This is a genomic window from Mesorhizobium sp. CA13 (assembly GCF_020165235.1).
In the GTDB taxonomy this organism is placed as follows: Bacteria; Pseudomonadota; Alphaproteobacteria; order Rhizobiales; family Rhizobiaceae; genus Mesorhizobium.
On the sequence record NZ_JAIUHS010000012.1, the window covers coordinates 1 to 57671 of the forward strand.

A 57671-nucleotide genomic window follows, 5' to 3' on the forward strand; every position below is an offset into this window, starting at 1 on the left:
CGGTGGTGGTGGTGGCGGTGGCGGAGCCTGGACGCCGCCGGCGGGCTTGCCGGACGAATTCAAGGGCGCGACGGCTGACGAGGTGCTGGGCAAGCTGCTGGGCGGGTACAACGACGTCAACACCCGTTTCGGCGGGCTGCGCGAAAAGCTGGCCACCATGCCGAAGGCACCGGAAAAGCCGGACGGCTACGTCTATGAGCCGAGCGACAAGCTGAAGCCCTATTTCGGCGACTTGAAGGCCAATCCGGTTTTCGACCAGGCGCGGCAGGCCTTCCACAAGCACGGCATACCGGCGCAGGCTTTCGCCGGCGTCATCGAGGACCTGTATGGGCCGCTGGCGGAAAAGGGGCTGCTCGGCGAGGTATTCGATCCGAAGGTCGAGCTGAAGACTTTCGCGAGCGAGCTCGGCCTCGATGCGGCCGGTGCCACCAAGGCGCTGACCGAAACCGACGCCTTCGCCAAGGGGCTCTTGACCCAGTTGAAGGATGTCCCGGAAAAGCTCAAGCCAAAGGTCGAGGCGGCACTGCTCGGCCTGACCGACACGGCGGAGGGCAACGTGCTGCTGCGCGCGCTGTCGGGCCGCCTTGCGGAAAACGGCATTCGCATCGGTGGCGACGGCAACGCCGCCGGCGCGCTAACGACCGAGGACCTGAAGAAACTCGACAACGACCCGCGCATCGACCCGGCCAACCGCAACCACACGGATCCGGCGAAGCGCTTCGACGAGGATCTGCGCAAGAAGTACGACGAGGCCTATCAGCGCCTCGCGCCGGCCAACAAGACGGCCTGGTAATTGGCGACGAGTTGACCGCATCGCCGCCCGATTAGGCTTCTCCTGCACTTTCGGGCGGACCTGCGCCGCCGGTGGCCTCTCCGCCTCCCTTGCGATGATCAAGGCGGACCTGCCGGCGCGTTCGCGGCCTCTCCACCCCGGTGTTTCCCTTTAACATCGGAGTTCCAACATGACCGTGAATGCACCTACCTGGTTCCCGACCCAGTACGCGAACCGGGCCATGCACATCTATCAGAACAAGGGCAACCGGCTTCGCCCCATGGTGACGGCCGCGACCCGCATCGAAGGCGCCGAAAAGGCCGTCTTCTGGCTCGCCGGCAAAACGGTGGCGCGCAAAAAGACTGCCGCCAACCAACGCAACGTTCCCGGCGGCGCGGATCGCAAGAAATTCGAGGTTCCACTCGCCACCTGGGTCGCCTTCGATACCGTCGAGGAATACAACCTCGACCGCATGTCGGTGGACGAAAAGGAAATCGTCTACCAGTCCGGCGCCATGGCGCTCGGCCGCGCCACCGACATCGAGGTCTACGCCGTCATGAAGGCGGCCAAGCCCGCGGCTGACGCTGGCTTGGACTTCTCGGCCGGCGCTTTCTCCGCCGCCAATGCCCTGCTGCTGTGCTCGGCGCTGCAAAACGACAAGGTGCCGTGGGACGGCCAGGTCTATTGCGGCCTGCCTTCGCTGCAGTGGAACCAGCTCCTTGCCAACAAGGTCGTCAACTCTGCCGACCATGTGAAAAACCTGCCGTTCACGGAGGCGACCGACACCCGCTTCTGGAATGGCGTCAACTGGTTCCTCCAGGTCGAGGAAGATCCCGGCGACTTCTATCGCGTGCCGGCGGCCAACAAGCAGGATCTGATGATCTGGCACAAATCGGCGCTCGGCTGGGGCAACCATACCGATCTTCGCGTCATCCCGCAGTGGGACAACTACGAAGACTGGTGGACCATCAACATGCAGGCCAAGGGCTGCGCCACGACGATGCAGGAAGGCAAGGGCATCAAGTGCTTCACCACCAGCTCGAACAGCGCGATCGCCATCGTCTGATTTGACCGGCCTACGCCCGGCGGAGAGTCCGCCGGGCGGTTTTTCCTCAACCGCAACCGGAGATCCGAACCATGGCTTTCAACGCCAAAGGCTTCAAGACGCTCACTCATATCGGCACGCCCGATGTGAACGGCGCTGCCGGCACCAATGTCTGCCTGCACGCCTATGTCACCAACGACGACACGGCCGCCGTTATCACGGTGGGCTATTTCAACAGCCTCGCTGCCCGGCTGAAGAAAGGCGATATCATCATGATGTCGCTCGACAATGACGGCGCGCCGATGCTGCGCAACTACCTCGTCACCGCAAACGACGGCACGGTCGTGACGATCGCGGCGCAGAACGTCGCCTGACGCTTTTGCGCTTCGTCGCCAGCTCCGGCGCGTCACGTCGCCGGGGCTGGTTTTTGCCAATGTGAGGAGCCGAATATGTCGTTGCTTCAGCCTCTCGATATCGTCAACGCCGCCTGCGCTGTCATTGGCGAGGATCCGCTCGAGGCCTTCGACGGCGAGGCCGGCGGTGCGGCGATTTCGATCTATGAGGACGTCGTCGGCTTCAACTGCGGCGTCTACCAGTTTTCGTTCTGCCGGTCGCTGCGCCAGCTTTCCCGCGTCAGCGACGCTGTGCCGTTGTCCGGCTGGACCTATGTTTTCGATCTGCCGCCCGAGCGCATCGGGCCGCCGATTTACGTCACCGATGACATCACCAGTCCCGACCGGCGCTTCAACCGCTACAGCCTGGTCGACGCCACGGTGCACGCAAGCTGCGAACCGCTGTTCGCGATGATCAAGATCATCCCTGCGCCGCATCTTTGGAGCGCCACGTTCAAATCCTGCACGATCAGCGCTGTCGCCGGGCGGCTCGCTTTCTCGCTGGCGTTCGATCGGGCGACCATGGAAAGCTTGACACAGGTTGCCTATGGCAGCCCCATCGAGAATTTCCGTGGCGGCCAGATGCGCGCGGCGATCAATGAGGACGCCCAGGCCACGCCGCCGCGCAAACCTGACTGGTCGAACAATCCCTTCGAACGCGCTTGGAAGAGCTGACATGGTCGCGCGCCCGGGCAGGATGCAATCGGCGACAACCGCCGGCGAGCTCGATCCCTCGCTTCACGACCGCTGGGAGCTGAAGTACTTCGCCACCGGTTCGCGGTGGATGGAAAACGTCCAGGTGATCCCCCAGGGCGGGTTCAAAAACCGGGACGGCATGCGCGACGTCGGCGCAGTGGATGCCGCGGCCTCCCGGCTGTTTCCGTTCGACGCATCGGACGGGTCCTCCTACGACCTTGTGTTCAAGCCGCTGGGCTGCGCGATTTGGGGCGAGACGGCCGAGCTCGACACCCTCGTCACCGGACTTGCCACCGAAATGCTGGCAACCTTCACGGTGGCGCAGCAGCTCGACACCATGCTGCTGTTCCACACCGACTTGAAACCGCAGCGGATCAAGATCCTGGCCCCGAACAATTGGGAGATCGATGACGTGCCGTTCGTCGGCATCCCGACCTATGATTATGGCGGCGTCTACACCAATGGCGTGTCCGCCGTGTGGGAGATCGAGTTTGCGGGTCTCAACGGCACCACGTCCTTCTTCGTGCTGACCGTCTCCAACCAGGACACGCTTTCGATCGACTATACCGACGACATGTTGCTGATGGCGGCGCGCGTCCAGGATGCCGTGCTTGACCTTCCCAATGTCGCCCCCGGCATAACTGTTGTTTCCTCCAGCGGCGATGCCACAGGAAGCAAAGTCAAGATCACCTTCGACGGCGCCGGCAATGAAGGCGACGGCTGGGCGGTGAGCGGGCGAGTGATCAACAAGGCTGACGCGGCCGTGCTGGCGTTCAAGGTCACGCCTGGCGTCGAACCCGGCGAGGATCTGATATCGGCCACGAAGGGCTGGCCGCATTGCGGCGCGTTCTACAGCCAGCGTTTGCTGATCGGCGGCTTCAAGTCCCTGCCGAACGCATGGATGTTTTCCAAGGTCGGCGACTATTTCAACTATGACAAGCGCTTCGCGGAGGCAAATGGACCGACGCTGGTCCCGATGGACGTCTCGGGAGGCGAGCGCATCGAGCGGATCGTGCCGAACCGCAACCTGCTGATCTTCACGACCCAGGCCGAATATTGGCTGGCGGAGCGCGCGCTCTCGAAAACCACAGCGCCGAACCATGTCCAGTCGTCACGGCACGGTGCCCGGCGTGGCGTGCCGATCGCCGAGAATGAGGGCGCCGCCCTGTTCCTGCATTCTGACGGCGATGTGCTCGGCGAGAACCGCTACACCGACGTCGAGGGCAACTTCGTCGCCACCGACATTTCGTTGCTGGCACCGCATCTGGTCAGTCACGTCAAGGACCAGGCGGTGCGCCGAGCCACCAACTCTACCAGCGGCAATTTGCTGGCGATGATCCAGGACAATGGCGCCGCCCGTCTGGTGACGATTTTGCGCGAGCAGGAAGTCACCGCCTTTACGCGCATGACGACGGCCGGCACGCCGATCGCGGTCTCGGTCAACGGCCGCAACGAAATGAGCTGGCTGGTGGACCGGCCGGATGCGCGCCGCCTCGAGCGCTTCGAAAATGGCTTGCTGCTCGATGCGGCGATCTCGTTTGCCTACGGCGTGCCGACAAAGACGATAGCCGGCCTGGCGCGTTTCAACGGCCGCGACGTCTGGGCGATCGGCGACGACGACGTGTTCGGGCCTTTCCATGTCGCAGCCGGCGCGATCACGCTTCCGGTGGGCGTCATGGCGGTCACAGTGGGAACCTGGGCGCCGCCCGTGGTGCAGACGCTGCCGCTGCCGCGCACAGTCGGGCCAAACATCGTCCTGAAGCGACGGGCGCGGATCCATTCCGTCATCCTGTCGGTGCTCGATACGACGTCGATCGCGATCGGCGTCAACGGCAAGGCGCCGGTTGACATCGATCTGCTCCGCTACGGGGCGGTCGCTGACCTGCCCGAGTTGCAGGCACCGTTCACCGGAGATCTCAAATTGCGCGGGCTGACCGGTTACCACGACGATCCGTATGTCACTGTTACGCAAACTCGGCCTGGTCGCATGACCGTTCGGTCGATCACCATCGAAGCGGCACTCTAGGGAGGCCCAGACATGCAAGCGGCATTTGCGGCAATAGCCTCGATCTTCGGCGGCGGTTCGGCGGCCGCCACGGCCGCCGGCGCCGCTGGCACCACGGGCGCGACGGCGGCCGGCCTTAGTGGCGCGCAAACGCTGGTCTCGGTGCTGTCGGCCATCGGAACGCTCGGCGCCGGCTTTGCCAGCGCGCAAGCGGACAAGGACCAGGCCAATGCCGTCGAGCTGCAAGCGGGGCAGGACAAGGTCCAGGACACGCAGCGGCAGACGCAGATGAAACGCACGCTGCTCCAGGTTCTCGGCGACAACGACGTGACGTTCGCGTCGGCGGGCATCGATATCACCGGCGGCATCGCCCAGGACGCCCGCCAGACCGCGAGCAAGCGCGCGGCCGACGAGTTGACGATCGACCGGCGAGACAGCGACTTCCGCGCTGCATTGGCGAAGATGCGCGCGCAAGGCTACCGGCGGCGGGCGAGCTCGACGGTCGGCGGGGCGCTGCTCGGCGCCGCCGGCGGGCTGTTGAACACCCAGATTGACATCGGGCAGCGCGGCGGTGCCAGCCCTGCGAGCTCGGATCCATGGGCGGGAATGAGGATTGCGTCCTGATGGCAAACCGGCAGTCGCGCGATCCAGGCGAGCTCCGCCGCTTCGACCAGTATGCAAAGATCGGCGACGCGCCGTCCTATGCCGTCGACACGGGTGACGCCTGGCGCGCGTTGAGCTCGGTCGCCGGCAAGCTTTCCGATCGCCTGGGCAAGATGGCTGACGATGCGGCGTCGCGCGAGGGCGCGCTCGCCGGTCTTGCCGCCGGCGCCTCGTCTGGCGCTGCCTATCTGCAAATGCAAGCCTCGCAGTCGGCCGCTGCGGGCAAGGCCTCCGGATCGCCGTCGCCGTCGTCAGCGGCGGCAGTGCTACGCAAAGAGGAAGGCTTTCGCGACACGCCCTATTGGGACGTCAATGCGTTCCGTGTCGGCTACGGCTCCGACACGGTGACCCTCCCTGACGGGAGCGTCAAAAAAGTCGTGAAAGGCATGAAGATCACGCGCGAGGATGCCGAACGCGATCTTACCAGGCGTCTCGGGGAATTTGCCTCGACTGCTAGCCAACAGACCGGCGGCGCGTTCGACAAGCTTCCGGATCCCGCAAAATCAGCTTTGCTGTCGGTGGCGTACAATTACGGATCCCTGCCGAAACCAGTTGCAGGCGCAGTGCGCTCGGGCGACGTCAACGCAATCGCGAACGCGGTAGCTGGCCTTTCGGCCAACAAAGACCGCCGGCAGCGCGAGGCGTCCATCATTCGCGGCGCTCAAGCGGCACCGGCGGCGGCCGGACCTGCGCCGGCGGAACCGCCCAAGGGTCTGGTCCAGGCCGGCAACATCGATCTGGGCAACCGGCCGGTCGTCAAGAATGAAGATGGTTCGATCAGCACCGTCCGATCGATATCGTTCGAAGAGGACGGCAAGGAGATCCTGATCCCGACCGTCTCGCCCGATGGCAAGCTGTTGAGCGACGACGACGCGATCAAGCTTTACCATCGCACCGGCCAGCATCTGGGCATCTTCGATAGCGCCAAGAGCGCCACCGCTTACGCGAAGAACCTGCACGAAAGCCAGGCCGCCTACTATGGTGGCGCGCAGTCCGGAAGCCGTCCGATCGTGCCCGTCCTGCCGACGACGCCGCTGGCATTGCAGCGCGGCGACACGGTCTATGGCGAAGCCTACAACCGGTCCGCCTCGAGCGCCTATGGCTGGCGCATGCAGACCGGGCTCGAAACCCAGATGCAGGCGGCCTACGAGGCCAACCCGGACAACCCGCAAGGGCTCGCCGACGCGCTTGGCAAAGTGCATTCCGAGTTCGCCAAGGACACCAACCTTGCGGATCCGCAACTGGCGGAAGCCTTCGACAAGCGCTTCGCCGAGCGCAGCCAGGCGTTCATGCTCGACGCGCAGAGCAAGGCGGCGGCAAAGATGCGCGAGACCGAACAGGCCGCAGCCTTCGAGGGCATCGCGGCGCAGCGGCAAGGCATCGAGCGCCAGGCCATCGCGCTGGGCGCCAACCCGCGAGGCGACGCGATCATGCAGCGCGAGCTCGAGCGCGGCGGCCGCTCGATCGAGGGCGCTCTGGCGAATGGCACGTTGACGCCGTTGCAGGCGGCCAAGGCCAAGGCGGACCTGGCGGAAACGGCTGCAACCGGCCGCGTCCAGGGTGTTTATCAGGCGCTCGACACGCCCGAAAAAAAGGAACAGTTCGCCACCGGTCTGCTCGACGAGTGGACGGCCGGCAAGGGGCCGCTGGCCAAGCTGCCTTACGACACGGTCAAAAGCCTGTCGTCGACGCTGTGGAACGACGCGCGCGCCGAGATCAACCGCAAGACGGCGGCGCAGAAGGTCGAGGCCGCGCGCACCGAAGACCTGGTCAAGGATGACATCGCCAGCGTTGCCGCAACCGGCAAGGGGCTCGATCCGAAGGATAGCGGCCTGTCGGTCGACAAGGTCGCGACGATGCTCGGTCCGGAAAAGCTCGACGCATGGCGCGCCGACCGGGCGCAGGCCGAGCGCACGTGGCAAGCGACGTCGGGTCTCGAGACGGCAACGCCTGCGGAAATCACCGATCGCCTCGCCGCCTTGACGCCGAAGGCAGGCACGCCGGGCTATGTCGGCGATGCCAAGGTATTCGATGCCGCGACCAAAAAGGCGCAGGCCGTCATCAAGGCTCGTGCGGACGATCCCGCCGCAGCCGTGGAAGCTGCCTTTCCGGACGTCAAGGACATGGCCGCGCAGGCCAATCCGCAAGATCCCGACAGCATGCAGGCGCTCGTTTCGGCTCGCCTGCACGCGCAAACGGCACTCGGCATTGCCGAGCTCGGCCAGTCGCCGCTTACCAACCAGGAAGCACGCGCCCTGGCGCGGGCGGTATCGGCGCAGCCGGATCCCGGCAAGCAGGCGCAAGCCATGGGCCAGCTCGTGGACCAGGTGCAGGCGACGTATGGGCCGCATGCCGACGCGGTGTTGAAACAGATCCTGCAAGTGCAGGGCATCGACAAGGAAATGGCCGGCTATGGCGCCGGCCTGTTCGCGCGGCTCAACCGCGGCGGCGTGCCTACGGCTGGCGATCGGCGCGCCGGCGGCGTCATGACCGAAACGGCCGCCGCCGACCAGGCCGGCACCCCCAAGGCGACGGACGCCACGCCGATGCCGAATTTCAAGCAACAGCAGATGTTGCTCGCCAATCCGGAGCTGGCGCCGCAGTTCGACCAGAAGTTCGGCCCGGGCGCCGCCCGCAAGGTGCTCGGCAGTCGGGATCCCGGCCTGGCACGACCGGTTCCCGGCGGCACGGCGACGACAGCCCCGGATGGCAGCGAAGGGTTTATTCCGAATGGCCGACGTTAATCCCTTCGACGCGCTGGACAGCACCGACGAGGGGCCGGCCGCCTTGCTGCAGCCTGGTGTGCCGCCAGGCTACGCCGAACGGTTCCAACTGAATTTCGAGGCCGGCCAGCGCTATAACACGGTGTTGGGCGCGATCAACGATGCGCAGACAGAACGCAACCGCGAGGACCGCCGGCGCTTCGATGCCAAGTTCGAGACGTTCCCGACCTGGCAGGGCTTTCTCGAGGGGACAACGGCGCTGGCGGGCCAAGTCGCCGGCACGGCCGCGAGCCCGGAAAATTTCATCCCGATCGGTCTGGGTGAAAAGGTGCTGGTCGGCACCAAGGCTGCCGTCACCGGGCTCTGGGCGAAGATCTTCGCCGGCGCCGTCGACGGCGCGGCCACCAATGCCGTCGCCGACGCCGCTATCCAGGGCGTCGAAAATCTCGGCGGCAATCGCCAGGGGTTTGACCCCTGGCAGTATTTCACCGGCGTTCTGCTCGGCGGCGTCGCCGGCGGCGGCGGTGGTGCCGTTGCGCGTGGTGTAGAAGTCCGATCGAGCGGCAAGGCCGTAAGCCAACTGTTCGATGCGGCCAAGGATCAGAAGGCGATCAACGGGTCTTTCGCCAATGTCTTTGATCAGCTCGACGATGCGCCGGCGCCAGCGGCCGAACCGGGCAAGATCGTGACCGGAGCGGAGGCGCAGGCATCGGCGGCGCCTGTTCCTAAAAAGCCGGAAGTGGCGGCGGCGCCAAAGAGAAAGAAAGCAAAGGCGCAGGCCGCACCGCCGCCTTCTGAAAGCCCGGAAGCGGTGACGCTGGGCGATGATCTTTCTGCCCGCGCTAGCGAGGCGCGGGAGGTCGAGCCACCGGCGTCGACCGATGTTGCACCGGCCGCTGATGATATGGCTTCGATCCCTGGCCAGGAGTCTGCCAAGCGTGCGCTTGAAATGGCGGCGATCGGCGGCCACACCGTCACACTGGATGGTCCGAAGGATTTGACCGACGCTCTGACCGCTGCCTTCCGCAGCGCCGGTGGTGACCCCGCAACGATAAGGCCGGACGGCGATATAAGGATCAAGCTGGACGGTCCGGAGGAGGCGGCCAAATATGGCGGTGGCAGTCGTGAGCCCTCCGCCGCGATCCTGAAGCGCGTTGAACAGGGACGGGCAAATGCACCCGCTGTAACGGCCACCGAACCGGCGGCGGATGCGTTGGCCAAGGACGCATTGCGATATTTCGACCAAGGCGTGATCGACCGCGCCAAGAAGATTGCCGGTTCTATTGCAGCGAGCGACGGCGCCAAAACGATCGGCCGCATTCATCTGGCGGAAGCACTGTCCTATGTCGCGCCGGACGACCTCGCGGCGGCAAAGTCAAGCCCGGTATTGTCTGCAAAGGATCGGATTGCGACCACCCAGGCAGACGCGCAGGCGGTCAATTCCTTCATGGCGACGCCGGTGCAGACCGGCGCGCTGCGCGGGCAGATGCAACGGCCGGCCGGCGGCTCGGCCGCGACATCGAAGGCGGTCAACAACATCGCCCGCGTTCGCGAGACGGCCGAGACATTGGCGGCCGCGCTGGACATCGCCGCGACCAGGCAGGGGCGATTGCCAAGGGCAAAGGGCGGCAAGGTGCTCGGCGTGTTCAAATCGCCGAGCGGTGTCGTGCGTGTGAAATCGCTCGATGATTTCGACGTGCTGACCCACGAATACGGGCATTCGGTCGAAAAGCGCGTGCCTGGCATGACCGCGCTGATGAAGGCGCACTCGGCCGAGTTGCGCAAGCTGGACTACGATCCCGTTTCCGGCCGCGACACGGAGGGCTTTGCCGAGTTCTTTCGCCTGTGGCTGACCAACCGGCCTTATGCGCAGAAGGAAGCGCCGAAATTTGCCAGGGCGTTTGAAGCCGAGCTCGCCAAGCATCCGGAGATCTCGGCCGCGATCGCCGATGCCTCGAAAGCCTGGTCGGATTTCCTGTCGGCGCCGTCGACGGCGGCCGTCGCCTCCACCATCGTTTCCGCCAAGCGCAAAGGCTGGGTCGGCAAGACCAGTGCCGACCTGAAAAAATACGGCATCGCCGGCAGCATCCACGACGTGTTGCAGCGGATCTACACATTCACCTTCGACGATCTCAATCCGCTGGCCAGGGCGGTGAAAGAGTTGCAGGCGGTGCACGTTGCCAACAAGGGCAAGCCGCTGGACATCAACGTCTCAAGCGACGCCTATAAGCTGGCGCGCATGTCGCGCGGCGCCTACTCGGCCGGGCACATGGACGTAATGTATGGGGTGGCGCCTTACCGTGGGATCAATCCGGAAAGCCCGAGCCTGCGCGACGCGATCGTCGAGGCGACCGGCAAGCCGAATGCGCTGTCCGGCTGGGACCCGGTGAAGATCCGCGACTTCGGCTCCTATCTCTGGTCGCGCCGTGCGCTTGGCGAATGGGAGCGGTTTCGCGCCGGCGAGATCCCGAACCCACCGGACAAGCTGACGCATGGCGACCACAAGCAGAACGTCGCCGAGCTCGCCAAGGCAAACCCGCAATTCGTCAGTGCGGCCGACAAGGTGCACGAATTCGGCCGTGCGCTTTGGAAGAAGAAATTCGACGCCGGTCTGATCGACCAGGTGACGTATGAAGACGGCTTGAAGATCGTCGACTATGTGCCCGGCCTGCGTGACTTCTCGTCGGACGCCGACGCCAAGGTGCCGGCCGGCGGCTCGCGCGGCAAGACCGCGAAGGGCGGCTTTGCCAGCCGTTTCCGGGGCTCCAAGCGCGACGTGATCAATCCGCTCGAGAGCATGGCCGCCGACGCCTACGAAACGGCCATGGCGATCGCGCGCAACGACGTCGTCAAGGCGCTCGATCGCCTGGCACTGACGGCAGGCCAGGGCGCCGGCGCGATCGCCGAGCGGATCCCAGCCAAGGAAATGAAGGCGGCTATGGTCGATCCGCTCGAGGCGGTCGAGACGGCCGCGCGCAATGCCGGCCTGGCCAAGCCCGACATCATGATGTTGCGCGACAGTGTCGAGAGCGCGATCGGCGACGAGAAGGCGGCGATCTTCCGGCCGGCGATCATTAACGACAAGGGCGAGCCTATCGTTTTCTTCCGCGACGGCGGCAAATTGCAGGCGCTACGCCTGGCGGACGGCAAGTTCGGCAAGGCGATGTACGGCACGCTGGCGGCCATGTCGCAACATGAGCGCAATTTCTGGCTCGAGCTGGTGGCGGTGCCGGCGCGGATCCTGCGCATGGGCATCACGACGGCATTCGAGTTCGTCGGTGCGAATTTCGTCCGTGACCAGGCCATGGCCGCCATCCTTTACGGCAAGCCGCTGCGCCGGCTGGGGCGCTCGCTACAGGGGGCGGCGGACGATCTGCTTGGCTCGGAGACGGCGCGGCTCTATTCGCGCGTTGGCGGCCTCTCCGGCGGCCAAGAGACGGCTTCGCTGTCCAAGGTGATGGCGGAGCGGGATCTCGCAGGCCTGCGCCGCAAGGGATGGCTGGCAAACCGCCTGACGTCCTGGCATGGCATCCTGTCGGTCGCGGAGGTTTCCGAAACGGCGACGCGTCTCGGCCTGTTCCGCACTTTCGCCCAGGAGGCGAAAGCCCGCGGCCTCGACGACATGGAGGCGGCGCTCGAGGCGAGCTGGCGCGCCCGCGACTATCTCGATTTCGACCGGCGCGGATCCGGTATGGCCGCGCTCGCCCGCGTGATCCCGTTCTTCAACGTCGCGCTACAGGGAACCGACAAGGTGACGCGCCACATGATCGCGCCGATCGCCAAGAAGATGCTCGGCCAGACGCTGTCGCCGGAAGACACGCGCGCGCTCGGCGCGGCCGCCAAGAGCTGGGCCTATCTGGCAGCGCTGACGGTCGGCTCGATGTCACTCTACGCGCTGCAAAGCCGCAATGAGGACCATGACGAGATCTCGGCGCAGACCAAGGCGACGCACTGGATGATTAAGGCCGGCGGCCGTTGGGTCGCGGTGCCCAAGCCGTTCGAGCTCGCGACCGTCATCAACCTCGCTGAAGCGTCCTATGACGCAATGGTGCAGAAAGACCCGGCCGCCGGCGGCCGCTGGCTGGACAGCCTGTTCTACACGCTGGCGCCGCCGTCGATCCTCGAAGGCAATCCAGCCATCACCTCATATTTCGAGATCAAGACCAACACCGATTTCTTTACCGGCGCGCCGATCGTGCCCGAGCAGCTGCAAGGCCTCGAGCCTTTCCTCCAGTATACTGCGCGGACGTCCGAACTGTCGAAAGAGCTTGGCAGTGCTTTCAACATTTCGCCTGTCATCGCCGATCACCTGATCACGGCGCATCTGGGCTCCTGGGGCCGATCGGCGCTTTCCCTATATGACCTCGCGCAGCCTGACGCTCCGGGTTTTGCCTGGGACGATGCGCCGATCTCCCGGCGGTTCATCAAGGACTCCGCCAAGGGCTCGCAATCCGTCACCATGTTCTGGCAGACCGCCGGCGAGCGGGAAGGCACGCTCGAGGGCAAGGCCAAGAGCTGGCAGGCGATGGCGGACAGCGGAGATCCCGCCGGCGCCGCCGACTACTACGCCTCACAGGACGATATAGCCAAGGCGTATATGGGCGTCTCGGCGATGGAGGCTAAGGCGCGCCGGCTGCACCCGCTGATCCGGGCACGCGGCGCAATCCAGGCGATCGGCGCCATCCGCCGCGATCTGGCGATGAACCGACTGACCGATGCCGAGGGCAATCCGATCGAAGTCGGCTCGGCCGCTCGCACCGCGGCCGACGACATCCTGTCGACGCTCGGCATGGCGATGGCCCGGAACGCTCTCGCGCTGACGGGCGTGCCCGGCTGGGCGCAGCGGCAGGAGATCCCGGAAGACGGCTTCTATCGCGAGCTCGCGGCCGTTTCTCCGGAGCTCACGCAACGGCTGGCGGACGCTTTCCACACCAAGAAAGTCTGGACTTACGATGCGGTGAAAGAGGCATGGCCGGATCTGCGCCAACGCGTCCTCGATGAGGGATCCCGGGCGCCGGTGCTCGACCTGGTCGGCCAGGTGCAGGCGGCCGGCAACCCGATCGAAGGTGGCATGAAGATCAAGCGCAAGCAAAAACCCGCTTTGGTGCCGTGAAGTTGACGGCACTGCGGGTGCCTCATGATCGGCCCGATCACAATCGGGACCCGAACCATGAGCGCAGTCTTTCCAGTCAATCCGGATGCCCGTTGGCGCAGCTACACGGCGGCAGCGGCGCAAACCGTCTTCTCGATCCCTTTTCCTTTCCAGGATGATGACGACATCGCCATCCTGAAAGTGGCGCTCGACGGCACGGTCACGACGCTGGCCCGGCCGACGCACTATATCGTCGCCGGCGCCGGAGAGCCCGCCGGCGGCAGCTTCGCTCTGACCGTGCCGGCGGTCGCCGGCGAAAAGTACATGCCGATCGGCAACGCCGTGCTCGAGCGTGTCCTCTCGATCGTGCGGGGCGGGCGCTACAAGTCGACCGCGACCGACGAGGATCTCGACCGACTGATGATCATCGCCCAGGAACATGAGCGGGAAATAGGCCGGGCACTCAAGGGGCCATACGGCGCCAACATCGACCTGCCTCCAGCTTCTCCTGATATGTTCCTCGGTTGGAACGAAACCGGCGACGCGCTTGAAAACAAACTGATGCAGCTTCTCGGCCTAGTCCAGGTCCTCAACGAAGCCGACATGCACTCGAACAGCCCGGCAAAAGTTCCGGCGCAGCAGAGCGTGAAGGCCTACAGCGACAACAAGGTCGCGTCGGTCAGCATCGCCCAATTTCAAGGCGACAACGACAGCCGGGTCGCGCAAGCCGTCGCATTGGCAGCACCGAACGGGATGATCAATGTTCCGGCCGGAGACTACGCGGTTGAAACGCCCCGTTCGGAGCTGATGGCGCTTGGCTCTACTGGCAACGGCGTGATGCGGCTTCCGTCTGGCGAGAAAATGAACCGGCGCGTTGTCGAGAAAAACGGGATCTGGAATTATAAAGCGCTGTGGTACGCGCACTATCGCATGTCAACCGCAGGGCGACTGCACATTGTGCTGCACGGCGATAGCACCGTTGAGGGCGGACCGTGGATAACGCATCCGTTCTATCCGGAAGACATATTGCGGGCAGAACTTCTGGATGCCGGCTTGCCCGCTGTTTATGTGTCGAACTTCGGCAAGGGCGGCACGATCATCGGGGGTCTCGGCTTTACCGATAAGACCGGCTGGGTGTCCGGCGTGAGCAACCCGGCCCTGGAGCCGACTGGAAACCCCTGGTTCTACGACGCCACCATTCATCCCAACGGCGCGTGGGACCCTGACACGTTCTTCTTCGGGTACAAAGGCCCCGTCGATATGGTCGTCATCAAGTATGGCGTCAATGACGCGGCGTTGCGCGACGCATCGATATACAGGACCGGTGTGCGTGCGGCGCTCGCCACTGCTCGCGCTCATTACGGCCCGTACATGTCCCTTGTCCTAGCCTCACCGAATGTCATCACCGACAGCTATGGCACCGATGGCGGGATACACAATCGGGACGAAGCATGGGTGGAAAGTATCTGTGAGATCGAGAAAGAGGCGTGCTTGGACTATCAGGCCGCTCGCTACGACACATACTCTGCTTTCAAGGCACGTGATCCTGATGATGCCTTCTGGCTGGACAGTTTGGCGAGTGCAGGGCCGCCGTATCGCGCAGATGCCGGCGTCCATCCGGGGAACAACTACAATGCCTGGATTTGGGGCGGCCTTGCCAAAGCGATAGCTGACCCCGGCATCATGGCGGCTATACGACGGAACTCCTACCGCTGGATCAGCGAGATCAACACCGGATACGCTCCGCTTAAGGCGTCGTTGCCGCAGGACTTTGGGCACTTCGGGACGGAAGGCACCGTTACCCTTGGCACGTCAGATTGGTTGGAAAAGCCGGGCGCTCAAACAACCGAACGCGCGCCCAGCGGAGTTGTCCGACAGGAGGAATGGGGAGCAGCAAGCCTAGTCGGTCGCGTTCGTTACGGCAACGCGGCTTCTTGGTCCCCGGACTTCATTGTGGGCACAAAGGACTCGAACCCCGTTCCGGGTGCGAAATTTGCTCTCGATGCTGGCTCGCCAGCCCGTGTAGTGCAGATGGGGCGTTTCCTTACCATCGAGGGAGGGTTCAATTTCGTCGGGTCCGGCAGTGTGGCCGTAGGCGACATTCTCTGCACAACGCCTCTCCACCCAAGGCGGCAGACTTCCGTGATCATAAGCTTTCCAGGTGTCGGAAATGTACCGGCGCTTTGGAACGCGGCTGGCACTATTACGGCTAATCCAGCGGCTCCGTTGGCGATTGGCGGAACATCTTACTGCGGGGTATCAGCCTTGGCGGTGGCGTAGCTAGCCCTGCACTGGGCCAGCATCGCATCGAAGGTCGCGCCTGTCGGGGCTGTAGTGGCGTTCATGCTTATGAGGGCGTCGCTGCCACAGAGGGCATCAACGTGCCTTCCGGCGTTCAAATACCGACCGCTCCACCCGACCAAGACAGTGATGGCAAGGGCAACGGCAAAATATTCGAGCTTGGTCATGGCCGTCTATTTGCCCCCCCCCCAGTATGGTTGTCCGATCGAGTTGACGATACTAGCGGTCCGCTATCCTGCCCGCAACCATAGGAGGTTTCGGGCATGGATGGCAATTTCTCGCTCGCTCTGGCGCTGGTGCTCAAATCCGAAGGCGGCTGGTCGGACAATCCGGCGGATCCGGGCGGCGCCACCATGAAGGGCGTGACGCTCGCCAACTTCCGCCGCTATGTGAAGGCCGACGCCAGCAAGGCCGACCTGCGCAATATCTCAAACGACCAGGTGGCGACGGTCTACCGCCGTTTCTATTGGGACGCCGTCGTCGGCGCCGAGCTGCCGGCCGGCGTCGATTACGCCGTGTTCGACTTCGCGGTGAACAGCGGCCCGGGCAGGGCAGCGAAATACTTGCAGGGCGTCGCCGGCGTCACCCAGGACGGTCGCATCGGACCGGCGACGCTTGCCGCCGTGCGCGCCAAGCCGGCCAGCGTTATCATCGACGATCTCTGCGACGCCCGCATGGGCTTCCTGCAACGACTGCCAACCTGGCCGACTTTCGGCAAGGGCTGGTCCAGCCGCGTGGCCGGCGTGCGCAAGCAGGCCGTTCTCATGACGTCCTTGCCCGCCAGCGCGCCCGTCCAGCCACCGCCAGCACCCGCGGGCGCAGCGCCGGCGCCCAAGGCGCAGCCTTCGCCTCCAGGGCCGCCTGTGCCCGTCCAGGCGCCGGCATCTGCCAACTGGCTGGTGAGGCTCATCAACGCGATCGTAGCGATCATTTTCCGGAGGAAGGTATGACCGGCCTGATCATCCGCATCGCCCTGCGCTACGCCGCTGGCGTCCTGGTGGCGCGCGGTCTGCTCGGCGCCGACGACGCCGCGTCGTTCTCCGCTGACCCTGATGTCCAGCTGGCGATCGAGGCCGGCGCCGGCGTCGTGATCGGCGCGGCTGTGGAAGGCTGGCATTACCTCGCACGCCGGTTCGGTTGGGAGCACTGACGTGGGCGCGCTTTTGCTATCGCTGATCGCCAAGCTATGGCCTTACATCATGATCGGCCTCGCCGCCGTGTTCGGCCTGGTCCGCGCCTGGTACAAGGGCAAGGCCGACCAGAAGGCGGCGCAGGCCGCAGCGGAGGCCAAAGCGCGCGACATCGCCGACCAGGTCGACAACGATGTCGGCGCCCTGCCGGCCGACAAGGTGCGCCAGGAGCTCAAGACATGGGAAAAGTGATCGTGCTGCTGCTGCTCGGCGCGCTTTCGGGCTGCGTCACGGCCGCCGGCGATTTCTGCGCCGTCTCCTCGCCGCAGCGGATCTCGGCCGCGGCCGTCGACCAGCTCACCGACGCCCAGGCCCGGGCGCTGCTGGCGCACAATCGCAAGGGCCAGCAACTTTGCGGATGGAAGCCCTGACGTGCAGATCGACTGGACCATCAATCTTTCGCATCTTCTGACGATCGCCTTCGCGATCGCCGGCGGCATTGCCGCATGGATCACGCTGCGCTGGCGCGTCGCCGCGCTCGAGGTGGCCAACACACGCCACGAGAAAGCGCTTGAGGCGCAGCACAACGCCACGAACATGGCGATCGCCGCCATGCAGGGCAGCTTGAAGATCATCCAGGATCGCATCGAGGATGTGCGCTCCAAGAGCGCTCATGAGCTCGCCGAGTTCAAGCTCGACGTCGCCAAGCACTACGCCGGCTATGCCGCGCTGCGCGACATGGAGGCGCGCCTGGTGAAGGCGATCGACGAGCTCGGCGAGCGGCTGGAGAAGCTGTCCGAAGACCGGATAAGCTTTGGGAAAACCCGCTGATTTTTCGCGGAAATCCCACGTGGCCAAAACCTAAGTGGTTGATTTCACTATGCGCCCTGTCTTCTCTTAATCAGCGGGTCCACAGTTCAATCCTGTGCGCACCCACCAAATTCTTCAAAGACTTGGTGGAAAGACCCTGAATAGGCCGGTTCAATTGCCGCGCTCGTTCATCAGTGTTTGGCTGCTTTCGCCGCCCGGCCGCCTTTGGCCAGGAGAGTTGTAGGACTTTGCAGCTTGGTCAAAGACTACGATTGGCCGCGCCGAAAAACGCGGCTCAGAAACCTGCCGAACCGAAAAGCCATGCCGTTGTCAGCGCTCCGACCGTCGCCGGCATCAATGGCGGCCTTTCCGCCTGAGAAATCGCTGATGAGCCACCAGAAGAAAACCAGGAAAACAACGAGAATTGCGGTGTCGATCGGGCCATAAGTTGAATATTCACTGTGCCGAAGCACACCAGCAAGCAGCACGGCGATAGTCACAGCAGCGGCAACCGGGTGAAACTTTTTCATCCACCAGATCTATTCGAGAATCGCTACAACCGGAAGATGTCACTTCTCCGACACGCCCGCCTCGGCAAAGCTTGCCATGCCAGCATGGCACTCCAGCGCCGAGCGGACGATGTTGACGGCGAGGCAGGCGCCGGAACCTTCGCCGAGCCGCATGCCGAGGTCGAGCAGCGGCGGCAGGCCGAGGGCTTCGAGCAGGCCGCGATGACCTGACTCGGCGGAGACGTGGGCGGCGACGGTGTGAGCCAGGCCGGCCGGATGCAGCTTTGCCAAAGGCGCCGCGGCGGCGGTGCAGACGAAACCGTCGAGCAGCACCGGTATGCCCAGATGACGGGCGGCAAGCGTTGCGCCGAAGATGGCGGCGAGTTCGCGGCCGCCAAGTGCCGCGGCAACCCCCAGCGGGTCGGCAAGAATGGCGGCATGGCGCTTCAGGCCCGATTCGATGGCAACCACCTTGCGCATCAGGCCGGCATCGTCGATGCCGGTGCCGCGTCCGGTCCATTTTTCCGCACCGCCGCCGAACAGCGCCGCCGAGATCGCGGCGGCCGGCGTGGTGTTGCCGATGCCCATCTCGCCGAAGCAGACGAGATCGAGATCGTCGGTCACCGCATCGTAGCCGGCCGAGACGGCGGCAAGAAACGCCTTGTCGTCCATCGCCGGTGTTTGCGTGAAATCGCCGGTCGGATGGTCGAGATCGAGCGAAATGACGTCGAGTTCGGCGCCGGCGATGCGGGCGAGCTGGTTGATGGCCGCACCGCCGCCGGCGAAATTCGCCACCATCTGTACCGTGACTTCCGAAGGGTAGGCCGACACGCCCTGCGCGGTAACGCCGTGATTGCCGGCGAAGACGAACACCTTCACGCGGTCGAGCCTGGGCATGTCGCGGCGCTGCCAGCGCGCCAGCCACGCGGCTATGGTCTCGAGCCGGCCGAGGCTGCCTTGCGGCTTGGTCAGCGTGTCCTGGCGGCGGCCGACCGCGCTCGCGGCGGCGTCATCGCCATCAGGCAGGTCGAGGCAAGCGGCGCGCAATTCATGCAGTGATTTGAAGGGCATGGAAAGAAGTTCTCCGAGACAGAGTCAGGAAAGGGCGACAGTGGCGACGAGCAGCACCGCGATTTCGCTCACCTGCTGCAAGGCGCCGATCGTGTCGCCGGTCTGGCCGCTGATCTGGTTGAGGCAAAGCGCGTGGAAGGCGGCAAACAGCAGTCCAAGCAGGATAAGCGCCGCGATGGCGCCGCCGATCCCGAGCAGGAGGAGTGGGAGGGCGCCGAGCACGGCGCCGGCGATGGCGATTCCCCGCGAGACGGTGCCGGCGCCGGCCGAGAGGCCATCGTCGCGCGCCGGGGGCAAGAGATGCATGAAAGCGCCGAATACGCCGCGCGACGCCGCATGGGCGGCCAGGAGCGCGAAGAGGGCTTGTGTGGGATCGACGAATTCCGAGAGCGCGCTCCAGCGGATGAGCAGCGACAGCGCCAGTGCCATGGCGCCATAGGCGCCGATTCGGCTGTCGCGCATGATCTCCAACTTGCGGCCGCGCGTCTTGCCGCCGCCAAAACCGTCGGCGACATCGGACAGGCCGTCCTCGTGCAGGCAGCCGGTGGTGACCACGGTTGCAACCAGGGCAAGGGCTGCCGCCGGTCCCATGGCAAGGCCAAACCGTTCCGCCGTGGCAAAGACGATGGCGCCGATCAGGCCGACGACGAGGCCGGCGACCGGGGCGGCCCAGATCGCGGTGGCAAGGCTGCGGCCGCGAAAGTCAATGACGGGCAAGGGCAGCCTGGTGAAGAACACTAGGCAGAGGGCAATATCGCTGGGGATTTGCCGGGGCGAAAGGGTGACCTTCGGGAACTTCATGCCTCAGCCCCTTGCGATGGCATGGAAGAAGGTGCCGCTGACTTGGCCGCGCCGGTAGCCCGAGGCGCCGATCGGATTGCCTTGCCCGTCGGCGAGGTCGGCCAGGGGCTCGTCATTGCCGGCAGCAAGCATCTGCGCATAGTGGAATTCGTGCCCGCGGATCAACGCGCCCCGCGGGCCTAGCGGACAGTCGGCGTGCAGCCGCGCTTCGCGATAGCCGAGGTTCATCTTGCGCCTGGCGAAGCTGGTTGAATGGCCGAGCAGGCCGAGCATTTTGTGCGTTTCGCCAGATGCATCTTCCAGGGCCTCGCCAAGCACCATGAAGCCACCGCACTCACCATGGATGGGCTTCGTCCCGGCGAACCTTGCCATTCCTCTCCGAAAATTCGCAGCGGCGGCGAGACGGCCGGCGTGAAGCTCGGGATAACCGCCGGGCAGCCAGCAGACGTCGCAGCTGCCCTCAGGCGCCTCGTCCGCGAGCGGCGAAAACGGAACGATCTCCGCGCCGGCCTTGCGCCAGTAGGCCGCGACGTGCGGATAGAGGAAGGTGAAGGCGGCATCCTCGGCAAGTGCGATGCGCTGGCCGGGCGGCGGCAGCGCATCATCGAAGCCGCCTTTCGCAGGAGCGAGGGGGGTCGCCAGCCGCATTATCGCGTCAAGGTCGAGCGACTTTTCGGCCATGTCGGCCAGCCGGTCGAGATGCGCCATCAGGTCATCATATTCGCCGGCCTGGACGAGGCCGAGATGGCGCTCGGGCAAGTTGAGCGTGGGATCGCGCAGGATGGCGCCGACGACCGGCAGGCCGATCGCCTCGACGGCGTCGCCGGACAGCCGGCGGTGGCGCTCGCTGCCCAGCCGGTTGAGCACGACGCCCGCCATGCGCACATCCGGATCATAGGTGGCGAACCCCTTGGCGACGGCCGCCGCCGTGGTCGACTGACCGGAAACGTCCAGCACCAGCAGCACGGGCAGGCCGTAGAGCCGCGCCAGATCGGCCGCCGAACCGCTGCGCCCAGGCGCGGCCGGAATGCCGTCGAACAGGCCCATGGCGCTTTCGAGGATGACGAAATCGGCGTCGTCGGCGGCATTCACGGCCAGTGCGTTGAGCAGCGACGGCGACATCGCCCAGCTGTCGAGATTGACGCCGGACAGGCCGGTGGCGGCGGTGTGGAAGCCGGGATCGATGTAATCGGGACCGGACTTGGCGCCGCGCACTTTCAGGCCGCGCCGGGTGAGTGCGCGTAAAATACCGATGGTGACGCTGGTCTTGCCCGAGCCGGAGCGCGGCGCGCCGATGATGATCGCGCGAGCGGTCATGCCCCACCCGCCAGTGCCGCGCGCATGGCGACGATGCCGCCGACGACGATCAGCGCCGGCGCGGACAGGCCGGCGGCGGCGGCTTTCTCGGCGATGGTGGCCAGCGTGGCGACGACAATGCGTTCCTGCGGCGTCGTCGCGGCGACGATTACCGCGGCGGGTGTCGACGGCGCCAGCCCGCCATCGAGCAGTGCGGCCGATATTACGGGCAGATTGGCCATGCCCATGTAGACCACTACAGGCTGGCCGGTGCGCGCGATCGCGGCCCAGTCGAGATCGTCATCGGTACCGGCGGCATGGCCGGTCGCCAGGATCACCGCCTTGTTGATGCCGCGCATGGTGGCGGGGATGCCGGTGGCGGCCAGCGCGCTGAGGCCCGAGGTGAGGCCGGGCAGGACGCGGAACGGGATGTTTTCCCGCGCCAGGGCCAGCGCCTCTTCGCCGCCACGGCCGAAAATATAGGGATCGCCGCCCTTCAACCTGACGACGCGGCGGCCCTGGCGCGCCAGCCGGACCAGCAGGGCGGTTATGTCGTCCTGTTTCATCGAGGGTTTTCCGCCGCGCTTGCCGGCAAAGAAAAGCTCGGCGTTTTCGGCAACCGCGACGATGTCCGAGGAGACCAGCGCATCGTAGACCAGCGCATCCGCCTCACTCAGCGCCGCCAGCACTTCCAGCGTCAGGCAGCCGGGGTCGCCGGGGCCGGCGCCGACGAGCCAGACATGGCCGGGCTCAAGCGTCCGCGGCTTGAAGTTCAGCCGGGCAAGCGCCTGTTGGAGCGGGGCGTTTCCGCCGTTGTTTTTGGTGCTGCCGCTCACAATCCGTCCCGTCCGCGAAAACGCCTTTGGTAGTGGGCGTCGTACAATGAACTCTCGCCAAAACCTTCCGCCCCCAGCGAGCGGCCGACGAAGATGATGGCCGTGCGCTCCATCGGATCGACGGCCAGTTGTGCCTCGATGGTTTCCAGCGTGCCGGTCAGCACGCGCTCGTCCGGCCAAGAGGCACGGAAGACGACCGCCACCGGGCAATCGCCGCCATAGAGCGGCGTCAGCTCGGCGACGACGCGATCGACGGCGTGGATGGCTAGATGAATGGCAAGCGTGGCGCCGGTGCGGCCGAAGCCGGCCAGCGTTTCGCCAGGCGGCATTTTTGAAGCGCGGCCGGAGACGCGGGTCAGCACCAGGCTCTGCGCAACTTCAGGGATGGTCAGTTCGCGCCGCAGAGCAGCCGCCGCGGCAGCGAAAGAGGGGACCCCCGGCGTCAGCGTGTAGGGAACGCCGTGCTTCTCCAGCCGGCGGATCTGTTCGGCGACGGCGCTCCACACCGACAGGTCGCCGGAATGCAGCCGCGCGACATCATGGCCGGCTTTGTGGGCGGCCAGATACTCGGCTTCGATCTCGTCGAGCGACATCGGCGCGGTGTCGATCAGCTTCGTTCCCGGGGCGCAGTGCTGCAGCAATTCCGGCGCCACGATCGAACCGGCATGGAGGCAGACCGGGCAGCTTGCCAGCAGCCGCGCGCCGCGTAGGGTAATAAGGTCGGCGGCGCCGGGGCCGGCGCCGATGAAATGCACGGTCATGCCGCGTCTCCGCTGATGGCGATGGCGCAGGTGACCGGTCCGAGCACGGTGCGGGGTCCCAGCAGCCTGGCGCCTTCGCCGGCGACGGCCAGCGCCGATGCTTCGGAAACCGATGCTGTGCCGGCCAGATCCTGCGAGAGGCTGGAGTTGCTGAGCGCCTTCGTCGACGCTGCTTTAAGCACTGCTTCATCGACGACGATGACTGGAAGGTTGAGTGTGCGACCTGCGGCAGCGATCGCCTGTTCGTCTTTCTTGAGCGTGGCGGTGGCGAGCGACGAGAGCGCCGTCATCGCCAGTCCATGTGCTTCGAGCGCGGTTTCTATCGCGGCAAGCACGTCCTCGACGCTCACGCCCTTTCGGCTGCCGATGCCCGCGACCATCATGGCTTTATCCAACTCCATTGGGTGACCGGCATCGCCGGCCGCCAGGCCTGCATCGAACCGACAGGCGCGGCGCGGGATATGGCGATGCGGGTGAGATCGCCCCCGAGCTCGGTATGACGGGCAAGAAGCAGCGTCTCCATTTCCAGCGTCACGGCATTGGCCACGAGCCGGCCGCCCGAGCGCAGCGCCTTGATGGCGGCGGCCAGCACGCCGGCATCGCTGCCGCCGCCGCCGATGAAAATGGCGTCGGGTGTCTCGAGCCTTGCAAGCGCCTTGGGTGCGCTGCCTTCCACCACGATGAGGCCGGGAACGCCGCAGGCAGCAGCGTTGTGGCCGATGCGGGCGGCGCGGATCGGGTCGGCTTCGATGGCAACAGCGCGCATCGAAGGATGGGCGAGCATCCATTCGATGCCGATGGAACCGGAGCCGGCGCCAATATCCCACAGCAATTCGCCGCGCCTCGGCGCCAGCGCCGAGAGCGTGACGGCGCGGATGTCATGCTTGGTGATCTGGCCGTCATGGTCGAACAGGTGGTCGGCGAGGCCTGATGTCAGCGGCAGGATACGCGCATCCGGACCAGATTCGATTTCGATGGCCAGCACATTGAGCGGATTGATGTTTTCGAGGTCGAACGCATCGGCTCGGGCCGAGCGCAGGTTCTCCTTTGACCCGCCAAGCGCCTCCAGGACCGTCAGCCGCGAGGCGCCGAAATCAAGCTCGGTGAGCAGACGGGCGATCGCCACTGGTGCATCGGCATCGGATGTCAGGGCCAGGATGCGTGCGTTGGGTTGCAGCAATGGACGGATCAGGTCGATGGGGCGGCCATGCAGCGAGACCGTTTCGATGTCCTGCAGCGCCCAGCCCAGGCGAGCGGCCGCCAGCGAAATGGCCGACGGCGCGGGAATGACATGCATCTCCCGCGGCTTGACCTTGCGGGCGAGGGTGACGCCGACGCCGTGGAAAAAGGGATCGCCGGAAGCAAGGACGCAGACGGGCTTGCCGGCGAATGCCAGCACGTCGTGCATCTCGGTATCGAAAGGAACCGGCCAGGGACGCGGATCGCCCTTGGCGAACGATGAGACGAGCGCCAGATGCCGCTTGCCGCCGAAGATGATTTCCGCATCGGCAATCCGCTGCTTGGCCTCGTCGCCGAGACCCGCTACACCGTCCTCGCCGATGCCGACGATCGTGAGCCATTTCTGGTTGAGCTTGGCGCCGCGCGGACCCTTAGCAGGCATGATGACCCACCGCATTCTGATCCTCGGCGGAACCACCGAAGCCCGGCAACTGGCTGGAAGCCTGGCCGCCACCGGTCACTCGGTGATGCTGTCGCTGGCGGGCCGCACCGAAAGCCCGGTGGCGCAGGGGGTCCCGGTGCGCAGTGGAGGGTTTGGCGGTGCTGAAGGGTTGGCCGCATATCTCAGGGAGACGGGCACGGACCTGCTGATCGACGCCACGCATCCCTACGCGGCGCGAATCTCCGCCAATGCGGCGCAAGCCGCGCGCATAGCCGGGATTCCGATCGTCGCGCTGCGTCGTCCCGGCTGGGAGCCTGTCGAGGGTGATCGCTGGACGCTGGTCGACACGCCAGGGGATGCGGTGCAAGCACTTGGATCGGCGCCGCGCCGTGTTTTCCTGGCACTCGGCCGGCAGGAGGTCGCGGCTTTTGAGGCCGCGCCCCAGCACCACTATCTCATCCGCAGCGTCGATCCGGTTGAGCCGCAACTGGCAGTGCCCGATGCCACCTACCTGTTGGCGCGCGGGCCGTTTCGCGAGGCGGAGGAGCGCGCGCTGCTCGAACGGAACGGCATCGACATCGTCGTGTCCAAGAACAGCGGCGGCGCGGCGACCTATGGCAAGATCGCCGCGGCGCGGGGGCTCGGCCTCGACGTGGTCATGGTGCGCAGGCCTGCGCTGCCGGAGATTCCTTCGGCTGCGACCGTCGACCAGCTTGCCAACATGGTCGATCATCTTGTCGAGCCTGCCGCGGAGCGCGGCGTGTAGACCAGCGCCGGCCTGTCGCCGCGCCTGATGATCCGGGTTTCCGGCGAGCCGATGATGATGCAGGTTGCCATGTCCGCCTTGTCGGCATCGGCATCCGCCAGCAGGAACACCTCGATGCGCTCGTCCGGCCGGCCTGCGGCGCGGCCGAAGATGACGGGCGTGGTGCCAGGCAGAATGGCCTTCAGACATTCGAAGGCGCGGCCAAGCTGCCAGGGGCGCGCCTTGCTGATCGGATTGTAGAGCGCGATGACGAAGCCGGCGCCGGCGGCCGCCAGCAGGCGCAGTTCGATCAGGTCCCATGGCTTCAGATTGTCGGACAGCGAGATGGCGCAGAAATCATGGCCGAGCGGTGCCCCGATGCGGGCAGCGACAGCGAGCATGGCGGTGACGCCAGGCACGATTGCGAGGTCGATGGCGCGCCATTCGGAGGGGCCGGCTTCGATCGCCTCGCAGACGGCCGCCGCCATGGCGAAGACGCCTGGATCGCCCCCGGAGACGACGGCGACATGGTGACCTTCGGCCGCTTTCGCCAGCGCCTCGTTGGAGCGGGCAAGTTCTTCGCGATTGTCGGAGGCGATGCGGGTCTGGTCCGGGCGCAATTCCAGCCGGTCGAGATAGGGCTTGTAGCCGTAGAAGTAGTTTGCCTCGAAGACGGCTTGGCTCGCTTGCGGCGTCACCTGATCGGCGTTGCCGGGTCCGAGCCCGATGACGGTGAGGCGGCCGCTCATGCGCCACCCGCCGGCGCGACGGGGCGTCCGGACCAGCCGGCGACGAGCACGATGGCGAAATAAGGCGCCTTGTCGTCCGGCTTGTCGGCGAGCCGCATCGAGACGCTGCCCGGCATGGTGCCGCGCTCGACATAGACGGCGCGGGTCAGCTTGCCGGTGGCCTCCAGCGCCCGTCGGATTTTGGGCAGGTTGCGGCCGACCTTCATGATGACGGCGGCATCGGTGTCGGCGAGGCGCCGGGTCAGTTCGAACTCGCTCATCGTGCCCGGCAGCACGGTCAGCACGTCGTCGCCCTGGACGATCGGCAGGCCGGTCGCCGACCAGCAGCCCGACATGGCGGTAACGCCGGGAATGACCTCGGTCGGAAAACGATGGGCGAGGCGCACATGCAGATGCATGTAGGAGCCGTAGAAGAGCGGATCGCCTTCCGACAGCACGGCGACCATCCTACCGGCATCCAGATGACCGGCAACGGTCTCGGCGGACTCCCCGTAGAAGGCCGATATCTGCGCGCGGTAGTCGTCGTGATCCTTGTCGATCTCCGTGGTCACGGGATAGAGCAGCGGCAGTTCCAGCATGTCGGGCCGGAAGCGCGTTTCGACGATGGCGCGCGCATTGCTGTTGTTGCCGCGCTTGGCGAAATACGCCACCACATCGGCCTCGGCCAGGGCACGCGCGGCCTTCAGCGTCAACAGTTCGGGGTCACCGGGACCGGTACCGACGCCGACCAGGCGGCCCCTTGAGCCGGTTTTGGGGAGCGCGTTCACAGTCCGGGCCTCGCCAGGGAATTGAGGGCTGCCGCGGTCATGGCGCTGCCGCCAAGCCTGCCGCGCACGATCGCATAGGGTACGCCGTAGGAATTCTGCGCCAGCGCGTCCTTCGATTCGGCGGCACCGACGAAGCCCACCGGCATGCCGATGATGGCGGCCGGTTTCGGCGCACCGTCGCGCAGCTTTTCCAGGAGATAGAAGAGTGCGGTCGGCGCGTTGCCGATGGCGACGACCGAACCGGCCATGCGCTCGCCCCACAGGTCGATCGCGGCGGCAGAACGGGTGTTGCCGATCGTCCTGGCGATTTCATGCGTGCGCGGATCGCGCAGCGTGCAGATCACCTCGTTGCCGGCAGGCAAGCGGGCGCGGGTGACGCCGTGCGAGACCATTTCGGCGTCGCAGAAGATCGGCGCGCCGGCGGCAAGCGCGGCCCGTGCGGCGGCAACGAAATCGCTGGAGAAGACAAAATTCTTGGCGGCTTCCACTTGGCCGCAGGCATGGATCATGCGGATGGCGACATCGGCCTCTGCTTCGGAAAAGCGCGCGAGATCAGCCTCGGCGCGGATAATGGCAAAGGAGCGTTCATAGATCGCCGTGCCGTCGTGGATGTAGTCGTAGGCGGCCATTGTCATTCCTGTCGATAAGCCTCTGCGATTGCCGCCGGCCCGAGCCTTGCCAGGCAGGCGGCGGCGGTCTCGCCCTGATAGCGTGCGCTGCGGATTGTCGCCGCGACGCGGCCGATGCCGCGCGCGGCGTCATAGCCCGGCCTGTAGCCGGCAGGAAGGGCCTTTGCCGTCGCGTTCACGACAAGTCCGGCTCCATTTTCGCCGCCGACTATCGTGAGCGCCGCCGGGCCGGGATGCGCGCAACCCTTGGCGCAGCCCGAAACATGCAAGGTGAAGTCGAGACTATCGGCGTTTTCGGTGGCGATCGCCTCGGCGATGTCGCGCGTGGCGATGCGACCCGAGGCGCAAGCCGGCGCACCGGGACAAACAGCGATGCGCGTGCGCGGGTCCGTGGGAGAGGTGACGAAGCCGAGGGCGGCGGCGGTGTGTTGGAGGGAGAGATTGGCGGCTGGTGGCTGGCCGAGGAAGAGCAGGGCGCGGCGCGGGGCGAGGCGGATTTCTGACGTGCCGAGGGTGAGGGCGTTTTTTGTGAGGTCGATGATCTTGTCCGCCGGCATGCTGCCGTAGGGGAGGCCGATGCCGAGGGTGAAAGTGTCGCCTGCTAAGGGGAAAAGGCCGATAGGTTTGCGCGAGGTGCCCCCCTCTGTCCTGCCGGACATCTCCCCCACGAGGGGGGAGATTATGCTGTCACCGATGGTTTCGCCAATCTCCAGCGTTATTAAGGAGGAGACAGCGTCGAAGCTGCCGATCTCCCCCCTTGAGGGGGAGATGTCCGGCAGGACAGAGGGGGGCGCCACAGAATGCCAGCTTGCGAGCGAGGCCAACTGCCGCGCCGATAAATCCCGTGTGTGTGCCTCGCGGCCTTTCTCGGCGACCATCCTGAGCGCAGCGACGGCAATATCGCGCGCGGCATCGTCTTCTACTGTGACAAGCAGCCTTGCACTCCGCCCGTCACCGGAAACCGAAACCCGCCACCGGATACCCGCATTAGCGCTCACCGCAACAAGCCGCACATCTGCCACAACAGCATCCATCGTCAGTTGCCCGCCGCCGTCGACGACCACCGAAACCTTCGGCCCCAGCCGTTGCGCCAGCCCGGCTTCGTCGGTCGCCACCCGGATCCGCTCCGCCAAAGGGAGAGGATCAGCGACCTCATGCGGATCGATGCCAGCCAGTGGTCCGGTCTCCACTGGTACGCCAGTGCGGACCACAATGCCCAGTGCATCGACTTCCTTCGCCAGCAGGGTGGCACTTTCCGCAGTCAATCCGCGTATTTGCAAGCTGCCGCGCGCTGTCACTTCCATGATGCCGTTGCCGTGCCGCAGGGCGGATTCTGCCAGCCCGATCAGAAGTTTCGGCGACAATCCGCCAGAAGATGGGCCTCCGGCGACCGGGTTGAGCCGTACCAGCAGGCCGTCGCCGGTCTGCATCGGCGCCGAAAGGGCCGGGCAGGCGCCGCGGCGCGTGTAGGCGTTCATGCCGCCACTCCTTGGGCTTCGGCAATCAGTGCCGCGAGATCGTCGTCGATCGAATTGCGCAAGGGATGCCACAGGCCCCGCCGGCGCGCCGACAGGAGGCGTTCGGCGATGGCCTTCGCGGCGGCCGGGTTTTCGCGCAAGATGAAGGCGCGGACGTCCGCATCGCCAAGATAGGCATCATGCACGGCCTCTAGCAGCGCACCCGGTATGGCCTGCGTGGTTTCGGCGAAGCCTACCAGCCGGTCGACCGTTTCGGCGAATTCCGAGGCGCCGCGCGGGCCGTGACGCATCTGGCCCGCTATGAAGCGGGCATTGACGGCGCGGGCGCGCACGACGCGCGTCACGGCCTCACAGAGCGAGCGCGGCTTCGGCCTTTGCGGATCCGTCGTGTCCAGCACGATGACGTCGGCATTCCTGCCAAGCGCTGCCAGAGCGGCTGAAAAGCCGCCGATAAAGGCGACATCGGCGGAGCCTTCGAGAATGTCACGGCCGGGATCGTCGCCGGTGTGGACGAGAAGATCGGCTTCGGCGATGCGATTCTCGAAAGCGCCGGGCGCGGCGATCCCCTCACCGCCCGCGCCGCCATAGGCGTGCGATGTGGCATCGAGATAGGCGCGGCCGATCTCCTCGCGCGCCACCCAGTCGCCGCTCGACAGGATTTCCTCGACGCCGGCGCCATAGGTGCCGGGCGAGGTGCCAAAGATGCGCGGGCTGATCTTGCCGTCGGCGCGGGTCCTTGCGGCGAGCGGATTTTCCCAATCGTCTTCGTCGCGGGCGGCAACGGCGTTGGCAGCGGCATCGATCAGCGCGATCTGGGTCGGGAACATGTCGCGGAACAGGCCCGATATGCGCCAGGTGACGTCGACGCGCGGGCGGCCAAGCGCTGCCGGTGCCAACACCTCGATGCCGGTGACGCGGCCGGTGGCAGTGTCCCATTGCGGCCGGCAGCCCATCAGCGAAAGCCCCTGAGCGATCTCCTCGCCGCCGGTGCGCAAAGACGCCGATCCCCAGAGGTCCGTCACCAGCGAGCGCGGCCAGTCGCCATGCGATTGCATATAGGCGCGCACCACTTCCTCGGCGGCGGCCTTGCCGATCTCATAAGCGGTCGGCGTCGGCATGGCACGCGGGTCCGATGTGAACAGGTTGCGGCCGGTGGGCAGAACATCGGAGCGGCCGCGCGCGGGCGCGCCGGCCGGACCTGCCGTGACGTGGCGGCCGTCGAGCGCGTCGAGAAGGGCGGCCTTTTCGGTCTTGGCGCTTTGCCGGCGCATAAGGTCGGGCTCGTCCTCGGGCGAGCGGCCGTAGACATGCAGCCCGTCCTTGATGGCGAAATCCTTGAGGTCGCAGAGCCAGGCATCGATGCGGCGCAGGGCCTCGTCCGGCGCGTCGGTGCGGGCAACGCCGGCCTCCGCGGCGAGGCCCGTCGTCTGCGCGGTTTCGACGATCAGCCTGGCCAGACGGTCGCGGCGGCGGCGGTCGAGCCCGTCGGCCTGGGCGTATTCATCGACCAGCCGTTCGAGCCTGTGCTGGTTCTCGTCCAATCCGGCGCCGGTCAGCGGCGGCGGCAGATGGCCGAGCGTGACGGCGGCGATCCGCCGCTTCGCCTGCGCCGCCTCGCCAGGATTGGAGACGATAAAGGGATAGATCACGGGCAGGGGGCCGGTGACGATCTCGGGGAAGCAGCTTTGCGAAAGCGCAACCGTCTTGCCCGGCAGCCATTCCAGCGTGCCATGCGCGCCGACATGGATGAGCGCATGGACGCCGAGCGATTTGCGCAGCCACAGGCCGAAGGCGAGCAACGCATGGCGCGGCGGCAGCGTCGGGTCGTGATAGTCGGCGCGGCGGTCGGCCGAGCGGCCGCGATCCGGGGCGAGGGCCACGGTGATGTTGCCGAAGGTTGCGGTGCGGAAGGGGAAGCGCTTTTTGCTTGATAGCGAAGGTTGGCGCGAGGCGCCCCCCTCTGTCCTACCGGACATCTCCCCCTCAAGGGGGGAGATTGGCGGCTTCGCCGTCGTTGCCCATTCTCTAACGTTGGAGATTGGCGAAAGCGGAGATGACAGCTCAATCTCCCCCCTTGAGGGGGAGATGTCCGGCAGGACAGAGGGGGGCGCCTCGCGCAAACCTGTCTCGTCTTCCGCTTTGCCCCATGCGGCTTCGACCGCAGCGATTGCCGCTGTCGGCAGCCCCCTTGAGAAGTCGAGATAGTCGTCCAGTTCCAGCCCGTCGCTGCTCAACTCCAGCAAATCCAGCAATTCCCGCGGCGTCTTCGGAATCCCATCAACCGCATAGCCCTGTTCCTTCAGGTCTTGCAGCATGGCCAGCACACTGGAGGGCACATCCAGCCCAACGGCATAGCCGGTGCGGCCTGGCGCGCTGGGATAATCCGGGATCAGAATCGCAAGCTTGCGTTCCGCACGAGGCGTCTCCTGCAGCGTGATGAACGCCGCCATACGGTCAGCCACTTGCCCGACACGATCCGGTTCCGGCCGGTTGGCGAAGGCGCGGTGGCCGAGCGCCGGGTCGGTCTCGCTTTCGCCCTTGAACGAAATGGCGCCGGCGAGGATGCGGCCGTCGAGTTCGGGCAGCACGACATGCATGGCAAGGTCGGCCGGCGCCAGCCCACGCTGGTTCGTTTCCCAGACGTCGCGGCGGGTGGTGGCGACGATGACCTGGAAGACGGGCACGCCGGCGCGGTCGAAGAGGGTTTCGACGCCGGGTTCGGCGCCGGAAGCGAAGGCGGTCGCCGTGATGATGGCGGCGGGCTTGAGCTGGGCAATCGCGGTCTCGACAAACGCCAGGGATTCCGGGTCTTTAAGGCTGGAGACAAAGAAGGGGACGGGGAGCATGCCGCGCTGCCGTAGCGCATCGAAAAGCGCGTCGATCGGCGCGACATCGGCGGCGAGCAGCATTGAGCGGTAGAAGAGGATGGGCACGACCTTTCCCTCCCCATCGAGGGAAGGGTGGCCCGCAGGGCCGGGTGGGGTCGGTGCGACTGGGTTCCGCGCCTCTTTAAGTCGGCGCACTTCAGAGGCGACCCCACCCCCGGCCTGCGCCCGAACCCTTCCCTCGAGCGGGAGGGGGACGACGCCGCGACCCGGCTCGTAGTAACCCGCCTTCGGCACGTTGACGGGCTCGGCCACCGCCGCATCCGATCCCGCCAACCGCGCCAGCCGGCGCACCAGCGCGCTCATATTGGCCGGGCCGCCCTCGCGGAAATAATTGAGCAGCCCGTCCAGTTCCTCGCGCGGCAGCGTCGAGGCTTCGATCAGCCTGATATCCTCGTCATGGCTCTCGCCGGGCAGCAGCGCCAGCTTTATGCCGCGCTCGCGGGCAACCACGGCCAACTGGTCGCAGCCGTAGCGCCACCACTCGTAACCGCCGAGAATACGCACCAGGACGACTTTGGCGTGACGGGCGACGCTGTCGATCCAGAGGTCGACGGACATGGGGTGGCGCAGGTCGCGTAGCGCGGCCAGCCGCATCGTGGGCAGCCGATCGGCGTCGCCTTTCCAGGCCGCCGCCAGTCCGGCTAGGTCGCTGTCGGTGAAGGACAGCGCCACCATATCCGCCGGCGTCTGCCGCAGATCGACCGGCTCGGCGAGATCGTCGAGCGAGGCGGATGTGGTGGCGAGGATGTGCATCGCGATCGGTGTTGCGTCAGCCGGCGAGGATATGCTCGATCGCCGGGCGGTTCAGCCCCTTGAGGCCGATGACGACCAGGCGCGAGCGGCGGTCGTCGTCAGCCGTCCAGGCGCGGTCGTAGTAATGATTGACGCGCGGACCGACCGCCTGCAGCAAAAGCCGCATCGGCTTGCCGCCGACCTCGACGAAGCCTTTCACCCGCAGCACGTTTTCCTGTTCGGCGGCGGTCGCGACCCGCTTTGCCAGGTCGTCCGGGTTGGCGATCGAGGGAATGTCGACGATGAAGGTGTCGAAGTCGTCATGCTCGTGGTCGAAGGCGCCGTCATGATGGGACTTGCGGTTCTCGATGTCGTCCTCGACGGCGAGGCCCAGCCCGAGCAGCACGGACGGATCGACCTTGCCATGAGCCGTCGGCACAACCTTCACGGCGCGAGCGGAGTGTTCGCCAATGATGGCGTTGGCGCGAGCCGAACCTGCGGCATCCATCAGGTCGCTCTTCGACAGGATGATGAGGTCGGCGCAGGCGATCTGGTCCTCGAACACCTCCTCGACCGGGTCGTCATGATCGAGGCTCTCATCCTCGGCGCGCTGCGCCCGCAGGGCGTCCATGTCGTTGGCGACGCGCCCCTCCGCCAATGCCGGACCGTCGACCACGGCGATCACACCGTCGACCGTCACGCGGCTCTTCACCGTCGGCCACTGGAAGGCCTGGACCAGCGGCTTCGGCAAAGCCAGGCCTGAGGTTTCGATCAGGATGTGGTCGACCTTCGGCCTCAGCGACAGGATCTGGTCGAGCGCCGGGACAAAATCGTCGGCGACGGTGCAGCAGATGCAGCCATTGGCCAGTTCGACGATGTTTTCCTCCGGGCAGGTGTCGATGCCGCAGCCCTTGAGGATCTCGCCGTCGATGCCGATGTCGCCGAATTCGTTGACGATGATGGCGATACGCTTGCCGCCCGCGTTTTCCAGGAGGTGGCGGACCAGCGTGGTTTTGCCGGCACCCAGGAAGCCGGTGACGACGGTACAGGGGACGCGGGAGAGAGTGGCGGCGGAAACTGCGGCGGTCATGGTCAGTCCTTCAACAGGTCAAGGGGTGGAATGCGGGCCACGAGGCCGCGCTTGAGGGAATCGGGCCGGCCACGCCAGGGGATAAGGCCGTCGGTCGAAGTGGCGAAAAGTTTCGCGCCGGTGACGAGGTCGGCGCCACTGGCGATGTTCAGGTCGCCGAAGACATAACTCCAGCAGCCGTCGCGAAGGATCGCAGCACTGAGGCGGCGCTTGCAGTTGCCAAGGCATTCGACCGTGCGGACGCGGACATTGTCGGCCGTTGCGGCTTGGCGCGTGTCTTGAGCCAAAACTTCGCCGGCGCGGGGATGGGCATCGGAACCGGTCTCGTCGCGGCAGGAAGCGCAGACGATGACAGTGACGCCGGCCAAGGCGTCGCTATCGCCAGACAAAATGTCCGCTGTTTCAGCCGGGAAACTGCTGTCGCGTTCCAAATCGGGCTCCTTGCCCGGAAAACCCGCCGGGCGATCGGATTCTTATGTCTCAGACGGCAGGTCTCCTGGCTCGCGGGTCATCGCCTTCGTGCCGCCTTCCCGGGACCGTCCCAGTGGTTTTCGGCCTTGGCTCGTCGCTTACAGTTGCGGGGACAGCCGCGGATTTGAAATCGAGATTTCGCACCGCATTCCCTCTTGGCTCCTCCCTTTGCCGAGAGGAGACCGTCTGGAAGGGATTTAGGCTCTTGCAGGCGGCGGTGTCAACGCGCGTCTACGACACGGCAATGTCAGCGAGCGGCTGCCCAAGGTCGCCGGCGGGCGTAACCTCAATCCGTTCGAGGCCGAGCCAGCCCTGCATCTGCGTCAATTCCTGGAAGAGTTGCGCGGCGGTCTCAGGCGGCGCGCTCGGCTCGGCATAGGCCGCGTGGACGCGTAGCACGCCGGCCGGCCGGTCGGCCTTGAGGTCGACGCGCGCCACGATCCTGTCGCCGAGCAGGAAGGGCAGGACGTAATAGCCGTATTGCCGCTTTTCGGCAGGGGTGTAGATTTCTATGCGGTAGTGAAAATCGAACAGCCGCTCCGTGCGCGAGCGCTCGAAGACGACCGGATCGAACGGCGCCAGCAGGGCGCGGGCCTCGATCCTGCGGGGAATGCGGGCCTCCTTGTGGAGGTAAGCCGGTTTGTTCCAACCCTCGACACGCACCGGCACCAGCTCGCCTGTTTCAACCAGTTCCTCCAGCCGGCCCTTCATGTCGGCCGGCGACAGGCGGAAATAGTCGCGCAGGTCGCTTGCTGTCGCGACGCCATGGGCGCGGGCGGAGATCCGCAGCAATTCCCGATGCGCGTCCTCGGCTGATGGCACCGGCAGATCGAGGATTGCCTGCGGCAGCACGCGCTCGGGCAGATCATAGAAGCGTTCGAAGCCACGGCGGTGCGCGGTGGTGATGCGTCCTGCCCAGAACAGCCATTCGAAGGCATGCTTGGCGTGGCTCCAGCCCCACCAGCCGCCGGATCCTTTCTGGCCTTCGAGCGCGGACGCAGCTATCGGACCGCGCTCCGCGACCTCGCGGTAGATCTCTTCTATATAGGCGGCGTGCTCACGGCCCCATTTGGCCAGTCCCAGGTACATTTCATCGCCGCGCTCGGCGCGCTGCATGCGCCAACGCATCAACGGGTAGGTCTCGACCGGCAGGAACGAGGCCTCGTGGGCCCAGTACTCGAACACCGTGCGCTTGCGCGTGACGGCGGCGTTGTCGAGCAAGGTGAACGGGTAGGGGCCAAGGCGCGAATAGAGCGGCATATAATGAGCGCGCACCACAGCGCTGACGGAATCGATCTGCAGCAGGCCGGTACGCGAGAGCACACGGGCGAAGTGGCGTCGGTCGGGCGTGCCGGCGGGGCGGGGATCAGTGAACCCTTGGGCGGCGAGCGCGATGCGCCGGGCCATGGCGAGCGAGATCTTTTCCTTCATTCGGATGCGACTCTGAGGCTTGTTGAGCGTCGTTCGGACAGTTGATTCCAGCGATGCTAGCAGGGTTTTGGCGGCAACTCTGTCAGGAGAGAAAAGTGGAGTAAAAAGCGAAGGAAATCAAACAAGAGCGGATCGGACCAGTTTCTTCCCTTATGCCGTCCAGGCCGGTGTTTTGAACAAGGTTTGACTTGCTTCGCCGGAAGCCCTGCGCTAACCCTCGCCGCGTTGCAGCAAAGGCCCCTTAAAACGGTTCAGCGGTTAAACTGTCACGCTTCCGCAATAGGGTCTGGTGCTGTAATCAAAATGGATTGGCGCCAACGGAAAGCCGCAGCATGAACGCACTTCTCAGTTCGTACCTGCCCATCGTCCTGTTTATCGCAGTGGCGGCGGCTGTCGGCGTTGCGCTTATCGTGGCGCCGTTCCTGGTGGCCTATCGCAATCCCGACCCGGAAAAGCTTTCCGCCTACGAATGCGGGTTCAACTCGTTCGATGACGCCCGCATGAAGTTCGACATCCGCTTCTACCTTGTGTCGATCCTGTTCATCATCTTCGACCTGGAAGTGGCCTTCCTGTTTCCGTGGGCGGTGTCTTTCTCGAAAATCGGCATGCTCGGTTTCTGGTCGATGATGGTGTTTTTGGCGGTGCTGACCATCGGCTTTGCCTATGAATGGAAAAAAGGAGCGCTCGAATGGGATTGAGCGACAGTTCCGGCACGCTCGTCGCGCCGAAGCCCAAGGGTCTGATCGATCCCAATACCGGCAGGCCGGTTGGGTCCGATGATCCGTTTTTCCTCGAGATCAACGACGAACTCGCCGACAAGGGCTTTCTCGTCACCTCGACCGAAGCGCTGATCACCTGGGCGCGCAGCGGCTCGCTGATGTTCATGACCTTCGGCCTCGCCTGCTGCGCCGTCGAGATGATCCACACCTCGATGCCGCGCTACGATTCGGAGCGGTTCGGTGTTGCTCCTCGCGCGTCTCCGCGCCAGTCCGACATCATGATCGTTGCCGGCACGCTGACCAACAAGATGGCTCCGGCGCTGCGCAAGGTCTACGACCAGATGCCGGAGCCGCGCTACGTCATCTCGATGGGCTCCTGCGCCAATGGCGGTGGCTATTACCACTATTCCTATTCGGTAGTGCGCGGCTGCGACCGCATCGTGCCGGTCGACATCTATGTGCCCGGCTGTCCGCCGAGCGCCGAAGCGCTGCTCTATGGCATTCTTCTGCTCCAGAAGAAGATCCGCCGCACCGGCACGATCGAACGGTAAATCCATGGCCGCATCCCTGAGCGAACTGTCGACCTATCTCGGCGAAAAACTGATTGGCCGCGTCAATGAAGCGGTGTTCGCCTATGGCGAACTCACCATCCATGTCGAACCGCGCGATCTGATCGAAGTGGTGACTTTCCTGCGTGACGATCCGCGCTGCCAGTTCATCTCGGTCATCGATGTCTGCGGCGCCGACTATCCGTCGCGGGCCAAGCGTTTCGACGTCGTCTATCACCTTTTGTCGCCGAAGCAGAACGTGCGTATCCGCATCAAGGTGCAGGCCGACGAGGAGACGATGGTGCCGTCGATCACCGGCGTCTATCCCGGCGCCGACTGGTTCGAGCGCGAGACCTACGATCTCTATGGAGTGCTGTTTTCGGGCCACCCCGATCTGCGGCGCATCCTCACCGACTACGGTTTCGACGGTCACCCGCTGCGCAAGGATTTCCCGCTGACCGGCTTCGTCGAGGTGCGCTACGACGACGAAGCCAAACGCGTCATCTACGAGCCGGTGGAACTGAAGCAGGAATTCCGCAATTTCGATTTTCTGTCCCCATGGGAAGGCACCGATTACGTGCTGCCAGGGGATGAGAAGGCAAAGCAGTAATGGCCGAAACCTCCGTCCGCAATTTTAACATCAACTTCGGACCTCAACATCCTGCTGCGCATGGTGTTTTGAGGTTGGTTCTGGAGTTGGACGGCGAGGTCGTCGATCGCGTCGATCCGCATATCGGGCTCTTGCATCGCGGCACCGAAAAGCTGATCGAGCACAAAACCTATCTGCAGGCAGTGCCTTATCTCGACCGGCTCGATTATTGCGCGCCGATGAACCAGGAGCATGCCTTCGCACTGGCCGCCGAGCGCCTGCTCGGCATCGAGGTGCCGAAGCGCGGCCAGTTGATCCGCGTGCTCTACTGCGAGATCGGCCGCATCATGTCGCACATCCTCAACGTGACGACGCAGGCGCTCGACGTCGGCGCGCTGACGCCGCCTCTGTGGGGCTTCGTCGAGCGCGAAAAGCTGATGGTGTTCTACGAGCGCGCCTCGGGTTCGCGCATGCATGCCGCCTATTTCCGTCCGGGCGGCGTTCATCAGGACCTGCCGCAGAAGTTGCTCGAGGACATCGGCAAGTGGATCGACCCGTTCCTGAAGTCGATCGACGACCTCGATCAGCTGCTGACCGGCAATCGCATCTTCAAGCAGCGCAATGTCGATATCGGCACGGTTTCGCTGGCCGACGCCTGGGCCTGGGGCTTTTCCGGCGTCATGGTGCGCGGCTCGGGCGCTGCCTGGGACCTGCGCAGATCGCAGCCCTATGAATGCTATTCGGAGCTCGATTTCGATATTCCGATCGGCAAGAACGGCGACTGTTTCGACCGCTACCTCGTGCGCATGGAAGAGATGCGCCAGTCGGCGAAGATCATGCGCCAGTGCATCGATCTCTTGCTCGGCAAGGAAAGCACCGGGCCGGTATCGAACCTCGACGGCAAGGTCGTGCCGCCGAAGCGCCAAGCGATGAAGCGCTCGATGGAAGCGCTGATCCATCATTTCAAGCTCTACACCGAGGGTTACCGCGTGCCGGCCGGCGAGGTCTATGCGGCGGTCGAGGCGCCCAAGGGCGAGTTCGGCGTCTATCTGGTCTCCGACGGCACCAACAAGCCTTATCGCTGCAAGCTGCGCGCGCCCGGTTTCGCGCATCTCCAGGCCATGGATTTTCTGTGCCGCGGTCACATGCTGGCCGACGTCACCGCCGTCCTCGGCTCCCTCGACATCGTGTTTGGTGAGGTCGATCGCTAAATGTCAGTCCGTCGTCTCGCAGAAGCCAGCGTCCAGCCAGCATCCTTCGCCTTCAACCGGGCGAACGCGGCCGCGGCCAAGCAATGGATCAAGAAGTACCCGAAGGGCCGGGAACAGTCTGCGATCATTCCACTGCTGATGCTGGCGCAGGAGCAGGAAGGCTGGGTCACCAAGGCAGCGATCGAGACGATTTCGGACATGCTCGGCATGCCGCGCATCCGCGGGCTCGAGGTCGCGACCTTCTACACGCAGTACCAGCTGAATCCTGTCGGTACGCGGGCGCACATCCAGGTCTGCGGCACCACGCCCTGCATGCTGCGCGGCTCGGAAGCGCTGATGGACGTGTGCCGCTCCAAGATCCACCATGACCAGTTCCACACCAACGACAAGGGGACGCTGTCGTGGGAAGAGGTCGAATGCCTCGGCGCCTGCGTCAACGCGCCGGTGGTCATGATCTTCAAGGACACGTTCGAAGACCTGACGCCGGAACGGTTGGCCGAAATCATAGATCTCTACGATGCGGGCAAGGGCGCCTCGGTGACGCCGGGGCCGCAGAACGGCCGCACCGGCTCGGAGCCGGCCACCGGCCTCACGACGCTGAAAAGCGAGAAGGCGATCCTCAAGTCGACCCGTGACAAGGACGCCATCGAAGCCGCCAAGGCCGCCAAGGCGGCACCCGACGCGATCATCGCGGCGCCGGTGCCAACGCCGGCCGCCACCCCTGTCGCGCCGTCCAATGCCAGCAAGCCGAAAACCGACGCGGCTGAAACCAGCCCGGCGTTGAAAACGCCGTCGCCGGCCAAGGTCGCATCGGCAACGGAAAAAGCGTCGAGCGTCGCAGCCCCCCGCCACTCGGCGACGAACGCCAACAAGGCGGCGCCCGAGGTTGAGAAAGTTTCGAAGCCGCGCAGCGGCCCCCTGAACAAGGCTGAGCCGGCTTCCGCGTTCAAGTCGCCGGAAACCAAGATTCCCGCCAAAACGGCCAAGCCTTCGTTGGAAGACAAGAACCGGCCGGCCGGCATCGCCAGGCCGGCGCTGGTCGATGATCTCAAGCTGATCTCCGGCGTCGGCCCGAGGACCGAGGGCATCCTGCATTCGCTCGGCATCTTCACCTTCGCCCAGGTTGCGTCCTGGAAGAAGGCCGAACGGGAGTGGGTGGACAGCTATCTCGCCTTCCGCGGCCGCATCGAGCGAGACGACTGGGTCAAGCAGGCCAAAGCGCTCGCCAAGGGCGGTGTCGCCGAATATATCCGCGTCTTCGGCAAGAAGCCGGTCTGAGGGACGAACAATGCTTCAGGACAAAGACCGCATCTTCACCAACATTTACGGCCTCTTCGACAAGTCGTTGGCCGGCGCAATGGCGCGAGGCGCCTGGGATAACACGCCCGGCATCGTCGCCAAGGGGCGCGAGTGGATCGTCAACGAGATGAAGGCGTCGGGCCTGCGCGGCCGCGGCGGCGCCGGTTTCCCGACCGGCCTGAAATGGTCGTTCATGCCCAAGCAGAGCGACGGCCGGCCGAGTTATCTCGTCATCAATGCCGACGAATCCGAGCCCGGTACCTGCAAGGACCGCGACATTCTGCGCAACGATCCGCACACGCTGGTCGAAGGCGCCTTGCTCGCCGGCTTCGCCATGGGCGCGGTCGCGGCCTACATCTATGTGCGCGGCGAGTTCATCCGCGAGCGCGAGGCGCTGCAGCGTGCCATCGACGAGGCCTATGAGGCCAAGCTGATCGGCAAGGGCAACACTTCAGGCTACGATTTCGACGTCTATATGCACCATGGCGCCGGGGCTTATATCTGCGGCGAGGAGACGGCGCTGCTCGAAAGCCTCGAGGGAAAGAAGGGCCAGCCCAGGCTGAAGCCCCCATTTCCGGCCAATGTCGGCCTCTATGGCTGCCCGACCACGGTCAACAACGTCGAATCGATCGCGGTGGCGCCGACGATCCTGCGCCGTGGCGCGGCCTGGTTCTCGTCCTTCGGCCGGCCCAACAATGTCGGCACCAAGCTGTTCTGCGTCTCGGGCCACGTCAACAATCCGTGCACCGTCGAAGAGGCGATGTCGATCCCGTTCCGCGAGCTGATCGAGACGCATTGCGGAGGCATCCGTGGCGGCTGGGACAATCTCCTCGCCGTCATTCCTGGCGGCGCTTCGGTGCCGCTGGTGCCGGCCGAGCAGATCATCGATACGCCGATGGATTTCGACGCGCTGCGCGACCTCAAATCCGGCCTCGGCACGGCGGCCGTCATCGTCATGGACAAGTCGACCGATGTCGTGAAAGCCATCGCGCGGCTGTCCTACTTCTACAAGCATGAGAGCTGCGGCCAATGCACGCCCTGCCGTGAAGGCACCGGCTGGATGTGGCGGGTGATGGAGCGTCTGGTGCGTGGTGAGGCGCAGAAGCGCGAGATCGACATGCTGCTCGACGTGACCAAGCAGGTCGAAGGCCACACGATCTGCGCGCTGGGCGACGCGGCCGCTTGGCCGATCCAGGGTCTGATGCGGCACTTCCGCGGCGAGGTGGAGCGGCGCATCGACGAGTTTTCGCGCAACGCGCACCGGGCCGAGCCGGTGCTGGTGGCGGCGGAATAGAGAAGCATTGAATGGGGCGAAAGCCCGAAGCGAGAAGAACGGGGCGGGGCGAACGAAGAAACGACCAGGAGAATTCTATGGCGCCGTATTCGACACCCCACCCGTTGATGCCCAATTTGGACCAGATCGAGAAGATGAACCAGGACCTGATCAGGATGGTGCCGAAGGAGATGGCCGGCGCCGTCAACCTTCTGGCGCACCCTGTCGCGGGCGCGGCGGCGATGTCGGCTCTGGGATTTGGGCTCGCCAACCACGCTTTCGGCGTCTGGTTGGGTGCGCTGTCGGGCGCAGCCGAGGCGTCGCAACGCCTCATGCAGCCGCTCATCGAGGATTTCGAGGCGCGCGTCGAACAATTCGAGGATGCGAGCCTTTCGTCCACCAGAGCGCGGGCGACGGCCAAGACCCTGATCGCCGAGGCGCAGTCCTTCGCGCAGGAAGTCACCGACATTGCCGCCAGGGAGGCCGCCACCACGATGCCGGCAGCACAGGCCGGGCGGTCAGCGGACGAGCTTCCGGATGTGCTGCTGCCGGAGGATTTCAGGCAGCCCAAGGCTGTGGACAGGCCGGCGAAGCCTTCGGATCTCAAGAAGATATCGGGTATCGGCCCGAAGCTGGAGACGGTACTCAACGGGCTCGGCATCTGGACGTTCCGCCAGATCGCAGACTGGTCGCCCGAAGAGATCGCCTGGGTCGACGACTACCTGTCGTTCAACGGCCGCATCGTGCGTGACGACTGGATTGCCCAAGCGGCTGTACTGGCCGCGAAGAAGTGAATGAAATGCCGGGCGCCGCGTCTGTCGCGTCCGGAAAATGAGATTGCGGGAAATCCGCAGAGGTTTGAGGCGAATGGCAAAGCTCAAGGTCGACGGGAAAGAGATCACTGTACCCGACCATTACACGCTGCTTCAGGCGGCAGAGGACGCGGGCGCGGAAGTGCCGCGCTTCTGCTTCCACGAGCGGTTGTCGATCGCCGGCAATTGCCGCATGTGCCTGATTGAGGTGAAGGGCGGGCCGCCCAAGCCGCAAGCATCCTGCGCCATGGGCGTGCGCGACCTGCGCCCCGGTCCGAACGGCGAAGCGCCGGAAATCTTCACCAACACCCCGATGGTCAAGAAGGCCAGGGAAGGCGTGATGGAATTCCTGCTGATCAACCATCCGCTGGATTGCCCGATCTGCGACCAGGGCGGCGAATGCGACCTGCAGGACCAGGCGATGGCCTTCGGCGTCGATTCCTCGCGCTATCACGAGAACAAGCGCGCGGTCGAAGACAAGTATATCGGCCCGCTGGTCAAGACGGTGATGAACCGCTGCATCCACTGCACGCGCTGCGTTCGCTTCACCACCGAGGTTGCCGGCATTTCCGAACTCGGCCTGATCGGCCGCGGCGAGGATGCCGAGATCACCACCTATCTCGAGCAGGCGATGACCTCGGAGCTGCAGGGCAACGTCATCGACCTATGCCCCGTCGGCGCGCTGACCTCCAAGCCTTTCGCCTTCCAGGCACGGCCGTGGGAGCTGACCAAGACCGAATCCATCGACGTCATGGATGCGGTCGGCTCGGCGATCCGCGTCGACAGCCGCGGCCGCGAGGTGATGCGCATCCTGCCGCGCGTCAACGAGGCGGTGAACGAGGAATGGATCTCCGACAAAACCCGTTTCATCTGGGACGGCCTGCGCACGCAGCGCCTCGACCGGCCTTATGTGCGCAAGGACGGCAAGCTGGCCCCGGCGAGCTGGGCCGAGGCCTTCGCGGCAATCAAGGACGCCGTGTCGAAGACTACGCCCGAGAAGATCGGCGCCATAGCGGGCGATCTTGCCGCGGTCGAGGAAATCTACGCGCTGAAGCTCCTGATGGCCGCACTCGGTTCGAAGAACATGGATTGCCGCCAGGACGGCGCCGCGCTCGACCCGTCGCTTGGCCGGGCAAGCTACATTTTCAACCCCACCATCGAAGGCATCGAACAGGCGGACGCGGTGCTGATCATCGGCGCCAATCCACGCTTCGAAGCCTCGGTGCTCAACGCCCGCATCCGCAAACGCTGGCGGGTCAGCAATCTGCCGGTCGGCGTCATCGGCGATGTCGGGGATACACGCTATGACTATGAACTGCTGGGTGCAGGACCGGAATCGCTCAAGGATCTGGCCGACGGCAATGGCAAGTTCTTCCAGGTGCTGAAGAAAGCCGCGCATCCGCTCATCATCGTCGGCCAGGGCGCGCTGGCGCGCCCTGATGGCGCGGCCGTGCTCGGCCAGGCAGCGAAGCTCGCCATGGCCGTGAACGCCGCGCGCGCGGACTGGAACGGCTTTGCCGTGCTGCACAATGCGGCTGGACGCGTCGGCGGCCTCGACCTTGGCTTCGTGCCGCGCGAGGGCGGCAGGAACGTCGCCGGCATGCTGGGCGAGACGGACGTGCTGTTCCTGCTCGGCGCCGACGAGATCGACATGGCAAAGACCGGCGGCGCTTTCGTCGTCTATGTCGGCACCCATGGCGACGCCGGCGCGCACCGCGCCAACGTCATCCTGCCGGGCGCCGCCTATACCGAGAAATCGGGCACTTACGTCAACACGGAAGGGCGCGTGCAGCAGACCAACCGCGCCGGCTTCGCGCCGGGCGACGCGCGCGAGGATTGGGCCATCGTCAGGGCATTGTCGGATGTACTGGGGAAGAAATTGCCGTTCGATTCGCTGCCGCAGCTACGCGCTAAACTCTACGGCGAATACCCGCATCTTGCCCGCATCGACCAGGTTGCTACGGGCAATGCCGAGGATATCGCCAATGTGGCGAAGCTCGGCGGACGGCTAAACAAGGGCACGTTCACGTCGCCGGTCCAGGACTTCTACCTGACCAACCCGATCGCGCGGGCCTCTGCCGTGATGGCGGAATGCTCTGCGCTGGCCAAGAGCGGCTTCAAGCAGGCGGCGGAATAAGCATGGACACCTTCTTCTCCTTTTACGTGCTGCCGGCGCTGATCATCGTGTTGAAGTCGGTCGTGCTGATCGTCGTGCTTCTGATCGCCGTCGCCTATCTGCTCTATGCCGACCGCAAGATCTGGGCGGCCGTGCAACTTCGCCGCGGTCCGAACGTCGTCGGCCCCTGGGGCACGCTGCAGGCCTTTGCCGATCTGTTGAAGTTTGTCTTCAAGGAGCCGGTGATCCCGTCCGGCGCCAACAAGGGCGTGTTCCTTTTGGCGCCCCTGGTATCGGCGGTTCTGGCGATCTCGGCCTGGGCGGTCATTCCGGTCAGCCAGGGCTGGGCCGTCGCCAACGTCAATGTCGGTATCCTCTATGTCTTCGCCATCTCCTCGCTCGAGGTCTATGGCGTGATCATGGGCGGCTGGGCGTCCAATTCGAAATATCCGTTCCTCGGGGCGCTGCGTTCGGCCGCACAAATGGTGTCCTACGAGGTCTCGATCGGCTTCGTCATCGTCACCGTGCTGCTTTGCGTCGGCTCGCTCAACCTGTCCGACATCGTGCTGTCGCAGCAGGATGGGCTCGGCACCAAGCTCGGCCTGCCCAACACCTTCCTCGACTGGCACTGGTTGTCGCTGTTGCCGATGTTCGTCATCTTCTTCATCTCGGCCCTGGCCGAGACGAATCGCCCGCCTTTCGACCTCGTCGAAGCCGAATCGGAACTCGTCGCCGGCCACATGGTCGAATATTCGTCGACGCCGTTCCTGCTGTTCTTCCTCGGCGAATATGTCGCCGTCGTGCTGATGTGCGCGCTGGCCACCATCCTGTTCCTCGGAGGCTGGCTGCCGCCGTTCAACTTCGCGCCCTTCACCTGGGTGCCGGGGGTGATCTGGTTCGTGCTCAAGATCTGCCTGATGTTCTTCATGTTCTCCATGGTGAAGGCGTTCGTGCCGCGTTACCGCTACGACCAACTGATGCGGCTTGGCTGGAAGGTGTTCCTGCCGATCTCGCTGTTCATGGTGGTGCTGACCGCCGCCTTTCTCAAGATCACGGGGTTTGCGTGATGTCCGCTCTGTCCCAGGCCGCCAAATCGCTGCTGCTGAAGGATTTCGTCGGCGCCTTCTTCTTGTCGATGCGCCAGTTCTTCGCGCCGAAGGAGACGATCAACTATCCGCACGAGAAAGGACCGGTGAGCCCGCGCTTCCGCGGCGAGCATGCACTGCGCCGTTATCCCAATGGCGAGGAACGCTGCATCGCCTGCAAATTGTGCGAGGCGATCTGCCCGGCGCAGGCCATCACCATCGAGGCCGGCCCGCGCCGCAATGACGGCACGCGCCGCACGGTGCGCTACGACATCGACATGGTGAAATGCATCTATTGCGGCTTTTGCCAGGAAGCCTGCCCGGTCGACGCCATCGTCGAGGGGCCGAATTTCGAATTCGCGACCGAGACGCGCGAGGAACTCTACTACGACAAGGACAGGCTGCTGGCGAATGGCGACCGGTGGGAGCGCGAACTGGCGCGCAACATCTCGCTGGACGCACCGTACCGCTGATATCGCATGGACAGGGGCGAGGGCCCTTGTCCGGGGATGGCCCGAGGCATTTCAGGCAAAGTCATCCCTCAGGACTTCAGAGTTGCCCATGTTTCTTTGCGCCGGGTCTTTCAACCCGGTTGGAACATGGGCTAGGACAACGCGGCTTCGCACCGGAGGCGGAACGAAGCCACAGACAACAAACAGGACGAACGTCCTGTTTGGACAGGAACCCGGGGGAACCCCAATGCTGAGTGGACTAGAGGCGGCCTTTTTCTACCTCTTCGCCTTTGTCGCCGTGGCGTCGGCGTTCATGGTGATTTCGTCGCGCAACCCCGTGCATTCGGTGCTGTTCCTGATCCTGACCTTCTTCAACGCCGCCGGCCTGTTCATGCTGACAGGCGCCGAGTTCCTGGCGATGATCCTGCTCGTCGTCTATGTCGGCGCGGTCATGGTGCTGTTCCTGTTCGTCGTCATGATGCTCGACGTCGATTTCGCCGAGATGAAGGAAGGCGCCCTGCAATATGCGCCGATCGGCGCGCTGGTCGGACTGATCCTGGCGGCGGAACTGATCGTGGTGCTCGGCGGCTATACATTCGCGCCGCAGCTCGCCTCGACGGTATCGAAGCCGATTCCCGATCTCGCGGCGCGCTCGAATACGGCAGCGCTGGGCGACATTCTCTATACGGACTACCTCTACTACTTCCAGATCTCGGGCCTCGTGCTGCTGGTGGCCATGATCGGCGCCATCGTTTTGACGCTACGTCACAAGGAAGGGGTCAAGCGGCAGTCGATCGCGGCCCAGGTCGCCCGCACTGCGGCGACGGGCATGGAAATCCGCAAGGTCAAGTCGGGCGAAGGAGTCTGAGATGGTCGTCGGCATCGCACATTATCTGACGGTATCGGCGATCCTGTTCACGCTCGGCGTGTTCGGCATCTTCCTGAACCGCAAGAACGTGATCGTCATCCTGATGTCGGTCGAGTTGATCCTGCTTGCGGTCAACATCAATTTCGTCGCCTTTTCGGCGGCTCTCGGCGACCTGGTCGGCCAGGTGTTCGCGCTGTTCGTGCTGACGGTCGCGGCGGCGGAGGCCGCCATCGGACTTGCCATTCTCGTCGTCTTCTTCCGCAACCGCGGCTCGATCGCGGTCGAAGACGTGAATATGATGAAGGGTTGACGGAACCACCATGTACCAGGCCATCGTCTTCCTTCCGCTGCTCGGCTTCCTGATCGTCGGCCTGTTCGGCACGTCGCTCGGCGCCAAGGCGTCCGAATACATCACCTCCGGCTTCCTGGTGATCGCGGCCGCGCTGTCATGGGTTGCTTTCTTCACCGTCGGTTTCGGGCATGGCGAGGTGTTCACCGTGCCGGTGCTGCGCTGGATCCAGTCCGGCGGCCTGGAGGCGTCCTGGGCGCTCAGGATCGATACGCTGACGGTAGTCATGCTCGTGGTGGTCAACACCGTGTCGGCGCTGGTCCATATCTACTCGATCGGCTACATGCACCACGATCCGAACCGGCCGCGTTTCTTCGCCTATCTGTCGCTGTTCACCTTCGCCATGCTGATGTTGGTGACGGCCGACAACCTCGTGCAGATGTTCTTCGGTTGGGAAGGGGTGGGCCTGGCGTCCTACCTGCTGATCGGTTTCTGGTACAAGAAGCCCTCGGCCAACGCCGCGGCCATCAAGGCCTTCGTCGTCAACCGCGTCGGCGATTTCGGCTTCGCCCTCGGCATCTTCGGCGTGTTCGTGCTGTTCGGCTCGGTCAATCTCGGCACCATCTTCGCCAATGCGGCGACGTTCATCCCGGCTGAAGGCGCCCCGCAGGGCGCGGCGGTGCTGACCTTCCTCGGCCATGCGCTGGACAAGCAGGCGGCGATGACGATCGTCTGCCTGCTGCTGTTCATGGGCGCCATGGGCAAGTCGGCGCAGGTGCCGCTGCACACCTGGCTGCCGGATGCCATGGAAGGCCCGACGCCGGTCTCGGCGCTCATCCATGCCGCCACCATGGTGACGGCCGGCGTGTTCATGCTGGCGCGGCTGTCGCCGCTGTTCGAGCTGTCGCATTCGGCGCTGACGGTGGTGACCTTCATCGGCGCCTTCACCGCCTTCTTCGCGGCGACCGTCGGCCTCGTCCAGAACGACATCAAGCGCGTCATCGCCTATTCGACCTGCTCGCAACTTGGCTACATGTTCGTGGCGCTCGGCGTCGGCGCCTATGGCGCGGCGATCTTCCACCTGTTCACGCATGCCTTCTTCAAGGCGCTGCTGTTCCTCGGCTCGGGGTCGGTCATCCACGCGGTTTCCGACGAGCAGGACATGCGCAAGATGGGCGGACTGAGGACGCTGATCCCGACCACTTATTGGATGATGGTAATCGGCACGCTGGCGCTGACCGGCGTCGGCATTCCGGTCACCGTGATCGGTACCGCCGGGTTCTTCTCCAAGGACGCCATCATCGAGACGGCCTTTGCCGGGCATAATTCCGTGGCAGGCCTCGCCTTCGTGCTTTTGGTGATCGCCGCCGGCTTCACCTCCTTCTATTCCTGGCGGCTGATCTTCATGACCTTCCACGGCAGGCCGCGGGCGAGCCATGAGGTGATGCACCATGTCCATGAATCGCCGCCGGTGATGCTGGTGCCGTTGTTCGTCCTGGCTGCGGGCGCGCTGTTTGCCGGCATCATCTTCCACGGTGCCTTCATCGGCGAAGGCTATGCCGAATTCTGGAAGGCGTCGCTGTTCACGCTGCCGGACAACCACATCCTGCATGACATCCACGAACTGCCGCTGTGGGTGGAACTGTCGCCGTTCATCGCCATGCTGATCGGCCTGGCGCTGGCGTGGAAGTTCTATATCCGCTCGCCGGAAATGCCGGTCAACCTGGCCGCCCAGCATCGCGGGCTCTATGCCTTCCTGCTCAACAAATGGTATTTCGACGAGCTCTATGACTTCCTGTTCGTGCGGCCGGCCAAACGCCTCGGTTCCTTCCTGTGGAAGACCGGCGACGGCACCGTCATCGACGGTCTCGGGCCTGACGGCATTTCGGCACGCGTCGTCGATGTCACCAACCGCGTCGTCAAGCTGCAGACCGGCTATCTCTATCACTATGCCTTCGCCATGCTGATCGGCGTTGCCGCATTCGTCACCTGGATGATGCTCTGATGACCGCTTGGCCAATTCTGTCGCTGGTCACCTTCCTGCCGCTGGTTGGTGTGCTGCTCATCCTGTTCATCAACGACGACAGCGAAAACGCACGCCGCAACATCCGCGCCATCGCGCTGCTGACGACGACGTTCACCTTCATCGTCTCGCTGTTCATCTGGACCGGCTTCGACAATTCGCAAGCCGGCTTCCAGTTCGTCGAGAAGGTCGCCTGGCTCGATTCCGGTATCTCCTACCATATGGGCGTGGACGGCATTTCGATGCTGTTCGTCATCCTGACGACATTCCTGATGCCGCTCTGCATCCTGGCGTCGTGGGAAGCGATCGAGAAGCGCGTCAAGGCCTATATGATCGCCTTCCTGCTGCTCGAGACGCTGATGATCGGCGTGTTCTGCGCGCTCGACATCGTGCTGTTCTACGTCTTCTTCGAAGCCGGCCTGATCCCGATGTTCATCATCATCGGCGTCTGGGGCGGCAAGCGGCGTGTCTATGCCTCCTTCAAGTTCTTCCTCTACACGCTGGCCGGCTCGGTGCTGATGCTGCTCGCCATCATGGCGATGTTCTACCAGTCCGGCACGACCGATATCCCGACGCTGTTGACGCACAATTTCCCCGCCAACATGCAGACATGGCTGTGGCTCGCCTTCTTCGCCTCCTTCGCCGTGAAGATGCCGATGTGGCCGGTGCACACCTGGCTGCCGGACGCGCATGTCGAGGCGCCGACGGCCGGTTCGGTGATCCTGGCCGCCATTCTGCTGAAGATGGGCGGATACGGCTTCCTGCGGTTCTCCTTGCCGATGTTCCCGCTGGCATCCGAGATGTTCGCGCCGCTGGTCTTCGCGCTTTCGGTCGTCGCCATCATCTACACCTCGCTGGTGGCGCTGATGCAGGAGGACATGAAGAAGCTGATCGCCTATTCGTCGGTCGCCCATATGGGCTTCGTGACCATGGGCATCTTCGCCATGAACCAGGAGGGCGTGCAGGGCGCGATCTTCCAGATGCTCAGCCACGGCCTGGTCTCGGGCGCGCTGTTCCTGTGCGTGGGCGTCATCTATGACCGCATGCACACGCGTGAGATCGCCGCCTATGGCGGCCTGGTCAACAACATGCCGAAATACGCCACCGTGTTCCTGATCTTCACCATGGCCAATGTCGGCCTGCCGGGCACGTCAGGCTTCGTCGGCGAGTTCCTGACCATGCTCGGCGTGTTCCGGGTCAACACCTGGGTGGCGTTCTTCGCCGCCACAGGCGTCATCCTGTCGGCGGCCTACGCGCTCTGGCTCTACCGCCGGGTGATCTTCGGCGCGCTGACCAAGGACAGCCTGAAGGGCCTGCTCGACCTGTCGACACGCGAGAAGGCGATCATCTATCCGCTGGTCGTGCTGGTCATCTTCTTCGGCGTCTATCCCGCTCCCGTCTTCGACGCGACGGCCCAGTCGGTCAAGTCGCTCGTCACCAATGTCACCGCATCCATCGGCGCCGCGCAGACCGCGGCGGCGAACTGACCCAGGGGTTTTGCGAACCATGACGCCGGACCTTCTCTCCAGCCTGTCGCTCTCGACGCCCGAGCTGATCCTTGCCATCGGCGCGCTCGCGCTGCTGATGGTCGGGGCCTACTCGCGCGCCAACACCGCCAACACCGTGACCGGCCTTGCCGTCGCCGTGCTGGTGATATCGGGCGCCTGGCTGATCTTCTCCACCGGGCAGGGCAGCGCCTATGGCAATGCCTTCATCCAGGATTCCTTCGCCCGCTTCATGAAGCTGCTGGCGCTGGTGGGCTCGGCGGTGACGTTGATCATGTCGATGCGCTTTGCCAAGGCGGAGCGGTTCGACAAGTTCGAATATCCGGTGCTGATCCTTTTGTGCACGCTCGGCATGATGCTGATGATCTCGGCCAACGGCATGATCGGGCTCTATCTCGGCCTCGAGCTGCAGTCGCTGGCGATCTATGTCTTGTGCGCGATCAACCGCGAGAACCTGCGCTCGACCGAGGCGGGCCTGAAGTACTTCGTCCTCGGCGCGCTGTCGTCGGGCATGCTGCTCTACGGTATCAGCCTGGTGTATGGCTATACCGGCAACACCGGCTTCCAGGAGATCGCGACGGCGCTGGGCGGCGGTGAGCGCCAGCTTGGCCTCGTCTTCGGCCTGGTCTTTGTGCTGGCCGGCCTCGCTTTCAAGATCTCGGCGGTGCCGTTCCACATGTGGACGCCCGACGTCTATGAGGGCGCGCCGACACCGGTGACGGCCTTCCTGGCGGCGGCACCCAAGATGGCGGCTATGGCGCTGATCGTGCGCGTCACCATGGGCGCGTTCAAGCCGATCGCTTCCGATTGGCAGCAGATCATCGTCTTCATCTCGATCGCTTCGATGGCGCTCGGCTCTTTCGCGGCGATCGGCCAGACCAACATCAAGCGCCTGATGGCCTATTCCTCGATCGGCCATATGGGCTACGCGCTGGTTGGCCTTGCCGCCAACAGCCAGGCCGGCGTGCGCGGCGTCGCAATCTACATGCTGATCTATCTGGTGATGACGCTCGGCACCTTCGCCTTCATCCTCGCCATGCGGCGCAAGGAAGGCAATGTCGAGCAGATCAGCGACCTGGCAGGCCTGTCCTCGACCAACCCGATCATGGCGACGATCCTGACCATCCTGATGTTCTCGCTGGCCGGCATCCCGCCGCTCGCCGGCTTCTGGGGGAAGTGGTACGTCTTTCTCGCCGCCATCAATGCCAACCTCTACGCGCTGGCGATCATCGGCGTGCTGGCCTCGGTAGTGGGCGCCTATTATTACCTGCGCATCATCAAGATCATGTGGTTCGACGAACCGGTCGGCGGCTTCGTGCCGATGGCCAGTGAATTGCGCCTCGTACTCGGTGTCTCCGGCGCTTTCGTGCTGTTTTATGTGCTGATCGGCGGGCCGATCGGCACCTATGCCGAAGCCGCCGCCAAGACATTTTTCTGACGGGATGGCATTTCGGCTGGCTCCTACCTCGGCGTCGGAAGGGTTCCGGCTGGAGGCGCATGACAGTGTCGGCTCCACCAATGCGCTGGCGCTGGATCATGCCCGGGCCGGCGACCCCGGTAGATTGTGGGTCGTTTCCAAGAAACAGGAAAGCGGGCGCGGGCGGCGCGGCCGCGTCTGGGCGACACCCGAGGGCAATCTGGCGGCGACGCTGCTCGTCCTCACCGGGGGCGAGCTTCGACTCGCCGCGACGCTCGGTTTCGTCGCCGGCCTGGCGCTGGCCGATGCACTCGACGCCGTGGTGCCGAAGGGCCGGATCGCCATCGGCCTCGACGGCGGCAGTGAAGGCAAGAACCGTTTCGAGCTGAAATGGCCGAACGACGTGCTCGCGTCCGGCGCCAAGCTCGCCGGTATCTTGCTGGAATCGGCCATGCTGGACGGCGGCCGTTTCGCGGTGGCGGTCGGCATCGGCGTCAATGTTGTGGCATACCCTGAGGATTTACCGTATCCCGCGACGTCGCTTCACGCATTGGGTGCGGCATGCGATGCCGAAACGCTGTTCCTGGCGCTGTCGGATGCCTGGAGCGAGAACGCCCGCCTGTGGGACGACGGGCGCGGACTTGCCGCCGTCAGGCGACGCTGGCTGGCACGCGCGGCAGGGCTTGGCGGCGAGGTTGCTGTCAGAATTGACGGTAATGTGGTGCGCGGGGTGTTCGAGACCATTGACGAGGACTGCCGTTTCGTGATCCGCGACGATGAGGGCTCGGTTTTGACGATCGCCGCCGGCGATGTGCATTTCGGCGCGGTCGCATCCGCCCGGGCATAGTTTTGTTTTTGCGCAATTCCAGACGGAAAACCGTTACAGACTTTTCGCGGAATTGCTTCAATGGCTTGGCCTGAGGGCCAGGAAGGAAAAAATCATGGCGAAAGCGGAAAACGCCGAACTCGTCTTCGTGCCGCTGGGCGGCGTCGGCGAGATCGGTATGAACTTCGCTCTCTACGGCTATGGCCCGCCGAGCGCGCGCGAGTGGATCGTCATCGATGTCGGCGTCACCTTTCCCGACGCGGCGCATCCGGGCGTCGACCTGATCCTGCCCGACACGCGCTTCATCGAGGAGAACATCGCCAACCTGCGCGGCATCGTGATCACCCACGCGCATGAGGACCACTATGGCGCGCTGCTCGATATCTGGCCGAGGCTCAAGGCGCCGGTGTGGATGACGCCGTTCAGCGCCGGGCTGCTGGAAGCCAAGCGCCAGGGCGAGCAGGGCGCGCCGAAGATCCCGCTGACCATCTACCGCGCGGGCGAAAAATTCACCGTCGGCCCGTTCGAGATCGAGGCGATCCCGGTCGCGCATTCGATTCCCGAACCGATGTCGCTGGCCATCACTTCGCCGGCAGGCACCGTCATCCACACCGGTGACTGGAAGATCGACCCGGCGCCGACGATCGGACCCAAGACCGACGAAGCGCGGTTCCGCGCCTATGGCGACAAGGGCGTGCTGGCGCTGGTCTGCGATTCGACCAATGCGATGCGCGAAGGCGAATCGCCATCGGAAGTCGCGGTCGGCGAGGGGCTGAAAGGGGTTATCCAGGCCGCCAAGGGCCGCGTCGCCGTCACCACCTTCTCCTCCAATGTCGGCCGGATCGTTTCCATCGCCAAGGCCGCGCGAGATGCCGGCCGCCAGTGCCTGGTACTCGGCCGCTCGTTGAAGCGCGTCATCGATGTCGCCGGCGAACTCGGTTACATGGACGGTCTGCCGGAGTTCATCGCCGAGGAGGATTTTGGCTTCATTCCGCGTGAAAATCTGGTCGTCATCTGTACCGGCAGCCAGGGCGAGCCGCTGGCAGCCCTTGCCAAGCTTTCTCGCGACGAGATGAAGTCGGTGTCGCTGACCGCCGGCGACACGGTGGTGTTTTCCTCGCGCACAATTCCCGGCAACGAGAAGGCGATCCTCGAAATCAAGAACCGCCTGGTCGATCTCGGCATCAAGATCATCGAGGACGGCGATGCGCTGGTGCATGTCTCCGGCCACCCGCGGCGCAGTGAATTGCGCAAGATGTATGAATGGGTACGGCCGCAGATCGGCGTCCCCGTGCATGGCGAGGCCGCGCATCTGGTGGCGCAGGGCTCGCTGATGTCGACGTCGGGCATCGGCCAGGTGGCGCAGGTGCGCGACGGCGACATGCTGCGGCTCGCTCCCGGCCCTGCCACGATCATCGACCAGGTGCCGTTCGGCCGCATCTACAAGGACGGCAGGTTGATCGGCACCGACCAGGCGATGGGCATTCGCGACCGTCGCAAACTGTCCTTTGCCGGCCATGTCGCGGTCAATGTGGTGCTGGACGAGAAGTATGAGCTCGCCGGCGATCCCGATCTGGTCGCAATCGGCGTTGCAGAGGCCGATGCCAGGGGCGAGACGCTGGAGGACCTGATGATCGATGCGGCAATCGGCGCGGTGGACTCCATCCCCCGTCAGCGCCGAAAAGACCTCGACCTGGTGCAGGAGGCGGTACGCCGTGCCGTACGCGGCGCCGCCAACGAAGCCTGGGGCAAGAAACCGCTGGTGACTGTATTCGTCACGCGGTGACGAATAGGGGAATGATGCAGTAGGGGAGTAGGGAGAATGAGCCGTTGCTTTTCTTCTGTCTTGTTTCCCTACTGCCTTACTCCCCTAAAGCGGAGCGCTCTATGCTTGGACGCCTGAATCATGTCGCGCTCGCGGTGCCGGATCTGGCCGCGGCTGTCGCTTCCTATCGCGACACGTTAGGCGCCGAAGTGAGCGAACCGCAGGCGCTGCCGGGGCATGGCGTCACCGTGGTGTTCGTCAATGTCGGCAACACCAAGATCGAGTTGCTGGAGCCGCTCGGCGAGGGTTCGCCGATCGCGGCTTTCCTCGAGAAGAACCCGTCGGGCGGCATGCACCATCTTTGCTACGAGGTCGACGACATTCTTGCCGCGCGCGACCGGCTCCAGGCGGCCGGCGCCCGGGTGCTGGGCGACGGCAAGCCGAAGACAGGCGCGCATGGCAAGCCTGTGCTGTTCCTGCATCCGAAGGATTTCTTCGGCACGCTGATCGAACTGGAGCAATCATGAGCTGGGTTTCGTTCACCGCACTGTTCTTCGCGACCTGGTGGGTGGTGCTGTTTGCCGTTCTGCCGTTCAGCGTCAGGACGCAGGATGACGATCGTGACGTGACGCTGGGCACGGTGCCGAGCGCGCCGCGCGGACCGCATATGCTGCGTGCGGTGATCCGCACCACCGTCGCCACGGCGGTGCTCATGGGCATTTTCTACGGCCTGACGCACGGGCTGGGATACAGCCTCAACGACATCCCGCACATCGTGCCGGAATTCGGCCAGGCCACGGCAAAATAGCAGCATTCAAACCGGGCTTTTGCGCTTCGGGCGAGGCCGCGCCGCCATTCGGCGCCGGCGCATGCGTTCAGGCTTCAAAAGTCATGACGCGGGGGTAAGGTGGTTTGGCAACGCATTGCGCTAAGCAGATGATTGCACAAAAAAAATGCAAGGCACAAGGCCTTGCAATTTAAACGCGTCCGATCTGTTTCCGGTTTCCGGCGGCAGCGAGTAACCGCGCCTAGATCGCATCCTCCCAAGACTTTGACCGCGTAGGAGAACAGATTTTTCTCTGCTCTCTCGGTTATCGGGGCACATTAGCCCAACGGAAATGAAAATGTCACGAAGAATTTTGCCTTGAAACGGGCATTCTCGTGCTGCACTGCACAATAGTGTGGCAGCCTTTGCTTGGGAAACCATCAGCAGGGTGTTTTATGCAACCGTGGCTCCTTCGATCGTCCAGCATTCGCGGCGCGCGCGAGGGGTGCTCAAAACCTTTTCCTTCCGCGCGCCACGCCGTTCGTAAGCTGAATTTCCGATTTCCGGGTCGATGCGTCCGGGTTCCCATTGCGCCATGAAATGGCTATGAAGCCGGGGCAAGCAAGCCTGCGTCGCACCGATTCTGGCGCGGCCTCCTCATTCACGGACCAGTCCATGCGTTTGTCGCGCTATTTCCTGCCCATCCTCAAAGAGAATCCGCGCGAGGCGGAGATCGTCTCGCATCGGCTGATGCTGCGCGCCGGCATGATCCGCCAGCAGGGGCAGGGCAGTTTTTCCTGGCTGCCGCTGGGCAAGCGGGTCTTGGACAAGGTCTGCCAGATCATCCGCGAGGAGCAGAACCGCGCCGGCGCGCTGGAAATCCTGATGCCGACCATCCAGTCGGCCGATCTGTGGCGCGAAAGCGGCCGCTATAACGACTATGGCAAGGAGATGCTGCGCATCAAGGACCGCCAGGACCGCGACATGCTCTACGGGCCGACCAACGAGGAAATGGTCACCGAGATCTTCCGCGCCTATGTTAAGTCCTACAAGGACCTGCCGCTCAACCTCTACCATATCCAGTGGAAGTTCCGCGACGAGGTGCGGCCGCGCTTCGGCGTCATGCGCAGCCGGGAATTCCTGATGAAGGATGCCTACTCCTTCGACCTCGACTTCGAAGGCGCGAGAGCCGCTTACAACAGGATGTTCGTGTCCTATCTCCGGACCTTCACCCGCATGGGGCTACAGGCGATCCCGATGCGGGCCGACACCGGCCCGATCGGCGGCGATCTCAGCCATGAATTCATCATCCTGGCCGACACCGGCGAAAGCCAGGTGTTTTGCCATCGCGACTATCTTTCGCTCGGCGTGCCCGGAGCCGACACCGATTTCTCCAACGACGCCGAGATATCCGGCATCGTCAAGACCTGGACGACGCCTTACGCGGCCACCGACGAAATGCATGACGAAGCGGCCTGGGCTGAGGTTCCCGACAGCGACAAGGTTTCGGCGCGCGGCATCGAGGTCGGCCATATCTTCCATTTCGGCGAGAAATACTCCAAGCCGATGGGTGCCAAGGTGACCGGGCCCGACGGCAAGGATCATTTCGCCTCCGGCGGCTCCTACGGCATTGGCCCGTCGCGGCTGGTCGCGGCGATCATCGAGGCCAGCCATGACGAGAACGGCATCATCTGGCCGGAAGCGGTGGCGCCGTTCGATATCGGCCTGATCAACATGAAGGTGGGCGACGCCGACTGCGACCGCGTCTGCGATGAGCTCAACGCAGCTTTCACCGCCGCCGGCAAGGATGTGCTCTATGACGACACCGACCAGCGGCCGGGCGGCAAGTTCGCCACCGCCGACCTGATCGGCCTGCCCTGGCAGGTGATCGTCGGACCGCGCGGCGTGGCCGCCGGCGAGGTCGAGATCAAGAACCGCAAGACCGGCGAGCGCGTGACGCTGCCGATCGCCGATGCGAAAAAACGCTTCGGTGCCGCCGCATGAGCGAGGCGGCGGCAGCGAGACCGGCAGGCGCCGGACCGTTTTCCATCTTCGAACGCACGGTGGCGTGGCGCTATCTGCGCTCGCGACGCAAGGAGACGGTGATCTCGGTCATCGCCTCGATCTCCTTCCTCGGCATCATGCTGGGGGTGGCGACGCTGATCGTGGTGATGGCCGTCATGAACGGGTTCAGGGCCGAGCTGCTCACCCGCATTCTCGGCGTCAACGGCCATCTGATCGTGCAGCCGCTGGATTCGCCGCTTGAGGACTATGCGCAGGTCGCCGGCCGCATCAACGGCGTGGCCGGCGTGAAATACGCCATTCCGCTGATCGACGGCCAGGTGCTGGCGCAAGGCAATATCGGCGGCGGCTCGGGCGCGCTGGTACGCGGCATCAGGGGCGAAGACCTTGGCAAGATCGCCATCGTCGCCAGCAATATCAAGCAAGGCTCGATCGCCGATTTCGACACAGGCGAGGGGGTCGCCATCGGCAAGCGCATGGCGGAGAATCTCGGCCTGGCGCCCGGCGACACGATCACCCTGATCTCGCCGGACGGCGACGTGACGCCGCTCGGCACGACGCCGCGCATGAAGGGCTACAAGA

General features: G+C 64.7%; 52 protein-coding genes and 1 riboswitch (1 of these 53 running past the window's edge). Of the genes, 36 read left to right on the plus strand and 16 right to left on the minus strand.

Going from position 1 to position 57671, the window contains the following annotated elements; all coding sequences use genetic code 11:
* The 14 genes from LB566_RS23450 to LB566_RS23515 form a co-directional block, all read left to right on the plus strand.
* Positions 1-793 (plus strand): hypothetical protein (locus LB566_RS23450; protein WP_224627646.1); only part of this gene is annotated, 793 nt, incomplete at its 5' end.
* Between the two features lie 169 nt (positions 794-962).
* Positions 963-1838 (plus strand): phage capsid protein, encoded by an 876-nt coding sequence (locus tag LB566_RS23455; protein ID WP_224627656.1) that lies wholly within the window; start codon positions 963-965, stop codon positions 1836-1838.
* A gap of 71 nt (positions 1839-1909) precedes the next feature.
* Positions 1910-2191 carry a hypothetical protein gene (locus LB566_RS23460; RefSeq protein ID WP_224627658.1) on the plus strand — a complete coding sequence of 94 codons (282 nt, stop codon included), beginning with the start codon at positions 1910-1912 and terminating at the stop codon, positions 2189-2191.
* Between the two features lie 75 nt (positions 2192-2266).
* On the plus strand, positions 2267-2884 hold the full coding sequence (locus tag LB566_RS23465; RefSeq protein ID WP_224627660.1) for a hypothetical protein: 618 nt from the start codon (positions 2267-2269) through the stop codon (positions 2882-2884).
* Between the two features lies 1 nt (position 2885).
* Positions 2886-4931, plus strand: coding sequence for a hypothetical protein (locus LB566_RS23470; protein ID WP_224627662.1), 2046 nt, complete (start codon positions 2886-2888; stop codon positions 4929-4931).
* Positions 4932-4943: 12 nt separating this feature from the next.
* Positions 4944-5534, plus strand: coding sequence for a hypothetical protein (locus LB566_RS23475; protein WP_224627664.1), 591 nt, complete (start codon positions 4944-4946; stop codon positions 5532-5534).
* Positions 5534-8317 (plus strand): lysozyme, encoded by a 2784-nt coding sequence (locus LB566_RS23480; RefSeq protein ID WP_224627666.1) that lies wholly within the window; start codon positions 5534-5536, stop codon positions 8315-8317. The genes LB566_RS23475 and LB566_RS23480 overlap by 1 nt, the downstream gene beginning before the upstream one ends.
* The gene (locus LB566_RS23485; protein WP_224627668.1) at positions 8304-13409 is read left to right on the plus strand and encodes an LPD38 domain-containing protein; all 5106 of its coding nucleotides are present in this window, start codon (positions 8304-8306) and stop codon (positions 13407-13409) included. Before LB566_RS23480 ends, LB566_RS23485 begins: the two co-directional genes overlap by 14 nt.
* A gap of 57 nt (positions 13410-13466) precedes the next feature.
* Positions 13467-15668, plus strand: coding sequence for an SGNH/GDSL hydrolase family protein (locus tag LB566_RS23490; protein WP_224627671.1), 2202 nt, complete (start codon positions 13467-13469; stop codon positions 15666-15668).
* 284 nt (positions 15669-15952) lie between these two features.
* Positions 15953-16639 (plus strand): glycoside hydrolase family 108 protein, encoded by a 687-nt coding sequence (locus LB566_RS23495; RefSeq protein ID WP_224627672.1) that lies wholly within the window; start codon positions 15953-15955, stop codon positions 16637-16639.
* Positions 16636-16839: a hypothetical protein gene (locus LB566_RS23500; protein ID WP_224627674.1), complete on the plus strand. Its 204-nt coding sequence runs from the start codon at positions 16636-16638 to the stop codon at positions 16837-16839. The genes LB566_RS23495 and LB566_RS23500 overlap by 4 nt, the downstream gene beginning before the upstream one ends.
* Before the next feature lies 1 nt (position 16840).
* Positions 16841-17071 (plus strand): ABC transporter permease, encoded by a 231-nt coding sequence (locus tag LB566_RS23505; protein ID WP_224627683.1) that lies wholly within the window; start codon positions 16841-16843, stop codon positions 17069-17071.
* Positions 17059-17250 (plus strand): hypothetical protein, encoded by a 192-nt coding sequence (locus tag LB566_RS23510; RefSeq protein WP_224627686.1) that lies wholly within the window; start codon positions 17059-17061, stop codon positions 17248-17250. Before LB566_RS23505 ends, LB566_RS23510 begins: the two co-directional genes overlap by 13 nt.
* A gap of 1 nt (position 17251) precedes the next feature.
* Entirely contained in the window at positions 17252-17650 is a 399-nt protein-coding gene (locus LB566_RS23515; RefSeq protein WP_224627688.1) for a hypothetical protein, read from the plus strand.
* A 245-nt stretch (positions 17651-17895) separates the two neighbouring features.
* Here the strand turns inward: LB566_RS23515 and LB566_RS23520 are convergent, their stop codons facing one another.
* The 8 genes from LB566_RS23520 to cbiE are packed head-to-tail and all read right to left on the minus strand — an operon-like array spanning position 17896 to position 24524.
* Positions 17896-18159 (minus strand): hypothetical protein, encoded by a 264-nt coding sequence (locus LB566_RS23520; protein WP_224627698.1) that lies wholly within the window; start codon positions 18157-18159, stop codon positions 17896-17898.
* A gap of 39 nt (positions 18160-18198) precedes the next feature.
* Positions 18199-19209 carry a nicotinate-nucleotide--dimethylbenzimidazole phosphoribosyltransferase gene (cobT, locus tag LB566_RS23525; RefSeq protein ID WP_224627708.1) on the minus strand — a complete coding sequence of 337 codons (1011 nt, stop codon included), beginning with the start codon at positions 19207-19209 and terminating at the stop codon, positions 18199-18201.
* A 24-nt stretch (positions 19210-19233) separates the two neighbouring features.
* Positions 19234-20010 carry an adenosylcobinamide-GDP ribazoletransferase gene (gene cobS, locus LB566_RS23530; protein WP_140553597.1) on the minus strand — a complete coding sequence of 259 codons (777 nt, stop codon included), beginning with the start codon at positions 20008-20010 and terminating at the stop codon, positions 19234-19236.
* A gap of 3 nt (positions 20011-20013) precedes the next feature.
* Positions 20014-21327, minus strand: a complete 1314-nt coding sequence (locus tag LB566_RS23535) for a cobyrinate a,c-diamide synthase (RefSeq protein WP_224627711.1) — start codon at positions 21325-21327, stop codon at positions 20014-20016.
* A complete protein-coding gene (cobA, locus tag LB566_RS23540; RefSeq protein ID WP_224627713.1) occupies positions 21324-22142 on the minus strand; it encodes a uroporphyrinogen-III C-methyltransferase in 819 nt (272 codons plus the stop codon). Before cobA ends, LB566_RS23535 begins: the two co-directional genes overlap by 4 nt.
* Complete coding sequence (cobM, locus tag LB566_RS23545; RefSeq protein ID WP_224627714.1) at positions 22139-22903, minus strand: precorrin-4 C(11)-methyltransferase; 765 nt, start codon at positions 22901-22903, stop codon at positions 22139-22141. Before cobM ends, cobA begins: the two co-directional genes overlap by 4 nt.
* On the minus strand, positions 22900-23286 hold the full coding sequence (locus LB566_RS23550; protein WP_140639114.1) for a cobalamin biosynthesis protein: 387 nt from the start codon (positions 23284-23286) through the stop codon (positions 22900-22902). The genes cobM and LB566_RS23550 overlap by 4 nt, the downstream gene beginning before the upstream one ends.
* The gene (gene cbiE / locus LB566_RS23555) at positions 23283-24524 is read right to left on the minus strand and encodes a precorrin-6y C5,15-methyltransferase (decarboxylating) subunit CbiE (RefSeq protein WP_224627717.1); all 1242 of its coding nucleotides are present in this window, start codon (positions 24522-24524) and stop codon (positions 23283-23285) included. The genes LB566_RS23550 and cbiE overlap by 4 nt, the downstream gene beginning before the upstream one ends.
* Before the next feature lies 1 nt (position 24525).
* On the opposite strand from cbiE, the gene LB566_RS23560 reads away from it, so the two are divergent.
* Entirely contained in the window at positions 24526-25290 is a 765-nt protein-coding gene (locus LB566_RS23560) for a cobalt-precorrin-6A reductase (RefSeq protein ID WP_224627719.1), read from the plus strand.
* Here the strand turns inward: LB566_RS23560 and LB566_RS23565 are convergent.
* The 8 genes from LB566_RS23565 to LB566_RS23600 all read right to left on the minus strand — a co-directional run bounded on the left by LB566_RS23565 (position 25254) and on the right by LB566_RS23600 (position 35504).
* Positions 25254-26018 (minus strand): precorrin-3B C(17)-methyltransferase, encoded by a 765-nt coding sequence (locus LB566_RS23565; protein ID WP_224627721.1) that lies wholly within the window; start codon positions 26016-26018, stop codon positions 25254-25256. The two genes, LB566_RS23560 and LB566_RS23565, sit on opposite strands and share 37 nt — an antisense overlap.
* Positions 26015-26785, minus strand: a complete 771-nt coding sequence (locus LB566_RS23570) for a precorrin-2 C(20)-methyltransferase (protein WP_224627722.1) — start codon at positions 26783-26785, stop codon at positions 26015-26017. Before LB566_RS23570 ends, LB566_RS23565 begins: the two co-directional genes overlap by 4 nt.
* A complete protein-coding gene (locus LB566_RS23575; protein WP_224627726.1) occupies positions 26782-27414 on the minus strand; it encodes a precorrin-8X methylmutase in 633 nt (210 codons plus the stop codon). The genes LB566_RS23570 and LB566_RS23575 overlap by 4 nt, the downstream gene beginning before the upstream one ends.
* A gap of 2 nt (positions 27415-27416) precedes the next feature.
* On the minus strand, positions 27417-28892 hold the full coding sequence (gene cobG, locus LB566_RS23580; RefSeq protein WP_224627728.1) for a precorrin-3B synthase: 1476 nt from the start codon (positions 28890-28892) through the stop codon (positions 27417-27419).
* Entirely contained in the window at positions 28889-32533 is a 3645-nt protein-coding gene (locus LB566_RS23585; protein ID WP_224627730.1) for a cobaltochelatase subunit CobN, read from the minus strand. Before LB566_RS23585 ends, cobG begins: the two co-directional genes overlap by 4 nt.
* Positions 32534-32549: 16 nt before the next feature.
* Positions 32550-33602, minus strand: a complete 1053-nt coding sequence (gene cobW, locus LB566_RS23590; protein ID WP_224627732.1) for a cobalamin biosynthesis protein CobW — start codon at positions 33600-33602, stop codon at positions 32550-32552.
* A gap of 2 nt (positions 33603-33604) precedes the next feature.
* Positions 33605-34033, minus strand: a complete 429-nt coding sequence (locus LB566_RS23595) for a DUF1636 family protein (protein WP_224627735.1) — start codon at positions 34031-34033, stop codon at positions 33605-33607.
* Positions 34034-34070: 37 nt separating this feature from the next.
* Positions 34071-34275: riboswitch (cobalamin riboswitch) on the minus strand.
* A 29-nt stretch (positions 34276-34304) separates the two neighbouring features.
* Positions 34305-35504, minus strand: coding sequence for a winged helix-turn-helix domain-containing protein (locus LB566_RS23600; RefSeq protein ID WP_224627737.1), 1200 nt, complete (start codon positions 35502-35504; stop codon positions 34305-34307).
* A gap of 332 nt (positions 35505-35836) precedes the next feature.
* On the opposite strand from LB566_RS23600, the gene LB566_RS23605 reads away from it, so the two are divergent.
* The 21 genes from LB566_RS23605 to LB566_RS23705 all read left to right on the plus strand — a co-directional run.
* Entirely contained in the window at positions 35837-36202 is a 366-nt protein-coding gene (locus LB566_RS23605; protein ID WP_140495575.1) for an NADH-quinone oxidoreductase subunit A, read from the plus strand.
* A complete protein-coding gene (locus LB566_RS23610; protein ID WP_140553622.1) occupies positions 36193-36774 on the plus strand; it encodes a NuoB/complex I 20 kDa subunit family protein in 582 nt (193 codons plus the stop codon). The genes LB566_RS23605 and LB566_RS23610 overlap by 10 nt, the downstream gene beginning before the upstream one ends.
* Before the next feature lie 4 nt (positions 36775-36778).
* Positions 36779-37381 (plus strand): NADH-quinone oxidoreductase subunit C, encoded by a 603-nt coding sequence (locus LB566_RS23615; protein ID WP_140495577.1) that lies wholly within the window; start codon positions 36779-36781, stop codon positions 37379-37381.
* Positions 37381-38571, plus strand: coding sequence for an NADH-quinone oxidoreductase subunit D (locus LB566_RS23620; RefSeq protein WP_140553626.1), 1191 nt, complete (start codon positions 37381-37383; stop codon positions 38569-38571). Before LB566_RS23615 ends, LB566_RS23620 begins: the two co-directional genes overlap by 1 nt.
* Complete coding sequence (locus tag LB566_RS23625) at positions 38572-39849, plus strand: NADH-quinone oxidoreductase subunit E (protein WP_224627738.1); 1278 nt, start codon at positions 38572-38574, stop codon at positions 39847-39849.
* 10 nt (positions 39850-39859) lie between these two features.
* Positions 39860-41164 (plus strand): NADH-quinone oxidoreductase subunit NuoF, encoded by a 1305-nt coding sequence (gene nuoF / locus LB566_RS23630; RefSeq protein WP_140521143.1) that lies wholly within the window; start codon positions 39860-39862, stop codon positions 41162-41164.
* 77 nt (positions 41165-41241) lie between these two features.
* Positions 41242-41937: an NADH-ubiquinone dehydrogenase gene (locus LB566_RS23635; protein ID WP_224627741.1), complete on the plus strand. Its 696-nt coding sequence runs from the start codon at positions 41242-41244 to the stop codon at positions 41935-41937.
* Between the two features lie 73 nt (positions 41938-42010).
* Positions 42011-44092 (plus strand): NADH-quinone oxidoreductase subunit NuoG, encoded by a 2082-nt coding sequence (gene nuoG, locus LB566_RS23640; RefSeq protein WP_140553631.1) that lies wholly within the window; start codon positions 42011-42013, stop codon positions 44090-44092.
* A 2-nt stretch (positions 44093-44094) separates the two neighbouring features.
* On the plus strand, positions 44095-45138 hold the full coding sequence (gene nuoH / locus LB566_RS23645) for an NADH-quinone oxidoreductase subunit NuoH (protein WP_224627743.1): 1044 nt from the start codon (positions 44095-44097) through the stop codon (positions 45136-45138).
* On the plus strand, positions 45138-45629 hold the full coding sequence (gene nuoI / locus LB566_RS23650; protein ID WP_140553634.1) for an NADH-quinone oxidoreductase subunit NuoI: 492 nt from the start codon (positions 45138-45140) through the stop codon (positions 45627-45629). The genes nuoH and nuoI overlap by 1 nt, the downstream gene beginning before the upstream one ends.
* Positions 45630-45855: 226 nt before the next feature.
* Positions 45856-46476 carry an NADH-quinone oxidoreductase subunit J gene (locus LB566_RS23655; protein WP_140495585.1) on the plus strand — a complete coding sequence of 207 codons (621 nt, stop codon included), beginning with the start codon at positions 45856-45858 and terminating at the stop codon, positions 46474-46476.
* Position 46477: 1 nt separating this feature from the next.
* Positions 46478-46786, plus strand: a complete 309-nt coding sequence (gene nuoK / locus LB566_RS23660; RefSeq protein ID WP_019858930.1) for an NADH-quinone oxidoreductase subunit NuoK — start codon at positions 46478-46480, stop codon at positions 46784-46786.
* 10 nt (positions 46787-46796) lie between these two features.
* Positions 46797-48770 (plus strand): NADH-quinone oxidoreductase subunit L, encoded by a 1974-nt coding sequence (gene nuoL, locus LB566_RS23665; RefSeq protein ID WP_224627745.1) that lies wholly within the window; start codon positions 46797-46799, stop codon positions 48768-48770.
* Positions 48770-50275, plus strand: coding sequence for an NADH-quinone oxidoreductase subunit M (locus tag LB566_RS23670; RefSeq protein WP_140495587.1), 1506 nt, complete (start codon positions 48770-48772; stop codon positions 50273-50275). The genes nuoL and LB566_RS23670 overlap by 1 nt, the downstream gene beginning before the upstream one ends.
* A 19-nt stretch (positions 50276-50294) precedes the next feature.
* Complete coding sequence (nuoN, locus tag LB566_RS23675; protein WP_140553638.1) at positions 50295-51731, plus strand: NADH-quinone oxidoreductase subunit NuoN; 1437 nt, start codon at positions 50295-50297, stop codon at positions 51729-51731.
* Between the two features lie 4 nt (positions 51732-51735).
* Positions 51736-52557, plus strand: a complete 822-nt coding sequence (locus LB566_RS23680) for a biotin--[acetyl-CoA-carboxylase] ligase (RefSeq protein ID WP_140553640.1) — start codon at positions 51736-51738, stop codon at positions 52555-52557.
* Positions 52558-52651: 94 nt separating this feature from the next.
* On the plus strand, positions 52652-54322 hold the full coding sequence (locus tag LB566_RS23685) for a ribonuclease J (protein ID WP_140495590.1): 1671 nt from the start codon (positions 52652-52654) through the stop codon (positions 54320-54322).
* A gap of 101 nt (positions 54323-54423) precedes the next feature.
* On the plus strand, positions 54424-54828 hold the full coding sequence (gene mce, locus LB566_RS23690; protein ID WP_224627754.1) for a methylmalonyl-CoA epimerase: 405 nt from the start codon (positions 54424-54426) through the stop codon (positions 54826-54828).
* Positions 54825-55109 carry a DUF1467 family protein gene (locus LB566_RS23695; protein ID WP_140495592.1) on the plus strand — a complete coding sequence of 95 codons (285 nt, stop codon included), beginning with the start codon at positions 54825-54827 and terminating at the stop codon, positions 55107-55109. The genes mce and LB566_RS23695 overlap by 4 nt, the downstream gene beginning before the upstream one ends.
* A gap of 633 nt (positions 55110-55742) precedes the next feature.
* Positions 55743-57071, plus strand: coding sequence for a proline--tRNA ligase (gene proS / locus LB566_RS23700; RefSeq protein ID WP_140553645.1), 1329 nt, complete (start codon positions 55743-55745; stop codon positions 57069-57071).
* A protein-coding gene (locus tag LB566_RS23705; RefSeq protein ID WP_224627756.1) for a lipoprotein-releasing ABC transporter permease subunit crosses the window boundary here: on the plus strand, positions 57068-57671 show its 5' end (the start). The gene runs 683 nt beyond the window's last position; 604 of the gene's 1287 nt are visible here — the first part of the coding sequence; the start codon lies at positions 57068-57070; the stop codon falls past the right edge of the window. Before proS ends, LB566_RS23705 begins: the two co-directional genes overlap by 4 nt.

Bases quoted from the DNA above. Each gene is read 5' to 3' on its own strand.
- LB566_RS23610 (WP_140553622.1), top strand. From the start codon at position 36,193: ATGGGATTGAGCGACAGTTCCGGCACGCTCGTCGCGCCGAAGCCCAAG.
- LB566_RS23465 (WP_224627660.1), top strand. From the start codon at position 2,267: ATGTCGTTGCTTCAGCCTCTCGATATCGTCAACGCCGCCTGCGCTGTC.
- LB566_RS23480 (WP_224627666.1), top strand. From the start codon at position 5,534: ATGGCAAACCGGCAGTCGCGCGATCCAGGCGAGCTCCGCCGCTTCGAC.
- cobS (WP_140553597.1), bottom strand. From the start codon at position 20,010: ATGAAGTTCCCGAAGGTCACCCTTTCGCCCCGGCAAATCCCCAGCGAT.
- LB566_RS23625 (WP_224627738.1), top strand. From the start codon at position 38,572: ATGTCAGTCCGTCGTCTCGCAGAAGCCAGCGTCCAGCCAGCATCCTTC.
- cobG (WP_224627728.1), bottom strand. From the start codon at position 28,892: ATGAACGCCTACACGCGCCGCGGCGCCTGCCCGGCCCTTTCGGCGCCG.
- LB566_RS23475 (WP_224627664.1), top strand. From the start codon at position 4,944: ATGCAAGCGGCATTTGCGGCAATAGCCTCGATCTTCGGCGGCGGTTCG.
- LB566_RS23585 (WP_224627730.1), bottom strand. From the start codon at position 32,533: ATGCACATCCTCGCCACCACATCCGCCTCGCTCGACGATCTCGCCGAG.
- LB566_RS23685 (WP_140495590.1), top strand. From the start codon at position 52,652: ATGGCGAAAGCGGAAAACGCCGAACTCGTCTTCGTGCCGCTGGGCGGC.
- LB566_RS23490 (WP_224627671.1), top strand. From the start codon at position 13,467: ATGAGCGCAGTCTTTCCAGTCAATCCGGATGCCCGTTGGCGCAGCTAC.
- cbiE (WP_224627717.1), bottom strand. From the start codon at position 24,524: ATGCCTGCTAAGGGTCCGCGCGGCGCCAAGCTCAACCAGAAATGGCTC.
- LB566_RS23655 (WP_140495585.1), top strand. From the start codon at position 45,856: ATGCTGAGTGGACTAGAGGCGGCCTTTTTCTACCTCTTCGCCTTTGTC.
- cobT (WP_224627708.1), bottom strand. From the start codon at position 19,209: ATGCCCTTCAAATCACTGCATGAATTGCGCGCCGCTTGCCTCGACCTG.
- LB566_RS23470 (WP_224627662.1), top strand. From the start codon at position 2,886: ATGGTCGCGCGCCCGGGCAGGATGCAATCGGCGACAACCGCCGGCGAG.
- LB566_RS23695 (WP_140495592.1), top strand. From the start codon at position 54,825: ATGAGCTGGGTTTCGTTCACCGCACTGTTCTTCGCGACCTGGTGGGTG.
- nuoK (WP_019858930.1), top strand. From the start codon at position 46,478: ATGGTCGTCGGCATCGCACATTATCTGACGGTATCGGCGATCCTGTTC.
- mce (WP_224627754.1), top strand. From the start codon at position 54,424: ATGCTTGGACGCCTGAATCATGTCGCGCTCGCGGTGCCGGATCTGGCC.
- LB566_RS23520 (WP_224627698.1), bottom strand. From the start codon at position 18,159: ATGAAAAAGTTTCACCCGGTTGCCGCTGCTGTGACTATCGCCGTGCTG.
- LB566_RS23500 (WP_224627674.1), top strand. From the start codon at position 16,636: ATGACCGGCCTGATCATCCGCATCGCCCTGCGCTACGCCGCTGGCGTC.
- LB566_RS23495 (WP_224627672.1), top strand. From the start codon at position 15,953: ATGGATGGCAATTTCTCGCTCGCTCTGGCGCTGGTGCTCAAATCCGAA.
- LB566_RS23535 (WP_224627711.1), bottom strand. From the start codon at position 21,327: ATGACCGCTCGCGCGATCATCATCGGCGCGCCGCGCTCCGGCTCGGGC.
- LB566_RS23635 (WP_224627741.1), top strand. From the start codon at position 41,242: ATGGCGCCGTATTCGACACCCCACCCGTTGATGCCCAATTTGGACCAG.
- cobW (WP_224627732.1), bottom strand. From the start codon at position 33,602: ATGACCGCCGCAGTTTCCGCCGCCACTCTCTCCCGCGTCCCCTGTACC.
- nuoF (WP_140521143.1), top strand. From the start codon at position 39,860: ATGCTTCAGGACAAAGACCGCATCTTCACCAACATTTACGGCCTCTTC.
- nuoG (WP_140553631.1), top strand. From the start codon at position 42,011: ATGGCAAAGCTCAAGGTCGACGGGAAAGAGATCACTGTACCCGACCAT.
- LB566_RS23670 (WP_140495587.1), top strand. From the start codon at position 48,770: ATGACCGCTTGGCCAATTCTGTCGCTGGTCACCTTCCTGCCGCTGGTT.
- LB566_RS23680 (WP_140553640.1), top strand. From the start codon at position 51,736: ATGGCATTTCGGCTGGCTCCTACCTCGGCGTCGGAAGGGTTCCGGCTG.
- proS (WP_140553645.1), top strand. From the start codon at position 55,743: ATGCGTTTGTCGCGCTATTTCCTGCCCATCCTCAAAGAGAATCCGCGC.
- LB566_RS23575 (WP_224627726.1), bottom strand. From the start codon at position 27,414: ATGGCCGCCTACGACTACATCCACGACGGCACGGCGATCTATGAACGC.
- LB566_RS23620 (WP_140553626.1), top strand. From the start codon at position 37,381: ATGGCCGAAACCTCCGTCCGCAATTTTAACATCAACTTCGGACCTCAA.
- LB566_RS23550 (WP_140639114.1), bottom strand. From the start codon at position 23,286: ATGATGGTCGCGGGCATCGGCAGCCGAAAGGGCGTGAGCGTCGAGGAC.
- LB566_RS23600 (WP_224627737.1), bottom strand. From the start codon at position 35,504: ATGAAGGAAAAGATCTCGCTCGCCATGGCCCGGCGCATCGCGCTCGCC.
- LB566_RS23455 (WP_224627656.1), top strand. From the start codon at position 963: ATGACCGTGAATGCACCTACCTGGTTCCCGACCCAGTACGCGAACCGG.
- nuoL (WP_224627745.1), top strand. From the start codon at position 46,797: ATGTACCAGGCCATCGTCTTCCTTCCGCTGCTCGGCTTCCTGATCGTC.
- LB566_RS23460 (WP_224627658.1), top strand. From the start codon at position 1,910: ATGGCTTTCAACGCCAAAGGCTTCAAGACGCTCACTCATATCGGCACG.
- nuoN (WP_140553638.1), top strand. From the start codon at position 50,295: ATGACGCCGGACCTTCTCTCCAGCCTGTCGCTCTCGACGCCCGAGCTG.
- LB566_RS23565 (WP_224627721.1), bottom strand. From the start codon at position 26,018: ATGAGCGGCCGCCTCACCGTCATCGGGCTCGGACCCGGCAACGCCGAT.
- cobM (WP_224627714.1), bottom strand. From the start codon at position 22,903: ATGACCGTGCATTTCATCGGCGCCGGCCCCGGCGCCGCCGACCTTATT.
- LB566_RS23605 (WP_140495575.1), top strand. From the start codon at position 35,837: ATGAACGCACTTCTCAGTTCGTACCTGCCCATCGTCCTGTTTATCGCA.
- LB566_RS23485 (WP_224627668.1), top strand. From the start codon at position 8,304: ATGGCCGACGTTAATCCCTTCGACGCGCTGGACAGCACCGACGAGGGG.
- LB566_RS23615 (WP_140495577.1), top strand. From the start codon at position 36,779: ATGGCCGCATCCCTGAGCGAACTGTCGACCTATCTCGGCGAAAAACTG.
- LB566_RS23560 (WP_224627719.1), top strand. From the start codon at position 24,526: ATGACCCACCGCATTCTGATCCTCGGCGGAACCACCGAAGCCCGGCAA.
- LB566_RS23510 (WP_224627686.1), top strand. From the start codon at position 17,059: ATGGGAAAAGTGATCGTGCTGCTGCTGCTCGGCGCGCTTTCGGGCTGC.
- nuoH (WP_224627743.1), top strand. From the start codon at position 44,095: ATGGACACCTTCTTCTCCTTTTACGTGCTGCCGGCGCTGATCATCGTG.
- nuoI (WP_140553634.1), top strand. From the start codon at position 45,138: ATGTCCGCTCTGTCCCAGGCCGCCAAATCGCTGCTGCTGAAGGATTTC.